The organism is Thiopseudomonas denitrificans (genome assembly GCF_002866065.1).
Classification (GTDB): domain Bacteria; phylum Pseudomonadota; class Gammaproteobacteria; order Pseudomonadales; family Pseudomonadaceae; genus Thiopseudomonas; species Thiopseudomonas denitrificans.
Window position 1 is genome coordinate 574015 of record NZ_LNJZ01000009.1, and the last position, 55352, is coordinate 629366.

59 protein-coding genes and 1 other RNA gene (1 of these 60 running past the window's edge) are annotated in these 55352 nt (G+C 60.6%); 22 read left to right on the plus strand and 38 right to left on the minus strand.

All coding sequences use genetic code 11. The annotated features are described in order from the left end of the window. The 6 genes from hflK to AR306_RS11895 all read right to left on the minus strand — a co-directional run. Window positions 1-950: the 5' portion of an FtsH protease activity modulator HflK gene (gene hflK, locus AR306_RS11870; protein ID WP_101497755.1), read on the minus strand. It extends 205 nt beyond the left edge of the window; the window shows 950 of its 1155 coding nt (coding positions 1-950); its start codon is at window positions 948-950; its stop codon lies off the left edge, out of view. Window positions 951-1050: 100 nt separating this feature from the next. Then, window positions 1051-2358, minus strand: a complete 1308-nt coding sequence (gene hflX, locus AR306_RS11875; RefSeq protein ID WP_101497756.1) for a ribosome rescue GTPase HflX — start codon at window positions 2356-2358, stop codon at window positions 1051-1053. 13 nt (window positions 2359-2371) lie between these two features. Beyond that, entirely contained in the window at window positions 2372-2623 is a 252-nt protein-coding gene (gene hfq / locus AR306_RS11880; RefSeq protein WP_101497757.1) for an RNA chaperone Hfq, read from the minus strand. Window positions 2624-2712: 89 nt separating this feature from the next. After that, entirely contained in the window at window positions 2713-3657 is a 945-nt protein-coding gene (gene miaA, locus AR306_RS11885) for a tRNA (adenosine(37)-N6)-dimethylallyltransferase MiaA (RefSeq protein ID WP_101497758.1), read from the minus strand. Between the two features lie 20 nt (window positions 3658-3677). Further along, on the minus strand, window positions 3678-4250 hold the full coding sequence (locus tag AR306_RS11890; RefSeq protein WP_166627836.1) for a YajG family lipoprotein: 573 nt from the start codon (window positions 4248-4250) through the stop codon (window positions 3678-3680). A 50-nt stretch (window positions 4251-4300) separates the two neighbouring features. Further along, window positions 4301-4780 carry a YajQ family cyclic di-GMP-binding protein gene (locus AR306_RS11895; RefSeq protein ID WP_101497760.1) on the minus strand — a complete coding sequence of 160 codons (480 nt, stop codon included), beginning with the start codon at window positions 4778-4780 and terminating at the stop codon, window positions 4301-4303. 212 nt (window positions 4781-4992) lie between these two features. Here AR306_RS11895 and AR306_RS11900 point away from each other — a divergent pair, with 212 nt between their 5' ends. The 4 genes from AR306_RS11900 to AR306_RS11915 all read left to right on the plus strand — a co-directional run bounded on the left by AR306_RS11900 (window position 4993) and on the right by AR306_RS11915 (window position 8535). Further along, on the plus strand, window positions 4993-5961 hold the full coding sequence (locus AR306_RS11900; protein WP_101497761.1) for a GGDEF domain-containing response regulator: 969 nt from the start codon (window positions 4993-4995) through the stop codon (window positions 5959-5961). Continuing rightward, window positions 5958-6875 (plus strand): 2-dehydropantoate 2-reductase, encoded by a 918-nt coding sequence (locus AR306_RS11905; RefSeq protein ID WP_101497762.1) that lies wholly within the window; start codon window positions 5958-5960, stop codon window positions 6873-6875. Before AR306_RS11900 ends, AR306_RS11905 begins: the two co-directional genes overlap by 4 nt. Before the next feature lie 119 nt (window positions 6876-6994). Beyond that, window positions 6995-7576 (plus strand): cob(I)yrinic acid a,c-diamide adenosyltransferase, encoded by a 582-nt coding sequence (locus AR306_RS11910; protein WP_101498023.1) that lies wholly within the window; start codon window positions 6995-6997, stop codon window positions 7574-7576. Next, window positions 7573-8535: a Nudix family hydrolase gene (locus tag AR306_RS11915; RefSeq protein WP_101497763.1), complete on the plus strand. Its 963-nt coding sequence runs from the start codon at window positions 7573-7575 to the stop codon at window positions 8533-8535. The genes AR306_RS11910 and AR306_RS11915 overlap by 4 nt, the downstream gene beginning before the upstream one ends. A gap of 373 nt (window positions 8536-8908) precedes the next feature. Here AR306_RS11915 and argJ read toward each other — a convergent pair whose 3' ends face one another. Together argJ and secA are read right to left on the minus strand one after the other, a co-directional pair. Next, on the minus strand, window positions 8909-10123 hold the full coding sequence (argJ, locus tag AR306_RS11920; protein WP_101497764.1) for a bifunctional glutamate N-acetyltransferase/amino-acid acetyltransferase ArgJ: 1215 nt from the start codon (window positions 10121-10123) through the stop codon (window positions 8909-8911). A 549-nt stretch (window positions 10124-10672) separates the two neighbouring features. After that, window positions 10673-13423 carry a preprotein translocase subunit SecA gene (gene secA, locus AR306_RS11925; protein ID WP_101497765.1) on the minus strand — a complete coding sequence of 917 codons (2751 nt, stop codon included), beginning with the start codon at window positions 13421-13423 and terminating at the stop codon, window positions 10673-10675. Between the two features lie 179 nt (window positions 13424-13602). Between secA and AR306_RS11930 the strand changes: the two genes are divergently transcribed. After that, window positions 13603-14049, plus strand: a complete 447-nt coding sequence (locus AR306_RS11930; protein WP_101497766.1) for a DUF721 domain-containing protein — start codon at window positions 13603-13605, stop codon at window positions 14047-14049. Window positions 14050-14348: 299 nt separating this feature from the next. On the opposite strand, the gene AR306_RS11935 is transcribed toward AR306_RS11930, so the two are convergent. The 20 genes from AR306_RS11935 to rnpB form a co-directional block, all read right to left on the minus strand. Beyond that, window positions 14349-14906, minus strand: coding sequence for a hypoxanthine-guanine phosphoribosyltransferase (locus tag AR306_RS11935; RefSeq protein WP_101497767.1), 558 nt, complete (start codon window positions 14904-14906; stop codon window positions 14349-14351). Window positions 14907-14973: 67 nt separating this feature from the next. Further along, window positions 14974-16206, minus strand: coding sequence for a uracil-xanthine permease family protein (locus tag AR306_RS11940; protein ID WP_407071219.1), 1233 nt, complete (start codon window positions 16204-16206; stop codon window positions 14974-14976). A gap of 2 nt (window positions 16207-16208) precedes the next feature. Further along, entirely contained in the window at window positions 16209-16847 is a 639-nt protein-coding gene (upp, locus tag AR306_RS11945; protein WP_101497769.1) for a uracil phosphoribosyltransferase, read from the minus strand. Window positions 16848-17083: 236 nt separating this feature from the next. Next, window positions 17084-17995: a UDP-3-O-acyl-N-acetylglucosamine deacetylase gene (lpxC, locus tag AR306_RS11950; protein ID WP_101497770.1), complete on the minus strand. Its 912-nt coding sequence runs from the start codon at window positions 17993-17995 to the stop codon at window positions 17084-17086. A 106-nt stretch (window positions 17996-18101) separates the two neighbouring features. Beyond that, window positions 18102-19298 (minus strand): cell division protein FtsZ, encoded by a 1197-nt coding sequence (ftsZ, locus tag AR306_RS11955; RefSeq protein ID WP_101497771.1) that lies wholly within the window; start codon window positions 19296-19298, stop codon window positions 18102-18104. Between the two features lie 49 nt (window positions 19299-19347). Continuing rightward, window positions 19348-20595 carry a cell division protein FtsA gene (ftsA, locus tag AR306_RS11960; protein WP_101497772.1) on the minus strand — a complete coding sequence of 416 codons (1248 nt, stop codon included), beginning with the start codon at window positions 20593-20595 and terminating at the stop codon, window positions 19348-19350. Window positions 20596-20610: 15 nt separating this feature from the next. After that, on the minus strand, window positions 20611-21456 hold the full coding sequence (locus tag AR306_RS11965; protein WP_166627835.1) for a cell division protein FtsQ/DivIB: 846 nt from the start codon (window positions 21454-21456) through the stop codon (window positions 20611-20613). Between the two features lie 15 nt (window positions 21457-21471). Further along, window positions 21472-22395 (minus strand): D-alanine--D-alanine ligase, encoded by a 924-nt coding sequence (locus AR306_RS11970; RefSeq protein WP_101497774.1) that lies wholly within the window; start codon window positions 22393-22395, stop codon window positions 21472-21474. Beyond that, window positions 22392-23804, minus strand: a complete 1413-nt coding sequence (gene murC / locus AR306_RS11975) for a UDP-N-acetylmuramate--L-alanine ligase (protein ID WP_240622553.1) — start codon at window positions 23802-23804, stop codon at window positions 22392-22394. Before murC ends, AR306_RS11970 begins: the two co-directional genes overlap by 4 nt. 34 nt (window positions 23805-23838) lie before the next feature. Next, window positions 23839-24909, minus strand: a complete 1071-nt coding sequence (gene murG, locus AR306_RS11980; protein WP_101497776.1) for an undecaprenyldiphospho-muramoylpentapeptide beta-N-acetylglucosaminyltransferase — start codon at window positions 24907-24909, stop codon at window positions 23839-23841. Further along, the gene (gene ftsW, locus AR306_RS11985; RefSeq protein ID WP_240622544.1) at window positions 24902-26122 is read right to left on the minus strand and encodes a putative lipid II flippase FtsW; all 1221 of its coding nucleotides are present in this window, start codon (window positions 26120-26122) and stop codon (window positions 24902-24904) included. Before ftsW ends, murG begins: the two co-directional genes overlap by 8 nt. Then, window positions 26119-27441, minus strand: a complete 1323-nt coding sequence (murD, locus tag AR306_RS11990; RefSeq protein ID WP_101497777.1) for a UDP-N-acetylmuramoyl-L-alanine--D-glutamate ligase — start codon at window positions 27439-27441, stop codon at window positions 26119-26121. The genes ftsW and murD overlap by 4 nt, the downstream gene beginning before the upstream one ends. A 6-nt stretch (window positions 27442-27447) precedes the next feature. Then, window positions 27448-28530, minus strand: coding sequence for a phospho-N-acetylmuramoyl-pentapeptide-transferase (mraY, locus tag AR306_RS11995; protein WP_101497778.1), 1083 nt, complete (start codon window positions 28528-28530; stop codon window positions 27448-27450). Beyond that, complete coding sequence (locus tag AR306_RS12000) at window positions 28530-29903, minus strand: UDP-N-acetylmuramoyl-tripeptide--D-alanyl-D-alanine ligase (protein ID WP_101497779.1); 1374 nt, start codon at window positions 29901-29903, stop codon at window positions 28530-28532. Before AR306_RS12000 ends, mraY begins: the two co-directional genes overlap by 1 nt. Next, complete coding sequence (locus AR306_RS12005; RefSeq protein WP_101497780.1) at window positions 29896-31365, minus strand: UDP-N-acetylmuramoyl-L-alanyl-D-glutamate--2,6-diaminopimelate ligase; 1470 nt, start codon at window positions 31363-31365, stop codon at window positions 29896-29898. Before AR306_RS12005 ends, AR306_RS12000 begins: the two co-directional genes overlap by 8 nt. Next, a complete protein-coding gene (locus tag AR306_RS12010) occupies window positions 31365-33032 on the minus strand; it encodes a peptidoglycan D,D-transpeptidase FtsI family protein (protein ID WP_206168014.1) in 1668 nt (555 codons plus the stop codon). The genes AR306_RS12005 and AR306_RS12010 overlap by 1 nt, the downstream gene beginning before the upstream one ends. Before the next feature lie 77 nt (window positions 33033-33109). Next, window positions 33110-33406, minus strand: coding sequence for a cell division protein FtsL (gene ftsL, locus AR306_RS12015; RefSeq protein WP_101497782.1), 297 nt, complete (start codon window positions 33404-33406; stop codon window positions 33110-33112). After that, the gene (gene rsmH, locus AR306_RS12020; protein ID WP_101497783.1) at window positions 33403-34344 is read right to left on the minus strand and encodes a 16S rRNA (cytosine(1402)-N(4))-methyltransferase RsmH; all 942 of its coding nucleotides are present in this window, start codon (window positions 34342-34344) and stop codon (window positions 33403-33405) included. Before rsmH ends, ftsL begins: the two co-directional genes overlap by 4 nt. 2 nt (window positions 34345-34346) lie before the next feature. Further along, window positions 34347-34799 (minus strand): division/cell wall cluster transcriptional repressor MraZ, encoded by a 453-nt coding sequence (gene mraZ, locus AR306_RS12025; protein WP_101497784.1) that lies wholly within the window; start codon window positions 34797-34799, stop codon window positions 34347-34349. Window positions 34800-35081: 282 nt separating this feature from the next. Then, an RNA gene (gene rnpB / locus AR306_RS12030) (RNase P RNA component class A) lies at window positions 35082-35437 on the minus strand. 178 nt (window positions 35438-35615) lie between these two features. Between rnpB and tesB the strand changes: the two genes are divergently transcribed. The 6 genes from tesB (at window position 35616) to AR306_RS12055 (ending at window position 38889) form a co-directional block, all read left to right on the plus strand. After that, complete coding sequence (gene tesB, locus AR306_RS12035; protein WP_166627834.1) at window positions 35616-36488, plus strand: acyl-CoA thioesterase II; 873 nt, start codon at window positions 35616-35618, stop codon at window positions 36486-36488. 4 nt (window positions 36489-36492) lie between these two features. Beyond that, window positions 36493-37119 carry an HAD family hydrolase gene (locus tag AR306_RS12040; RefSeq protein WP_101497786.1) on the plus strand — a complete coding sequence of 209 codons (627 nt, stop codon included), beginning with the start codon at window positions 36493-36495 and terminating at the stop codon, window positions 37117-37119. A 47-nt stretch (window positions 37120-37166) separates the two neighbouring features. Beyond that, on the plus strand, window positions 37167-37526 hold the full coding sequence (locus tag AR306_RS13245) for a hypothetical protein (RefSeq protein ID WP_133539630.1): 360 nt from the start codon (window positions 37167-37169) through the stop codon (window positions 37524-37526). A 39-nt stretch (window positions 37527-37565) separates the two neighbouring features. After that, complete coding sequence (locus AR306_RS12045) at window positions 37566-38045, plus strand: Lrp/AsnC family transcriptional regulator (RefSeq protein ID WP_101497787.1); 480 nt, start codon at window positions 37566-37568, stop codon at window positions 38043-38045. Between the two features lie 157 nt (window positions 38046-38202). Further along, window positions 38203-38403, plus strand: coding sequence for a DUF2788 domain-containing protein (locus AR306_RS12050; protein WP_101497788.1), 201 nt, complete (start codon window positions 38203-38205; stop codon window positions 38401-38403). Between the two features lie 93 nt (window positions 38404-38496). Next, entirely contained in the window at window positions 38497-38889 is a 393-nt protein-coding gene (locus AR306_RS12055) for a globin (protein WP_101497789.1), read from the plus strand. Window positions 38890-39012: 123 nt separating this feature from the next. Here the strand turns inward: AR306_RS12055 and AR306_RS12060 are convergent, their stop codons facing one another. Then, on the minus strand, window positions 39013-39618 hold the full coding sequence (locus AR306_RS12060) for a pseudouridine synthase (protein ID WP_101497790.1): 606 nt from the start codon (window positions 39616-39618) through the stop codon (window positions 39013-39015). Beyond that, window positions 39611-40072: a flavodoxin domain-containing protein gene (locus AR306_RS12065; protein ID WP_101497791.1), complete on the minus strand. Its 462-nt coding sequence runs from the start codon at window positions 40070-40072 to the stop codon at window positions 39611-39613. Before AR306_RS12065 ends, AR306_RS12060 begins: the two co-directional genes overlap by 8 nt. 183 nt (window positions 40073-40255) lie before the next feature. Here AR306_RS12065 and folM point away from each other — a divergent pair, with 183 nt between their 5' ends. The 4 genes from folM to AR306_RS12085 are packed head-to-tail and all read left to right on the plus strand — an operon-like array spanning window position 40256 to window position 42260. Continuing rightward, window positions 40256-40966, plus strand: a complete 711-nt coding sequence (gene folM / locus AR306_RS12070) for a dihydromonapterin reductase (RefSeq protein ID WP_101497792.1) — start codon at window positions 40256-40258, stop codon at window positions 40964-40966. A gap of 14 nt (window positions 40967-40980) precedes the next feature. Then, window positions 40981-41538, plus strand: a complete 558-nt coding sequence (gene folE, locus AR306_RS12075; protein WP_101497793.1) for a GTP cyclohydrolase I FolE — start codon at window positions 40981-40983, stop codon at window positions 41536-41538. Between the two features lies 1 nt (window position 41539). Beyond that, on the plus strand, window positions 41540-41917 hold the full coding sequence (folX, locus tag AR306_RS12080; RefSeq protein ID WP_101497794.1) for a dihydroneopterin triphosphate 2'-epimerase: 378 nt from the start codon (window positions 41540-41542) through the stop codon (window positions 41915-41917). Then, window positions 41910-42260 carry a HopJ type III effector protein gene (locus AR306_RS12085; RefSeq protein ID WP_101497795.1) on the plus strand — a complete coding sequence of 117 codons (351 nt, stop codon included), beginning with the start codon at window positions 41910-41912 and terminating at the stop codon, window positions 42258-42260. Before folX ends, AR306_RS12085 begins: the two co-directional genes overlap by 8 nt. Window positions 42261-42375: 115 nt before the next feature. Here AR306_RS12085 and rsmI read toward each other — a convergent pair whose 3' ends face one another. Further along, window positions 42376-43257 carry a 16S rRNA (cytidine(1402)-2'-O)-methyltransferase gene (gene rsmI, locus AR306_RS12090; protein WP_101497796.1) on the minus strand — a complete coding sequence of 294 codons (882 nt, stop codon included), beginning with the start codon at window positions 43255-43257 and terminating at the stop codon, window positions 42376-42378. 93 nt (window positions 43258-43350) lie between these two features. Between rsmI and AR306_RS12095 the strand changes: the two genes are divergently transcribed. Genes AR306_RS12095 through AR306_RS12110 form a run of 4 tightly spaced genes read left to right on the plus strand, consistent with a single transcriptional unit; the run spans window position 43351 to window position 46652 of the window. Next, on the plus strand, window positions 43351-45153 hold the full coding sequence (locus tag AR306_RS12095) for a penicillin-binding protein activator (RefSeq protein ID WP_101497797.1): 1803 nt from the start codon (window positions 43351-43353) through the stop codon (window positions 45151-45153). Next, window positions 45111-45509, plus strand: coding sequence for a YraN family protein (locus AR306_RS12100; protein ID WP_101497798.1), 399 nt, complete (start codon window positions 45111-45113; stop codon window positions 45507-45509). The genes AR306_RS12095 and AR306_RS12100 overlap by 43 nt, the downstream gene beginning before the upstream one ends. A 31-nt stretch (window positions 45510-45540) precedes the next feature. Further along, window positions 45541-46128, plus strand: a complete 588-nt coding sequence (locus AR306_RS12105; RefSeq protein WP_101497799.1) for a phosphoheptose isomerase — start codon at window positions 45541-45543, stop codon at window positions 46126-46128. Then, complete coding sequence (locus AR306_RS12110; RefSeq protein WP_101497800.1) at window positions 46125-46652, plus strand: BON domain-containing protein; 528 nt, start codon at window positions 46125-46127, stop codon at window positions 46650-46652. Before AR306_RS12105 ends, AR306_RS12110 begins: the two co-directional genes overlap by 4 nt. A gap of 65 nt (window positions 46653-46717) precedes the next feature. Here AR306_RS12110 and AR306_RS12115 read toward each other — a convergent pair whose 3' ends face one another. The 7 genes from AR306_RS12115 to rplM all read right to left on the minus strand — a co-directional run bounded on the left by AR306_RS12115 (window position 46718) and on the right by rplM (window position 51578). Further along, entirely contained in the window at window positions 46718-47119 is a 402-nt protein-coding gene (locus AR306_RS12115) for a ClpXP protease specificity-enhancing factor (RefSeq protein ID WP_101498025.1), read from the minus strand. 15 nt (window positions 47120-47134) lie between these two features. Then, complete coding sequence (locus AR306_RS12120; RefSeq protein WP_101497801.1) at window positions 47135-47755, minus strand: glutathione S-transferase N-terminal domain-containing protein; 621 nt, start codon at window positions 47753-47755, stop codon at window positions 47135-47137. Between the two features lie 150 nt (window positions 47756-47905). Continuing rightward, the gene (locus AR306_RS12125; RefSeq protein ID WP_101497802.1) at window positions 47906-48685 is read right to left on the minus strand and encodes a cytochrome c1; all 780 of its coding nucleotides are present in this window, start codon (window positions 48683-48685) and stop codon (window positions 47906-47908) included. Next, window positions 48685-49896: a cytochrome b gene (locus tag AR306_RS12130; RefSeq protein WP_101497803.1), complete on the minus strand. Its 1212-nt coding sequence runs from the start codon at window positions 49894-49896 to the stop codon at window positions 48685-48687. The genes AR306_RS12125 and AR306_RS12130 overlap by 1 nt, the downstream gene beginning before the upstream one ends. Next, window positions 49896-50489, minus strand: a complete 594-nt coding sequence (petA, locus tag AR306_RS12135) for a ubiquinol-cytochrome c reductase iron-sulfur subunit (protein ID WP_101497804.1) — start codon at window positions 50487-50489, stop codon at window positions 49896-49898. The genes AR306_RS12130 and petA overlap by 1 nt, the downstream gene beginning before the upstream one ends. Window positions 50490-50741: 252 nt before the next feature. After that, window positions 50742-51134, minus strand: coding sequence for a 30S ribosomal protein S9 (rpsI, locus tag AR306_RS12140; protein ID WP_101497805.1), 393 nt, complete (start codon window positions 51132-51134; stop codon window positions 50742-50744). A gap of 15 nt (window positions 51135-51149) precedes the next feature. After that, a complete protein-coding gene (gene rplM / locus AR306_RS12145) occupies window positions 51150-51578 on the minus strand; it encodes a 50S ribosomal protein L13 (RefSeq protein ID WP_101497806.1) in 429 nt (142 codons plus the stop codon). Window positions 51579-51932: 354 nt separating this feature from the next. Here rplM and dauA point away from each other — a divergent pair, with 354 nt between their 5' ends. The 3 genes from dauA (at window position 51933) to AR306_RS12160 (ending at window position 55295) form a co-directional block, all read left to right on the plus strand. Beyond that, window positions 51933-53753 (plus strand): C4-dicarboxylic acid transporter DauA, encoded by a 1821-nt coding sequence (gene dauA / locus AR306_RS12150; RefSeq protein ID WP_101497807.1) that lies wholly within the window; start codon window positions 51933-51935, stop codon window positions 53751-53753. After that, a complete protein-coding gene (locus AR306_RS12155) occupies window positions 53750-54538 on the plus strand; it encodes a bifunctional hydroxymethylpyrimidine kinase/phosphomethylpyrimidine kinase (protein WP_101497808.1) in 789 nt (262 codons plus the stop codon). The genes dauA and AR306_RS12155 overlap by 4 nt, the downstream gene beginning before the upstream one ends. 202 nt (window positions 54539-54740) lie before the next feature. Next, on the plus strand, window positions 54741-55295 hold the full coding sequence (locus tag AR306_RS12160; protein ID WP_101497809.1) for a nitrous oxide reductase accessory protein NosL: 555 nt from the start codon (window positions 54741-54743) through the stop codon (window positions 55293-55295). Window positions 55296-55352: the final 57 nt, after the last annotated feature.

A 55352-nucleotide genomic window follows, 5' to 3' on the forward strand; every position in this document is an offset into this window, starting at 1 on the left:
ATCTCTTCCATGGTTTCCAGGTACAGGCGCTGGCGGGTAACTTCCGGTGCCTTCCGGTATTCGGCAAGCAGCTTGGTAAAGCGCTCGGACTCACCCTCGGCACGGGCTATCACTTCATCACGGTAACCATTGGCCTCTTCCAGAATGCGCTGGGCCAGACCCCGCGCCTCGGGCACCACGCCATTGGCATAGGTTTCCGCATTGTTCTTCTCGCGCTGCTCGTCTTCGCGGGCACGAATCACGTCGTCAAAGGCTTCCTGCACCTCACGTGGTGCCTGGGCGTTCTGCACGTTCACCTGCGTCACGGCAATACCGGTACGATACAGATCAAGGAAGCGCTGCAGGCGTTCATGTACATCGACTGCCAACAGCTCACGACCTTCGGTCAGCACCTGGTCCATCACGGTGGAACCCACCACATGGCGCAACGCACTTTCAGTGGCGTGCTGCAAGCTGATTTCGGGGCCGTCAACGTTAAGGACGAAGTCCTGCAGGTTGCTGATCTTGTACTGAACCGTCAGCGGAACCTCGATGATGTTCTCGTCTTCGGTCAGCATCGGTCCCTGGCGGCTGTAGGCACGCTCACGGGTGACATTGTGCTGAAACTTGCTTTCAATCGGCGGGAAATAGATGTTCAGGCCCGGTCCGACTGTCTGATGGTATTTGCCGAAACGCAAAATGACCGCCTGTTCCTGCTCGTCCACCACATAAATGGCGTTGTACAGCCAGAATGCACCCAGCAGGACCAGCGCCAGCAGCACGACGCCAAAACCGCCACCCTTGCCGGATGGTTTTTTCTTGCCGCCGAAAATCCCGTTGAGATTGTCCTGCAATTTGCGTAGCGCCTCGTCAAGGTCCGGCGGACCTTGACGGCCACCGCCCTTGTTGTTATTGCGGTTGCCCCAGGGATCCTGGTTGTTCGAGTTGCCACCCGGCTCGTTCCAGGCCATAGCGTTCTCCATCAAAATTGGTTTGCAGCCCGCTCAGGAACTGCGCGTAAAGACAGCAAATGGCGCTATTGTAGAGCAGTATGCTGCCAGCGTCATGGGTTCAGTCCGCCTTGTCGGCAAAGCGCTGAACAAATTCATCAAATTCAAGGCCTTCACGGCTCAACAGGCGGTGCAACTCGACCAGCGGCAGACTGACATCCAGCAAGGTGTCACCCTGCCCGTCATGCTCTTCGCCACGCACCGCATCGGCCTCGAACAGCAAGGCACGCAGCCTGGCCATCTGCGGCGGCAGACACAGCCGCGCCTGGAACAGCTCGCGCACCAGGCACTCGCTGACCGCTTCCAGCAAAAGCTCCAGCCCCGCCGCCTGCTGCGCCGAGAGCCACACCCGCACCGGAATGCCTTCCGCGCTGCGCTGAATGTGCGGCTGGACGCTGTCCAGCAAGTCGATCTTGTTGTATACCTCAAGCACCTGGACGTCACCTGCACCGATTTCGGCCAGCACCCTTTGCACCTGCTCAACCTGTTCGTCCCGCTGGTCGGCGGCAGCATCGATGACATGCAGCAGCAGATCGGCACTGGCCGACTCCTCCAGCGTGGCACGGAATGCCTCGACCAGCTTGTGCGGCAGAAAGCGGATGAAACCAACAGTATCGACCAGCGTCACCGGCCCGACGTTATCCAGCTCAAGCCGACGCACGGTCGGGTCAAGCGTGGCAAACAGCTGGTCGGCAGCGTAAACGCCGGCCTCGGTCAGCCGGTTGAACAGAGTGGATTTGCCGGCATTGGTATAGCCAACCAGCGATACCGCAGGGATTTCCGCTCGCCGGCGGCTGCGGCGGGCCAGCTCGCGCTGGTTACGGACCTTTTCCAGCCGCTCGCGTATCTGGCGCATGCGCACCCGCAGCTGGCGACGGTCGCTTTCCAGCTGGGTTTCACCCGGACCTCGCAGGCCGATACCGCCCTGCTGGCGACTCAGGTCGGTGCGGCTGCGTACCAGTCGGGTGCTGATATGCTCCAGCTGGGCCAGTTCAACCTGCAGCTTGCCTTCGTAGGTATATGCCCGCTGGGCAAAGATGTCCAGGATCAGCCCGACCCGGTCCAGTACGCGGCACTCAAGCGCGCGCTCAAGGTTGCGCTCCTGGCTGGGTGTCAGGTTCTGGTTGAAAATCACCAGCTCCAGCGCCTGCTCCCGCACCTGCTGCGCCAGCTCCTCAACCTTGCCGGCACCAATCAGGAAACGTGCTGCGGGCTGGTGACGGCTGACCCTGACCATACCGGCGACATTGGCGCCGGCAGACAGGGCCAGTTCCATGAACTCGGCAGGATCCTCGCGCTCGTCCGGGCGCACACCATCCAGATGAACCAGCAGCGTGCGCTCGGCCGTGTATTCCTGTCCGGAATTCAAGACAGCATCCGCCTTATTCGTCAGCCGGGCCGTCCTGTTCTTCGTCTGGTCCGGGCAGGCGCACCGGGCGACTTGGGACTACAGTGGATACCGCGTGCTTGTACACCATCTGGCTGACAGTGTTTTTCAACAGGATGACAAACTGGTCGAACGATTCAATCTGCCCTTGCAGCTTGATGCCATTGACCAGATAGATGGAGACGGGAATGCGCTCCTTGCGCAGCAGGTTGAGGTAAGGGTCTTGTAAGCTGTGCCCTTTTGACATGGTCGTATACTCCAGTTGGGAAAAAAAGACCGCGCGGGACTGTCATTCCATGCGCAGTGTTGTTGGACATCCACGTATGTGGTATCCGTTTATAGTTTTTTCAAGACATGCGCCAAACGATTTGGTTCAAGGCTATCGATCCACTCCAGGTCCTGCCAGCTGCGCAACCAGGTGAATTGCCGCTTGGCCAGTTGCCGGGTCGCGGCAATGCCCTTGTCACGCATCACCGGGTAGCTGTCCAGCCCCTGCAGATAGTCCCACACCTGCCGGTACCCGACCGAACGCATGGACGGCAGGCCGGCGTGAAGATCGCTGCGCTGCATCAGCTGCTCGACCTCTTCAACAAAACCCTGCTCCAGCATCAGATCGAAGCGCTGTGCTATCCGCTGGTGCAAAAGCGCGCGTGACGCAGGTGCCATGGCGAAAGCATGGACAGTATAGGGCAAATCTGCCCGGCTTGTCCTTTGCTGTTGTTGCCGCAAGCGGTGCTGCGTCATGCTTTCGCCGCTCACCAGCCAGACCTCCAGCGCCCGCAGGATCCTTTGCCGGTCATTGGCGTGGATGCGCAACCCCGATTCCGGGTCCACCCGGCACAACTCGTCATGCAGGCTGCCCAGTCCTTCCGCCTGCTCGCGCTGCTCCAGCTGATGGCGTACCTGCGGGTCGGCAGCCGGCATGTCGGCCAACCCCTCCAGCAGGGCCTTGTAATACAGCATGGTGCCCCCCGCCAGCACCGGCAACTCGCCACGCTCCACCGCGGCTGCCATCAAGCGCAATGCATCGGTGCGAAACTGTGCCGCCGAGTAGCTCTCCAGCGGGTCCAGAATGTCGACCAGGGCATGCGGATAACGCTCGAGAATATCAGGCTCCGGCTTTGCCGTACCTATATCCATGCCCCGGTAGACCAGCGCCGAGTCGACACTGATCAGGCAGCAGGGACGGTGATCGGCGAGCGCCAGCGCCAGATCGGTCTTGCCGGATGCGGTCGGTCCCATCAGGAACACCACATCGGGTCTGGCGGCAGTTCGGGGCATTGATGCCATGCGGACCGTCATCAGCGCGCGAGGAAATCGCTGATGCCCCGGTCTTCGAACACCCGCTGCAGGGCGTCACTCATGACCATGCTGACCAACCGGTCGTTGGCTTTGTCGGTTGGCGGCTTGACGAATTTCTTTTTCAGCTTGGCAGTGTAGCTGCCCTCGTAGTTGCGGCCATCCTTGCGCAACCGGACCAGATAGGTTGCCGTCAGCTGGACATCACTCATCACGGTGCGCCCTTCAGTGACTGCATAGGTCAGGCCGGTCACCTGCAGATCGAAGGTGGCCGGTGCCTGGCCTTGCGGCTGGATATCAAAGCCACGCATGCGCAAACCGGCCTCGACCTCGGCCTGCAGACGGGGCATGAAGGTTCGTCCTTCCACGCTCAGGGCATTGCTGTCACCATACAGGCCGCCACGGCTGCCCAGCACCGGGCTGCTGCGCCCGTCACTGATATGCACGCTGACCCGCTGGCCCGCTGCCACTTTGGCCAGCTGTCCGCTCAGGCGGGGTTCGGGCCGGGCCTGCTGGGGGCTCAGGCCGCAGGCAGCCAGCCCTGATGCCAGGGCCAGGACGGCCAGAAGTTTCATGATCCGGTATTGCATCTGCTGTTCTCCGTTGTCAAGCCAGGCGCTTTCATTCAGTCACGGAAGTTGGTGAACTGGAGCGGCATGCCCAGCGACTCGCCCCGCAACAAGGCCATCACGTCCTGCAAATCATCACGTTTTTTGCCTGTCACCCGCACTTGCTCGCCCTGAATGGATGCCTGCACCTTGAGTTTGCTGTCCTTGATCAGGCTGACGATCTTTTTCGCCAGTTCCTTGTCGATCCCTTCACGCAGGACAAGTTCCTGCTTCATTTCCTTGCCGGATGCATAAGGTTCCTTTTGCTCGATACACTGGATGTCAACCTTGCGCTTGACCATGGCGAGGAGAATGATCTCGATCAGTTGCTGCAGCATGAAATCCGCTTCGGCGGTCAGGTGAATGACCTTGTCCTTCAGCTCCAGACCGGCCTTGCCGCGCAAATCGTAACGGCGCTCCAGCTCCTTGGCCGCATTATCCACGGCATTGGTCATCTCATGCTTGTCCAGCTCTGAAACCACATCAAAAGAAGGCATGCTACTCTCCATCATGCAAACTGTTAAACACGTCAATACACGCACGCAGGCAACTTGCTATCATTCACAGTAAAACCCGGCTTGCCGTGCAATCCGGCCAAGTATAACAAAGTGTATAGACCAGCCACCCTCTCATGACCGGCTATTTGTCTTTGCAAGCACGTTCAGCCCAGTCCGCATGTTTCGGGCTCCAGACTAACACAGGTGTTCCCATGCCCAGCCCCGGCCTCAGTATTCTGGTTGTTGATGACACTAAGTTTTCCAGCGTGATGATTGGCCGGGCACTCAATCAGGTCGGCTATGACGATGTGCGCTATGCCAGCACGGGCAGCGAGGCGCTTGAGCTGCTGCGCCAACGCCCGGCCCAGCTGCTGCTGGCGGACTGGCTGATGCCGGAAATGGACGGCCTGGCCCTGACATCACAAGTCCGCGGGCACGACCAGCAAAGCGGCAATTACACCTATGTCGTGCTCCTGACCGGCCGCGAAGGCAGCTCTGCCCTTGCGCAGGCCTTCGAGCAGGGTGTCGACGATTTCATCAGCAAAAGCGACATGAACGAGCAGTTGATCCCCCGTGTGCGTGCAGCCGAGCGCCTGTATCGCCATTTACAGGCCCTTCAACACAAGAATGCCTCGCTGCTGCAAAACCTGCAGCGGCTGCAAGCCGGCAACACTCATGACCCGCTGACCCGTCTGGGCAACCAGCGCAGCCTGCTGGAAAGGCTAGACAAAAGCCTGAAGCAGCTGGAAGCCCGGGGCGGCGTGCTTGGCCTGCTGTTGTTCAATATCGACAACATGGCAGCGCTGCGTGACAGTCATGGCGTCGAAATACAAAAACAGCTGCTGCGCACCGTCGGCCAACGTCTGGAGCACCTGGTACGCCCGCTGGATCATCTGGCACGTCTGGATGGAAACGAATTTGCCCTGATCACCCTGATGGAGCCTGAACACAACTATAATGCCAGCAGTTACAAACGCCTGCACGACGCCCTCAACCTCAAACCCTGCCGGACCAGCGCCGGCTACTTCCACCTGGAAACAGCCATCAGCATGGTCACACTGGATGCATCAACACTGCCGGTGAGCGGCGAGCACCTGGTGGAGCAGGCTCGTGCCAATCTGGCCGGCGCACGCAGTCGCGGGCGCATTACCCACCTGCATCTGGGGCCGGCCCGTCCATGACCTGGCATGTGCTGGGCGCCGGCAGCCTGGGTTGCTTGTGGGCCTCACGCCTGCAACTGGCCGGACACCAGGTCAGGCTGATTCTGCGCCCGTCACGCCTTGCACAGTTCAGCTCGGCTGGTAGTAACATCCTGTTTACCGATCTGCAGCAGCAACAGCACCGGCTTGCCCTGCATGCTGAAACCGCCTGCGCCGGGCTCCCGATACAACGATTGGTGCTGGCTTGCAAGGCTTACTCGGCAGCCGAAGCCATAACCGGCATTCGCCACCGTCTGCGGCCCGGGAGCCAGATCATCCTGCTACAAAACGGCATCGGCTGCCAGCAACAGGTGCATGAGCTGTTGCCGAACCATCCGGTTCTGGTTGCCAGCACAACCGAAGGCGCCTGGCTCAAGGAAGCCTTTCATTGCATCCATGCCGGACAAGGCCAAACCCTGCTGGGGCGGCTGCGAGGCCAGGAGCCTGTCCCCGCCTGGCTCGGACAGCTGGACCGGTCCGGCATATCCTGCCAGTGGCACCCCCATATCGACAGCGTGTTGTGGCGCAAGCTGGCCATCAACTGCCTGATCAACCCGTCAACCGTGATCCATGGCTGCCGCAATGGTGGCCTCCTGCAACATCTGCCACTGCTCCAGCAGCTGTCGGCCGAGCTGGAGCAACTCCTGCTGGCTGCCGGTCACGCTGACGCGGCCGCCAACCTCTTTTCCGCCGCCCGACACGTGATAACCGGCACCGCCACCAATACCTCTTCCATGCTGCAGGACGTACAGCATGGACGGCGTACGGAAATCAGTTATATCACCGGCTTTGCCCTGCAACAAAGCATCGCCCTGGGCACCCCGCACCAGCAGTTGCTTGCCGTGCACCAGGCGCTGCAAAGCCGCCTTGCGCAGCTCGGCCTGCCGACAGACTGAACACTCCGGCGCATTGCACTGCCAGCCGAAACCACCGACACTGTCGACCGCATACCAACCTGCTCCCGGGAATGCATCACGAATGCACTCCTGCCGGCTTTGAAATCAACGGAGAAATCATGGGACACAGAATCAGCAAGGTATACACCAAAACCGGCGATGACGGCCTCAGTGGTCTGGCTGACGGCTCACGCCTGCCGAAAAGTCATCCGCGCTTCGAGGCGATGGGTGCGCTGGATCTGCTCAACAGCCAGCTGGGGCTGTTGCTGGCACAGCTGCAACAGGAAACAGCCGCTCACCCCGAACTGCAACAGGTGGTTGATGCCCTGGCACCCTGGCAGCATATCCTGTTTGACCTTGGCGGCGAGCTGGCGATGCCGCAGTATCAGGTGGTGCAGCAGGGACACACCGCGCAACTGGAGCAGCAAATCGACCAATGGACCGCCCTGTTGCCACCGTTGAAGGATTTCATCCTGCCCGGCGGCTCGATACTGATCGCCCAGACCCACCTGTGCCGTTGTGAGGCCCGCACCGCCGAGCGGCGCTGCCAGCAACTGCACAAGCTGGAACCCATGCGCGCCGAAGTATTGGCTTTCGTCAACCGCCTGTCCGACCTGTTCTTTGTCGCCGCCCGCATCATTGCGCTGCACCAGGGCTGTGCCGAGGTGCTGTGGCAGGCACAGCCGGCTCCGCAAGCATGAGCGCCCTGCCCAAATCGGTGCATGTTGCGGTTGCCGTGATCACCGCAGCCGACGGCAAAATTCTGCTGACCCGTCGTGCCAGTGACAAACATCAGGGTGGGCTGTGGGAGTTTCCCGGCGGCAAGTGTGAACCCGGCGAGCCGGTGCGCGCTGCATTGGCTCGCGAAATCCGCGAAGAGCTGGATATAGAGATCACCACCGTCGAGCCGCTGATCAGCATCCCTTACCAGTATCCGGACCTGCATGTGCTACTGGAAGTGTTTCGCGTCACTTCGTTCACTGGCAAGCCTCGCGGTGCCGAGGGCCAGCCGATGCAGTGGGTCACGCCCGGGCAGCTGGATGAAATTCCCCTGCCCGCCGCCAACCGCCCCATCGTACGGGCGATACAGTTGCCGCAGCAATATCTGGTCACGCCTGACCTATCCGACAGTCGGCAGCTGTACCAGGGCGTCATGGCCGCCGCGGCAGGGGGTAGCCGGCTGATCCAGCTGCGTACGCCACAGCTGGAGCGCGCTGACTATCTAAAGCTGGCTGACCGCTTATTGGCGGACTTGCCCGATACAGCCATGCTGCTGCTCAAGGGCGAGCTGCCCGACCTGCTGACACGACCACAGGCCGGCTGGCATCTGACCTCTGCACAGCTGCGTGCTTTTGCCGGACAGGAGCGTCCGCTGCCGGCCAACCGCTGGCTGGCTGCTTCCTGTCATGATGCCGAAGAACTTGCGCTGGCCCAAGCGCTGGGCTGCGACTTCGCCACGCTATCGCCCGTGCAACCTACAGCTTCGCACCCTGACGCGCCAGCACTGGGTCTTGAGCTGGCAACCAAACTGACGGCTGCAGCACAGCTGCCGGTGTTCTGGCTGGGCGGCATGCAAGCCAGTGATCTTGAGCATGTGTGTGCCAGTGGCGGGCAAGGCATTGCCGCCATCCGCGGGTTGTGGGAAGCGGAGCTGCTGTAAGCAGCCCGCGCAAAATCCTGCCCTTCGTCTACCCAGATTTGTCTGTGCAGAGCAGCAAATGCAGGTCCGGATTTATCCGCACAACTGGGCGGCGTCGGGGCGCTAAATGTTTGTGCGAATAAATTCGCACCTACAAAGCCTTGCCCGGGCACCGTCCGGCCGCAGGGGTGCCCGAATAACACAAGATTCGTCAGCACCACGCGTCAGCAGTCCGGCAACGCCGGGCCACCCTCCCCAAACGCCCTGGTGTATTGCAGGGCTGGCAAGACCGGAGCGTAGCCTTGTCAACATGGGCGCCAAAGACGACCGTGATGACGCGAGCTACGCGCAGCGTCTTGCCTGCCCTGCCCACACCAATCAGGCAAAAATCCCATCAGGTCCGGTATTCGGCGTTGATGCGCACATACTCATGTGACAGGTCGGTGGTCCAGATGGTCTCGTTGCAGTCGCCACGGCCCAGCTGGATACGGATCAGGATCTCTGCTTGCTGCATGACGGCGGCACCCTGCTCTTCGGTGTAGCTGACAGCACGGCCGCCGTCCCTGACGATGCAGACATCGTTGAGGAATACATTGACCTTTTCCTGCTCCAGCCCGGGCACACCGGCATAGCCAACCGCTGCAACAATGCGGCCCCAGTTTGGATCGGAAGCAAACAGCGCGGTCTTGATCAATGGCGAGTGAGCCACGGCATAGGCGACATCAAGACACTCCTGTACGTTGCCGCCCTGCTCCACCTGCACGGTGACAAACTTGGTCGCGCCCTCGCCATCACGCACAATTGCCTGCGCCAATTGCATGGCGACGGCACAGACCGCCTCTTGCAGTTTCTGGTACAGCCCGCCGGCAGCCTGTTCGATGGCCGGGCCGGTCTGCCCGGTGGCAATCAGCATGAAACTGTCGTTGGTCGAAGTGTCGCCATCAATGGTGATGCGGTTGAACGACAGATCGGCCGCCTGTTTGACCAGCGCCTGCAACACCGGCGCGGCCACTTTGGCATCAGTAGCCACATAACCGAGCATGGTCGCCATATTCGGGCGAATCATGCCCGCCCCCTTGCTGATGCCGGTGACGCTGTAGGTTTCCCCCTCATGCTCGAACTGCAAGCTGGCCCCCTTGGGCAAGGTATCAGTGGTCATGATGCCTTCACCGGCCAGCGCCCAGTTGTCTTCACGCAAGTCAGCAATCGCTGCTGGCAGCGCAGCTGTGATCTTGCCCACCGGCAGCGGCTCGCCAATCACGCCAGTGGAGAACGGCAGCACCTGCTCCAGCGCTACACCCAGGCTATCGGCCACCGCCTGACACACCTGCTGTGCAGCCTCCAGGCCAGGCTGGCCGGTAGCGGCATTGGCATTGCCGGTGTTGGTCACCAGATAGCGCACCGGCTGCCCCAGACGCTGCTTGCACAGCTGCACCGGCGCGGCGCAAAAGGCGTTTTGCGTGAACACGCCAGCCACCGTGCTGCCTTCGGCACAACGCATTAGCACCAGATCGCGACGGCCCGCTTTTTTAACACCCGCGCTGGCAATCCCCAGCGCAAAACCCTTGACCGGATGCATGACGGGCATCGCGCCCAGACCTACTGCCATGATGTGCTCCTGACGGCTATGGAAAAAAGCCTATCATCCGGCATTGGCTGAAAGCAGGCAATAGGCGGAATCTGGCGCAGCGCAAGCGGTTGCAGTACGGCTGGATTCTGCGACTCCGCGCCACTGTGCGCAGAATGACGGGGAGGCAACTTCACACGGCGACTGCAGCCCGGCCCTGCCGGGCTGTCCCATCCCGCAACGGCACGGTGGAGCAGCCGGCAGGGCGGGACCGGAGCAAAGCCAAAGCCACCAAACAGTTCAGATAGTTGTGCGAATAAATTCGCACCTACAGTTCGCAGCCAACTCGGCATCTGACAGGCATTCACAGCGACAGCAGCCCGCAACGGCGCAGTGTATCAGTCGTCGGGGCCAGGCCGGAGCAAAGCCTCAGCACCTGTGACGAAGCTTGCTTCGGCGCGGGTGCGCAGCTTTGCGCAGCGCCTGGCCCCGACGGCCACACCAAGCCCATACAGCAAAATCAAACCCAAAACCAAACCGCAGACAAACAAAAACCGGGACAAGCCCGGTTTTTGTCAGACATTCTCCGCGTCAGGCAATCTTGCCGCAGCAGTGCTTGTACTTGTTGCCCGAACCACAAGGGCAAGGATCATTGCGCCCGACCTTGGTCAGGTTGCGCACCGGCTCGCGACTCGCAGCCCGCCCGGCGTCCTCGCCCTCCGGCTCCTGGCCCGGCTCGCTGTACTCGTCATGCGTGTACTGCATGCGGGCAGCCCGCTCCGCAGCCTGCTGACGCAACCGCGCCGCTTCCTCTTCCGGGTCCTCCTGGCGCACCTGAACATAGGACAGATAGCGGATGGAGTCATGCTTGATGGTGTCGAGCAGGTTGCGGAACAGCTCGAAAGACTCGCGCTTGTACTCCTGCTTCGGGTTTTTCTGCGCATAGCCACGCAGGTGGATACCCTGACGCAGGTGATCCATGGCGGCCAGGTGATCCTTCCACTGTTCATCCAGCACGCGCAGGATGATCTGCTTCTCGAACAGGCGCAGGTTTTCGGCACCCACCAGCGCTTCTTTTTCCTGGTAGATGCTGGTAATGCGCTCGGCAATGCGCTCGCGCAGGCCGTCTTCCAGCAGAGTGTTGTCTTCGTCCAGCCATTGCTGCAGCGGCAGTTCGGCATTGAACTCCTTGGCCAGCTCCTGTTCCAGCCCGGCAATGTCCCACTGTTCCGGCAGGGATTGCTGAGGAACAAAACCGTCGATGGTGCTGTTGATCACGTCATGGCGGTATTCGGCAACGATATCGCCCACTTCGCTGGCGGCCAGCAGATCGTCACGCATGTGGTAGATCACCTTGCGCTGCTCGTTGGCCACGTCGTCGTATTCCAGCAGCTGTTTGCGGATTTCGAAGTTGCGTTCTTCTACCTTGCGCTGCGCTTTTTCGATGGCATTGCTGACCATGCGGTGCTCGATGGCTTCGCCTTCTTTCATGCCCAGCGCCTTCATGAAGTTCTTCACCCGGTCGGAAGCGAAGATGCGCATCAGGTTGTCTTCCAGCGACAGGTAGAAACGGCTGGAGCCAGGGTCACCCTGGCGACCGGCACGGCCACGCAGCTGGTTATCGATCCGGCGGGACTCGTGACGCTCGGTGGCAATCACGTGCAGGCCGCCGGCCTCGATCACCTGCTGGTGACGGGCTTGCCACTCGTCTTTGAGACGCTGGATATCGGCTTCGCTCGGGTTGTCCAGCTTGGCCACTTCGGATTCCCAGTTGCCGCCCAGCACGATGTCGGTACCGCGACCGGCCATGTTGGTGGCCACGGTGACGTGACCGGGGCGACCGGCCTGGGCAATGATTTCGGCCTCGGAGCCGTGATGCTTGGCGTTGAGCACCTTGTGCTGGATGCCGGCTTTCTGCATCAGCTGCGATACATACTCGGAGCTTTCCACCGAGGCGGTACCGACCAACACAGGGCGACCCTGCTGCTGACAATGCTGGATGTCCTCGATGATCGCCTTGAATTTTTCCGGCTGGGTCAGATAGACCAGATCGTTGAAATCCTGGCGGGCCACCGGCCGGGGGGTTGGAATGACCGTTACATCCAGGCCATAAATCTGGCGCAGTTCGAAGGCCTCGGTATCGGCAGTACCGGTCATGCCGGACAGTTTGTTGTACAGGCGGAAGTAGTTCTGGAAGGTGGTGGAAGCCATGGTCTGGCTTTCCGGCTGGATTTCCAGTCCTTCCTTGGCCTCGATGGCCTGGTGCAAGCCTTCGGACAGGCGGCGGCCCGGCATGGTACGGCCAGTATGCTCGTCAACCAGCACCACCTGGCCGTCCTGGATGATGTACTCGACGTTGCGGTGGAACAGCTTGTGCGCGCGCAGGCCGGAATACACGTGGGTCAGCAGGCTCAGATTGGAAGCGGAATACAACGAGTCGTGTTCGCCCAGCAGGCCAAGTCTGACCAGCTGCTCCTCGATATACAGGTGACCGGCCTCGTTGAGCTCGACCTGGCGGGTTTTCTCGTCGAGGGTGTAATGGCCTTCCTCGATGACGATTTTTTCCTCGTTGACGCCCTTGGGCTCCTCCTCGATCTGGCGCTTGAGGGAAGGAATCAGCGCGTTGATGCTCTTGTACAGCTCCGAGCTGTCTTCGGCCTGGCCGGAAATGATCAGCGGCGTGCGCGCCTCGTCGATCAGGATCGAGTCCACCTCGTCGACCACGGCAAAGTTGAGGGCACGCTGGAACTTGTCCTCCAGGCTGAAGGCCATGTTGTCACGCAGGTAGTCGAAACCATACTCGTTGTTGGTACCGTAGGTGATGTCGCTCGCATAAGCCGCGCGCTTGTCTTCGGCGGACTGGAACGGCACCACAATGCCAACGCTCATGCCGAGGAATTCGTATAGCGGACGCATCCAGTTGGCATCACGGCTGGCCAGGTAGTCGTTCACCGTCACCACGTGCACGCCCTTGCCTTCCAGCGCGTTCAGGTACACGGCCAGGGTGGCGACCAGGGTTTTACCCTCACCGGTACGCATCTCGGCAATGCGGCCGGCATGCAGGGTCATGCCGCCGATCAGCTGCACATCGAAGTGGCGCATGCCCATGACCCGCTTGCTCGCCTCGCGCACCACGGCAAAGGCTTCCGGCAGCAGTTTGTCGAGGCTTTCACCAGCAGCCAGACGCTCACGGAACTCGGGGGTTTTCTGTTGCAGCTGCTCGTCTGACAACGCCGCGATCTGCTCCTCGAACGCGTTGATGGTCTTGACCACCTTGTGCATGCGTTTGACTTCACGTTCGTTTTTACTGCCAACAAGTTTTCTAAGAAGTGGAGCAAGCATGGTCGTAGGATTCCAGTCAGTTGAAGGCATGCCGCCTGCAAATCTGACGGTCTATGCGAAAAAAGTAAAAGGAGCATTCTACCCGTATTTATGCGGGATTGCAGCGGACAAAAGGTTATACTGCACACATGGAGTCTGTAACCAGAACTTCAAGACGGATGACAACTTAAGGATGAATCATGAACAAACCGCTCAAGCCGGCTGCGCACGTGTTGCGTGGCAATCCCCTGTTACAACGACTGCTGCGCCAGGCCGAAAACCTCAGCCGGCTGCAAACCCTGGTGCATGGCCAGCTGTCACCGGCAATCCGCGAGCAATTGCGAATGGGCGGCTACGACGACGGTGTTCTCACCCTGATCCTGGCCGATGCGGTCTGGATCACGCGCTTGCGCTACCAACAGGAGCGCCTGGTGCAACAGCTGCGCCAGCATGCCGAATTTTCCGGCCTGCAGCGCATCCGCCTGAAAGTCCGCCCGGCCGGCGATGCCCCGCCCGTCCTGCATGAAGAACGGCGTTACCTCTCCGATACCGCCAGCCAGAACATCCGCCAGGGCGCCGAGGGCATCGAGGACCCGGAACTGCGCGAAGCCCTGCAGCGCCTGGCACAGAATATCCGCTCAAGCTGACTGCCACGCAACCATGGCTACCCTTCCGGTATCTGAAGAACAAATCCTGAAGATTGCACAGAATTTCTAGCGGCAGTGGTGCTCAGGTGCCGCTGGGCCTTAGCCGCCAGGGCAGTTTTTTGCTCCTGCAAAAACTGCATTTCCGCCGTCCATGGCGGTCAGAGCGCGGCTTGGAGCTTACAAGGCAGTTTTTTGTTCCCGACAAAAACTGCATTTCCGCCATCCATGGCGGTCAGATGTACTTACGGCGTGTTTGCGCAACTCATACCCCAGAGATGCAAACACAATAAAACTCCAGCTTACATCCCCTTCACGGCATAGATACCAGCTGCATTACGCCAGTAACCCTTGTAGTCCATGCCATAGCCGAACACATAGCGATCCTCGCATTCAATGCCGACAAAATCGGCCTTGAACGAAGGGTCGGCCTTGCGTTCATGCTGCTTGTCGAGCAGCACTGCGGTATGCACATTGCGTGCACCCGCATGTTTGCAGAAGTCGATGATGGCCATCAGGGTATGCCCCTCATCAAGGATGTCATCCACGATCAGCACATCGCGATCAATGAATGAAACTTCCGGCTTGGCCTTCCAGAACAGATCACCGCCACGGGTTTCATTGCGATAGCGGGTGGCATGCAGGTAGGACTGCTCCAGTGGAAAGTTCAACCGGGTCAACAGCTGGCCAGCAAAAATCAGCCCGCCATTCATCACGCAAAATACCACCGGATTGCAGTCATGCAGTACGGCAGTGATTTCTTCAGCCACCCGCCCGATGCAGGCGTCCACCTCTGCCTGGCTATGCAGGCAGTCCGCCTCGTTCATGACCTGCCTGATGTGATGCAAATTGTCTGACATATCCGGATTCCGACAAGAAAATACGCGCACAATTCTACCATAGGCGTAACCGCCGGGCAGCGCCGGATCAGGGCAGGCTGCGCGGCAACACCAGATTGAGCAACAGGGCCGCCACCGCACATAGCGAGATGCCGGACAGGGCAAAATCACCCACGCCCATGACCATGCCGCCAATGCCGAACACCAGGGTCACCGAGACGATGATCAGGTTACGCGGTTCGGACAGGTCCACCTGATGCCTGATCAGGGTATTCAGGCCGACCACGGCAATCGAGCCGAACAACAGGCAGAGAATGCCGCCCATGACCGGCACAGGAATGCTTTGCAGAGCCACGCCAAACTTGCCGATGAAGGCCAGCACGATGGCAAATACCGCCGCCCAGGTCATGATCAGCGGGTTGTAATTGCGCGTCAGCATCACCGCTCCGGTCACTTCGGCATAGGTGGTATTGGGCGGGCCACCAAACAGGCCGGCCGCCGAAGTGGCCAGCCCGTCCCCCAGCAGGGTGCGCTGCAAACCGGGCTTCTGGACGAAGTTCTTGCCGGTAACACCGCCGATGGCAACGATACCGCCAATGTGTTCGATGGCCGGGGCCAATGCTACCGGCAGCATGTACAGGATGGCTCCCAGATGAAATTCCGGCGCGACAAAGGCCGGCATTGCCAGCCAGGGGGCTGCGGCAATCCGCTGCGTCTCGACCACGCCGAACATCAGCGACAACAGGGTACCGACAATGATGCCGGCCAGAATGGGTACCAGCCGGAACAGTCCGCGTCCCAGCACGGCAACCGCCAGGGTACTGAACAGGGCCGACATCGAGATGATCATGGCGGTGCTGTATTCGATCAGTTGCATCGCGCCGTCACCGGACTTGCCCATGGCCATGTTGACCGCCGTCGGCGACAGGGCCAGGCCGATACACATGATCACCGGCGCGATTACCACCGGTGGCAGCAGACGCTCGATGAAGCCGGCACCACGCAGCTGCACGGCGATGCTCAACAACACATACATGAAGCCGGCGGCAATGATGCCGCCCATCACTGCCGGCATGCCAAAAGTGGTCTTGGCAGCCAGGATCGGGGCAATGAAGGCGAAACTCGATGCCAGGAATACCGGCACCTGCCGTCCGGTCACCAGCTGAAACAACAGGGTGCCGATACCGGCTGTAAACAGGGCCACGTTGGGGTCCATGCCGGTGATCAGCGGCATCAGCACCAGCGCACCAAAGGCGACAAACAGCATCTGTGCACCGGCCAGCGCCTGGCGCGGAACGCTATTGTGCAATTCGTCCTGCATCATCAGTTATCCTTTTGCTTGGTGCCGAAGATGCGATCGCCGGCATCGCCCAGTCCCGGAATGATGTAACCCCTGGCGTTGAGGCCCTGGTCGATCGAAGCAGTATAGATTGTCACGTCGGGATGGCTGTTCCGCACCGCCTCTATCCCCTGGGGAGCGGCCACCAGCACCATTGCGCGGATCTCGCGGCAGCCGGCTTTTTTCAACAGGTCGATGGTAGCCACCATCGAATTGCCGGTGGCCAGCATCGGGTCGATGATCAGCGCCAGCCGCGAGCCCATGTCGGGGGCCAGCTTTTCCAGATAGGTGTGCGCCTGCAGGGTTTCCTCATTGCGCACCACGCCCACCGCGCTGACCTTGGCACCGGGGATCAGGCTGAGCACGCCGTCAAGCATGCCGATGCCGGCCCGCAGGATGGGCACCACGGTGATTTTCTTGCCGGCGATTTTTTCCACTTCGACGCTGCCGTCCCAGCCTTCGATGCTGCAAGTCTCCAGCGGCAGGTCCTTGGTCGCTTCGTAGGTCAACAGGGTGCCGATTTCCTGGGCCAGCTCACGGAAGTTCTTGGTGCTCAGGTCGGCGCGGCGCATCAAACCCAACTTGTGGCGGATCAGTGGGTGGCGGATTTCTTGGACGGGCATAGGGAATACTCCAGTGCAGGCGGTTGGTTTTGTGTGAAGTATAGAGCAAAGGGAGCGCTTGACGCGAAAGTCTGGAGGTGGCGCGCCCGGCCATGATTCTGCGATTTTGCTACGCCCACGCAAAACGACTGCACAGATCATGCAAGTACGGCAACATGCACAAGCATTCCTGCTCATCCGGATAAAAAAAGGCCACCTGCATGCAGGTGGCCAGAAAGGTTGAGAAGGTTTGCTGCTTATTGCGACGCAGCAGGTCGCATGTAGGAAATGGGAGCGGTGGATGCATCCTCGAAGGTGACCACTTCCCAGGCATCCGGCTGGCTCAGCAATTCACGCAACAGCTGGTTGTTCAGGGCATGGCCCGACTTGTAGCCGCGAAACTCGCCGATCAGGCTTTTACCCAGCAGGTAGAGGTCACCGATCGCGTCCAGGATCTTGTGCTTGACGAATTCGTCCTCGTAACGCAGGCCGTCTTCGTTGAGCACTTCGTTTTCGTCCACGACAATGGCGTTGTCCACGCTGCCACCCAGCGCCAGGTTGTGAGCCCGCAGGTATTCGATGTCACGCATGAAACCGAAGGTACGCGCCCGGCTGACTTCCTTGACAAAGGAGGTGCTGGAAAAATCGACACTGGCGGTTTGTGTGCGCCCGGCAACGACCGGGTGGTCGAAGTCGATCTCGAAACTGACCTTGAAGCCGTCAAAAGGCACAAAGGTGGCCTTTTTCCCGCCATCACTGACGCTGACTTCACGCAGGATACGGATGAATTCCTTGGGCGCGTCCTGGTCTTCCAGACCTGCGGACTGCAACAGGAAGACAAAGGGGCCGGCACTGCCATCCATGATCGGTACTTCCGGCGCTGACAGCTCGACATAGGCATTGTCAATGCCCAGTCCCGCCATAGCGGACAACAGGTGTTCGACCGTATCCACCTTGACCTCGCCATTGGCCAGCGTGGTCGACATGGTGGTTTCACCCACGTTGTCGGCCAGGGCACGGATTTCCACCACAGGGTCGAGATCCATGCGCCGGAATACGATCCCCGTATTGACCGGCGCCGGCTTGAGCGTCAGATAAATCTTTTCGCCCGAATGCAAGCCAATTCCCGTGGCCCTGATGGTGTTTTTCAAAGTGCGTTGTCTGATCATGCCAAATTCATCGCTGCCATTAAATATTGCGAATGGTTTTCAATTGGCGGCATCTTAACAGATGCCGCTTCAATAGAGAAACCATCGCTGTCCCATCCCGGCGTGCTCAGTCTGCCTGGCGGCGCAGAAACGCCGGAATATCCAGGTAGTCCAGCTCTTCCTGCTGCTGGGGCGCGACCGCAGCAGCAGCCGCATTGCGACGGAAAGCCGTCGGACGGTCATAGCCGCTGTAATCGCCACTGAAGTTCTCGCCCACCGCCTTGGCGGTTACCACCGCACTGGCGACCGCATCAACGGTACCGCTGACCTTGACGGTATTGTCCACCACCTTGACCGGCTTCTCGACACGGCTGTTCAGACCGGTGACGACCACGGTGACATGCAGCTCATCACGCATGTCCGGATCGATCGCGGTACCCACCTTGACGATCGCTTCTTCGGTGGCGTATTCCTCGATGATTTCACCCACCTCGGAGTATTCACCGATCGACAGGTCCGGGCCGGAGGTGATGTTGACCAGGATGCCACGTGCGCCCTGCAGGTTGACATCATCCAGCAGCGGGTTGCGGATGGCTTCCTCGGTCGCCTCGCGGGCACGGTTCGGGCCGCTGGCACGACCGGTACCCATCATCGCCATGCCCATTTCGCTCATCACGGTGCGCACGTCGGCAAAGTCGACGTTGATCATGCCGGGACGCTTGATGATGTCGGAGATACCGCGCACGGCACCGCTCAGGACATCATCGGCCTTGGCGAAGGCGCTCAACAGGCTGGCATCCTTGCCGAGGATGGTCAGCAGCTTCTCGTTGGGGATGGTGATCAGCGAGTCGCAGTGCTCGGCCAGTTCGCGAATGCCGGCGTCGGCAATCTGCTGGCGACGCTTGCCCTCGAACGGGAACGGACGGGTGACAATGGCCACCGTCAGAATGCCCATCTGCTTGGCCACTTCGGCAATCACCGGGGCCGCACCGGTACCGGTACCGCCACCCATGCCGGTGGCAATGAATACCATGTCGGTGCCGTCCAGCACTTCGGCAATGCGCTCGCGGTCTTCCTCGGCAGCCTTGCGGCCGACTTCGGGGTTGGCTCCGGCGCCCAGCCCTTTGGTAACACTGGTACCCAGTTGCAGCACGGTACGCGAACCGACGCTTTGCAGGGCTTGCGCATCCGTGTTGGCGCAGATGAACTCGACACCCTCAATGTTGTTGTTGATCATGTGGTTGACAGCGTTGCCGCCGCCGCCACCGACACCTACTACCTTGATGACTGCACTTTTGCTGGTCTGGTCTACTAAATCGAACATGATGCTCTCCTCGCCTTCTCAATGTGCCGGTTATTCCGGCTGTTTTTAATTAAAAATTGTTTTGTATCCAGCGGCGGATGCGCTGCATCGCCGATGGCTTGTTGAGGTCTTTGGCCACCTCGCCGTGTTCGGCGGGCGCACCGTCTTTCTGTTTGTTCAGGCCATAAATCAGCAGGCCGACCGCTGTCGAATACACCGGATTGCGCAACAGTTCGGACATGCCCTTGATCCCCTGCGGACCACCAACACGCACCGGCATGTGAAACACTTCCTCGGCCAGCTCGACCGCACCTTCCATCTTCGCCGTTCCACCAGTGAGCACGATGCCGGCAGGAATCATGTCTTCGTAGCCGCTGCTGCGGATCTTGGCGTGAATCAGCTGGAACAGCTCTTCATAGCGTGCCTCGACCACCTCGGCCAGCGCCTGGCGCGACAGGTCGCGCGGCGCGCGATCACCCACGCTGGGCACCTTGATGGTCTCGTCCGGGTGGGTCAGTTTGGCCAGTGCGCAGGCGTAACGGATCTTGATTTCCTCGGCGTACTGGGTCGGAGTGCGCAGCGCCATGGCGATGTCATTGGTGACCTGGTCGCCGGCCACCGGAATCACGGCGGTATAACGGATCGCTCCCTCGGTGAAGATGGCGATGTCGGCCGTGCCGCTGCCGATATCCACCAGACAGACACCCAGTTCCATCTCGTCATCGGTCAGCACGGCGGTAGCCGAAGCCAGCTGCTCGAGAATGGTACCGTCCAGCTCGATACCGCACCGGCTGACGCACTTTTCCACGTTCTGCGCCGCATTGGTGGCACAGGTCACCACGTGTACCCGTGCCTCCAGACGCACCCCGGACATGCCCAGCGGCTGGCGCACACCCTCCTGCTTGTCGATGATGTAGTCCTGCGCCAGCGTGTGCAGGATGCGCTGGTCGGCGGCAATCGGTACGGCCTGGGCCGCATCCAGCACCCGCTCCAGGTCCTTGCGGCTGACCTCGCCATTATGGATGGCAACACTACCGTCGGAGTTCTGGCTGCGGATATGGCTGCCGGCCAGCCCGACATAGGCCGAGTGTACGTGGCATTCGGCCAGTTGCTGGGCCTCGTCTATTGCCTGCTGGATCGACTGCACGGTGGACTCGATGTCCACCACCACGCCTTTCTTCAGGCCCCGGGTCGGGCTGGTTCCCATGCCCACCACGTGCAGCTCGTCACCGGGCAATACCTCGGCGATCAGCGCCACCACCTTGGAGGTGCCGATGTCCAGTCCGACGATCATGTTGTGGCCTGTCTGGTATGTCATGGAAAAATCGTCTCCCTATTGCACAGTAGTTTCATTGTTGTCTTCGTCACGCCAGGCGACTGCCAGCCCGTTGGCATAACGCAGATCCACACGTGCAATCTGTTTCATTTGTTCTTTGAGCTCGCGCTCGTAAATGGTGGTGAAGCGCCGCATCTTTTCCAGTATCTCGTCACGTCCCAGCAGCAGTTCCAGCCCCTCACGGGTATGCACAAACCAGCTGCCACGGGCCCGCAGCTCCAGCCGGGTAATGCTATAGCCCATGGGTCGCAGGATCCGGGTCAGGCTCCAGTACTGCTGCATGACCTGTTCCTCGGTCCCTTCCGGGCCGACCAGCTGGGGCATGGTGTCCCCCGGTGCCCGGGTCACGCCGTGAAACACCTGCCCGCGACTGTTCAGCCACTGCTGCTCGCCCCAGCGTGCGATCGGCTGCTGCTCGACCACCTCGATCTTCAGCTGATCCGGCCAGACCCGGCTGATGCGTGCCTGATCAACCCAGGGCAATTGCTCCAGCGCCTGCTGCATGGCTGCCAGACTGGCTGACAGGAATCTTGCCTCGCCAAAGCGCTCCAGCTCCTGCTGCAACTGTTGCTGGTTCTGTGGTGCCACCTCACCCAGCTTGCTTTCCACCAGCACCTGGCTGATGGGCCGGTCCAGTTGTGGCCAAAGCACCTGCCAGGCCTGCAGCCCGGCTCCCAGGGCCACCACTGCCAGCATGGCGAACAACAGCCGCCCGGCCAGCCGCCAGTTGATCCGCGGCATGCGCCACTGCCGGCGCCGGGCCGGCGGCGGCGCAACACGGCTGGCACCACGAGGAGTGGTTTGCACCCTCATGCCCGCTTTGCCGTTGTTGCCCGTGCGCATGCCCATCGCCTGCTCCTAGAGTGTTGCAGCCAGTAAACGCAGCACCAGCTGCTGAAAATCCATTCCAGCCGCCCGTGCCGCCATCGGCACCAGGCTGTGGTCTGTCATGCCGGGGACCGTATTGACCTCCAGCAGCCAGAAGTTGCCTTCGGCATCCTGCATCACGTCGGCCCGGCCCCAACCGGTGATATCCAGTGCCGCACAGGCAGCCGCCGTCAACTCGCGCAGCTCGCGCTCCTTGTCCGCATCCAGTCCGCAGGGAATCTGGTATCTGGTGTCGTCCGAGTGGTACTTGGCCTCGTAGTCATAGAACACATGGCTGGTGCCAAGACGGATCGGCGGCAAAATTTCGCCATCAAGCATTGCGATGGTGAACTCGGGGCCGGCAATGTATTGTTCGACCAGAACATTGTCATCGTAAATACGGGCGTTTTCCCATGCCTGCACCAGCTCGTCCAGGTCATGCACCTTGGCCATGCCGATGCTGGAACCTTCCTGGCTCGGCTTGACCATCAGCGGAAAGCCCAGTTCCGCGGCCACTCGCGCACAATCGGCGGGGCCGCTCAGGGTTGCATGACGTGGCGTTGGCAGGCCAAGGCTGTGCCAGACCTGTTTGGTGCGCAGCTTGTCCATCGCCAGTGCCGAGGCCAGCACACCGCTACCGGTGTAGGGAATGCCGGCGCATTCCAGCAGGCCCTGAATGGTGCCGTCTTCACCGCCCCGGCCGTGCAGCACGATAAAGGCGCGGTCAAATGACTGCGCGGCCAGCTGTTGCAAAATATCGTTGCCAACATCCAGGCCGTGCGCATCAACGCCAGCCGCCTGCAATGCGGCCAGTACCGCCGCGCCCGAACGAAGAGAAACCTCACGCTCGGCACTGCGTCCGCCATAGAGCACGGCCACCCGGCCAAACTGCTTGATATCGATGGACTGCGTCATACCTGCTCACTCCCTTTCCGAGCCTGAAACAAAGGATGTTTCACCAGCTGTGGCGCAATGCTGCCGATATCACCGGCACCCTGGCACAACAGGATGTCGCCGGCACGCAACAGCGGTTGCACCAATGGCGCCATGTCGGTGCCACGCTCGACATACAGCGGGTCCAGCTTGCCGCGCTGGCGGATGCTGTGACACAGCTGGCGGCTATCGGCACCGGGAATCGGCTCTTCGCCAGCCGGAAACACTTCCAGCAGCATCAGCACATTGGTTTCGCCCAGCACCTGGACGAAGTCCTCATACAGGTCGCGTGTGCGGGTGTAGCGATGCGGCTGGTAAATCGTCACCAGACGCCGCTCCGGCCAGCCGTCCCGGATCGCCTTGATCACGGCTGCCACCTCGCGCGGATGGTGACCGTAGTCATCCACCAGCATCACGCTGCCGCCGTCGACCGGCAGCTCGCCATACACCTGAAAGCGCCGCCCGACACCCTGAAAGCCGGACAGCCCGGCAACAATGGCTGCATCCTCGACGCCTTCATCGGTGGCAATGGCAATCACTGCCAGCGCATTGAGCACGTTATGGCGGCCCGGCATGTTGACGCATACCGGCAGCGCCGGACGATCCTTGCGCAGCACATTGAAGCAGGTACGCATGCCATCCTGGCGCACATCCACGGCACGGACGTCGGCGTCCTCGCTGAAACCGTAGGTGATCATCGGACGCTTCACGCGTGGTGCGATGTCGCGCACCGAAGGATCGTCAATGCACAGGACTGCCAGGCCATAAAACGGCAGGTTGTGCAGGAAGTCGACAAAGGTCTGCTTCAGCTTGTTGAAGTCGCCGCCGTAGGTGCTCATGTGGTCGGCATCGATATTGGTCACTACTGCCACCATGGGCTGCAAGTGCAGGAAGCTGGCGTCACTTTCATCCGCTTCGGCAATCAGATAGCAGCCGCCGCCCAGTTGCGCATTGCTGCCGGCGGCAGTGACCCGCCCGCCAATGACAAAGGTCGGGTCCAGGCCGGCTTGGGCGAACACGCCGGCCAGCAAACTGGTGGTGGTGGTTTTGCCGTGGGTACCGGCCACGGCTATGCCGTGGCGGTAGCGCATCAGCTCGGCCAGCATTTCGGCGCGCGGCACCACCGGAATACGGCGTTCCAGGGCGCGGGCCACTTCCGGGTTTTCCTGGTTGATGGCACTGGACACCACCAGCACATCGGCCTCTTCCACATTGGCCGCCTGGTGGCCCAGCATCACCTGAATGCCCAGCCCCTGCAGGCGCTCGGTAACGGCCGACAATTTGATATCGGAACCGGACACTTCATAGCCCAGGTTGCGAATCACCTCGGCAATGCCGCACATGCCGGTACCACCGATACCGACAAAGTGGATGCGACGAATGCGGCGCATGCGGCGGGTTTCAGCCGCTGTCGTCTGCAGGATCTCAGCCACGGGCCACCTCCAGACAGGCATCCACCACCTGTTGCGCCGCTTGCGGCCGTGCCAGTTTGCGCGCCTGTTGCGCCATCTCGATCAGCCTGTGGCTATTCATGAAAACCTCGGTTAAATGTTGCGCCAGCACTTCCGGGGAGGTGTGCTGCTGCGGCAATACCAGCGCAGCCTGCTGCTGCGCCAAAAATTCTGCATTTTTGCTCTGGTGATCGTCGATCGCATGAGGCAGCGGAACCAGAAAGGCTGCCCGCCCCATAACGGCCAGCTCGCTGACGGTCAGGGCACCGGCACGGCAAATCACCAGGTCGGCCCAGGCATAGGCCTCGGCCATGTCGTCAATAAAGGGCTGTACCCGGGCTGCAACAGCAGCCTCGGCATACCGCTGCCGGGTCACCTCCGCATGCTGCTCGCCACACTGGTGGCGCACCTCTGGCCGCAACCGGGGCTCCAGCAGTGCCAGCGCCGCCGGCAACAGCCGGTTCAACGGTTCGGCACCAAGGCTGCCGCCCACCACCAGCAAGCGCACCGGGCTCGACACCTGCTGTTTGTCCAGAGCACGGATGACAAGTTCAGCCCGCACCGGATTTCCCGTGGTCAACAGCTTGTCGCTGTCGGCAAAGGCCCCGGGGAAGGCTTGGCAAATACGGGCCGCAAAACGGGCCAGGCTGCGATTGGCGGTGCCGGCCACTGCGTTCTGCTCGTGAATCACCAGTGGCACACCACACAGACGGGCCGCCAGCCCGCCCGGACCGGTAACATAACCGCCCATGCCCAGCACACAGACCGGGCGGATGCGGCGCAGCAAACGCCAGGACTGCCACAGCGCTCCGAGCAGCTGCAACGGGGCCAGAACCAGTTGCAACACGCCTTTGCCACGCAGGCCGGTGGCCGAAATATTGTGCAATTCGATACCCGCAGCCGGTACCACACGGCACTCGATGCCACGACCGGCACCCAGCCAGTGCACCCGGTAACCACGGTTGCGCAGTTCCTCGGCACAGGCCAGCGCCGGAAATACATGTCCGCCGGTGCCGGCCGCCATGATCAGGATTGTCTCAGGCATGGCTCACCTCCACGGTTACAGGCTGTGATGGCGTACTGGCGGCCCGGGCCGACGATTGGCGCAACTCCCACTCGATCCGGATCAGCACCGCCAGCGAAACGCAGCAGATCACCAGCGAGCTGCCGCCGTAGCTGATGAACGGCAGGGTCAGCCCCTTGGTCGGCAGCAGGCCGGCATTCACGCCGATGTTGATGAATGCCTGTCCGGTCCACATCATGGCAATGCCATAGGCGCAATAAGCGGCAAAGGCATGCCCCGCCAGCTGGGCCCGGCGACCAAGGCGCAGCGCACGCACGCAGACAAAGGTGAGCATGGCCACGGTCAGTAGCGCACCAACCATGCCAAGCTCCTCAGCCAGTACGGCAAACACGAAGTCGGTATGGGCTTCCGGCAGGTAAAACTGTTTTTGCACGCTGTTGCCCAGCCCCGCGCCGAAAATGTCACCCCGGCCAAAGGCGATCAGCGCTTGCGACAGCTGGTAACCACTGCCGAACTGGTCACGAAACGGATCGGTGAAGCTGGTGATGCGTTCCAGCCGGTAGCTTTCCGCTGTGACGAAGAACCAGCCCAGCGCTCCGAGAATGATCAACAGCGGGGCCGCCACTTTCATACTGGTTCCGGCCAGGAAAATCATCACCACAACGCTACCGACCATAACCGTGGTGGCACCGAAATCGGGCTCCAGGTAAATCAGGGCGGCAAATACCAGCAGCACCAGCAGCGGTTTGACAAAGCCGAACAGCTTCTTTTCCAGCTCGGCCTGATGGCGCACCAGATAGCCGGCAATGAAGAACACCATGAACAGCTTGGCCGGCTCGGACGACTGCAGGTTGAAGACCCGCAGGTTCAGCCAGCGCTTGGAACCATTCACCTCATGGCCAATGCCGGGAACATAGACCAGAACCAGCAGGACAAAGGCGACACCCAGCAACGGACCGCTCCACTTCTGCCAGTGCTGCACCGGAATCAGCAGACAGGCGGCACCGGCACACAGGCCGGCCGCCACATACAGGGAGTGGCGAATGAAATAGTAATAATGGTTGCCGTTGTTGTGGGCGGCAGAAACGGCTGACGAGGCGGATGCGTTCATCACCAGGCCCAGACCGAGCAGGCACAGACAGGCGCCCAGCAACCAGTAATCCAGATCGACTTTCTGGTGGCGGCCGCCCAGTGGAGAATTCTGCATCCAGGCAAAGAATCGTTGCATGATCATGCCAGGCCCTCCACCGCACGGACAAACAGCTCGCCGCGCTCCTCGAAGTTCCTGAACATGTCCAGGCTGGCACAGGCCGGGGCCAGCAATACACTGTCTCCCGGCACACCTGCCTCAGCCGCTTTGGCCACCGCCTCGCCCAATGTGGCCGCCATCACCGCAGGCACACCGGTATCGGCCAGCGCCACACGGATCAGCTCCGCATCACGTCCAAGCAATACCAGTGCGCGACAGTGCCGGCGTACCGCTGCAGACAGTTCGGTAAAATCCGCGCCCTTGCCGTCGCCACCGGCAATCAGCACCAGCTTGTGTGTGTCATCGGCCAGCCCCTCGATGGCAGCCAGGGTGGCCCCGATATTGGTCGCCTTGGAGTCGTTGTACCAGTGCAGGCCATGTTTGTCAGCGATCCACTGGCAGCGGTGCGGCAGGCCGGCAAACTCTCGCAGGGCGTCCAGCATGGCTGCCATGGGCAGACCCGCGGCAGTACCCAGCGCCAGTGCCGCCAGTGCATTGGCCTGGTTGTGCAAGCCGGGGATTTTCAGTTGCGCCACAGGCAGCAGATTCTCGCTGCCACGCGCCAGCCAGCCATCACGCAGGCCAAACTCGTTGTCACTGTGCGGCACGGACAGGCCAAAGCCCAGTTGCTTGCCGGCCACAGTCTGCGGCTGCGCCGCCACATCATCACGGTTGATGATTGCCCACTCGGCTTCCTGATACACCTGCAGTTTCACATCGGTGTAATGCTGCAAGTCACGGTAACGGTCCAGGTGGTCGGCACTGATGTTCAGGCAGGTGGCCGCTTTGGCCTGCAGATGGCTGATGGTTTCCAGCTGGAAACTGGACAGTTCAAGCACATAGAGTTCAGCGGGCCGCTCCAGCAATGCCAGTGCCGGCATGCCGATATTGCCGCCCACACCCACCGTCAGGCCGGCCTTTTCCGCCATCAGGCCAACCAGCGTGGTCACAGTGCTCTTGGCATTGGAGCCGGTAATTGCGACCACCGGTGCCCGGGCATGCTGCAGAAACAGGTCAACATCGCCGCTGATATGCACGCCCCGTTCGATTTCACGCCGGATCTGCGGCGTGGCCAGCGCCAGCCCGGGGCTGACATACAGGGTCTGCGCCTGTTGCAGCAGGGGCGTATCCAGCGAGCCGCAATGCAGCTCGACCTGTGGAAACTCGGCACGGATCTGCGTCAGCTCCGGTGGCTGCTCGCGGGTATCCACAGCAGCCACGGGCACGCCCTGGCGCGCCAGATGGCGTACCAGTGACAGTCCCGTTTTACCCAGGCCGACCACGACCTGCAGCTGCTGTGTCATTTGTTGTTACCTCAATTTCAGTGTGGACAGACCGACCAGCACCAGTACCACGGTGATGATCCAGAAGCGCACGATCACCCGTGGTTCCGGCCAGCCCTTGAGCTCGAAATGGTGATGAATCGGTGCCATGCGGAACACCCGCTTGCCACGCAGCTTGAACGAAGCCACCTGGATCACCACCGACAGGGTTTCCACCACAAACACGCCGCCCATGATGAACAGCACGATTTCCTGGCGTACTGCCACAGCCACCAGACCCAGCGCCGCCCCCAGTGCCAACGCGCCAACATCACCCATGAATACCTGTGCCGGATAGGTGTTGAACCACAGAAAGCCCAGGCCGGCTCCGACCAGCGCACCGCAGAAAATGATCAGCTCGCCAACTCCCGGGATATAGGGAATGAACAGGTACTGGGCAAAGGTTGCGTGACCGGACAGGTAGGCAAAGATGCCCAGCGCACCACCCACCAGCACTGTTGGCAGGATCGCCAGGCCATCAAGGCCATCCGTCAGGTTGACCGCGTTGCTGGAGCCGACAATCACGAAGTAGGTCAGCACCACAAAGCCCAGCCCCAGTTGCAGGCTGACATCTTTCAAAAACGGGAAGATCAGTGCGGTTTCCGCGGGGCCTTGCGCGGTGGCATACAGGGCAATGGCCGCACCCAGGCCAAATACCGACTGCCAGAAGTATTTCCAGCGTCCGGGCAGGCCACGCGAATTCTTCTCGATCACCTTGCGGTAGTCATCAACCCAGCCGATGGCACCAAACAGCAAGGTGGTGACCAGCACGATCCAGACATAGCGGTTGCCCAGATCACCCCACAACAGGGTGCTGATGGCAATGCTGGCCAGAATCAGGGCGCCACCCATGGTCGGCGTGCCGGATTTGGACAAATGACTCTGCGGGCCGTCGGTACGTACCGACTGGCCAATCTGCAGGCCACGCAGGGTACGGATCATCCAGGGCCCCAGCCACAGCGACATCACCAGGGCGGTCAGGATGCCCAGAATGCCGCGCAGGGTCAGATACTGGAAGACCGCAAAGCCCTTGTAGTATTGCTGCAGGTATTCAGCAATCAGTAACAACATCAGTCTGTTTCCTTGTCCGCTTGTAAAATGGCAGCAACGGCCTGCTCCATGGCGGCACTGCGTGAGCCCTTGACCAGATAGCTGGTGGGCAGGGTAATGCGACTGGCCAGCGTGGCCAGCAGTTCTTCCCGGCTGGCAAAATGCTGCGCCATGCCATTGAAGGTACTGACCGCATGCTGCATGTGCGGCCCGACGGCAAACAGCACGTCGGCCTTGCCATTGGCGTATTCGCCCAGGGCGCCATGCTCCGCTTCGGCCCACTCGCCCAGCTCGCCCATGTCACCCAACACCAGGATGCGCTGACCTGGCATGGACTCCAGCAGATCCATGCCGGCGCGCATGGATGCCGGGTTAGCGTTATAACTGTCATCAATCAGCACTCCGCCATGGCTCAGTGCATGCCGCAGACAGCGTCCGGCGACCGGTTGTGCCTGCTGCAAACCCTGCACAATAGCCTCCAGCGCGATACCGGCCGCATGCGCGGTGGCCGCAGCCGCCAGCGCGTTGGCCAGGTTGTGCGCACCTGCCAGCTGCAGCTGCACCCGCGCACTGCCGGCCGGCGTGCACAGCGTGAAGCGGGCACAGCCACCCTCAAAGCTTGCGTCCCGGGCATACACATCCGCCTGCTCGTTGCTGACGGCAAAGCTCAGTACCCGGCTGGCACTGCTGCGCTCGCGCCACTGGGCAAAGGCCGCATCATCAAGGTTCAGCACCGCCACGCCCTGGCCGTGCATGTCATCCAGGATCTCGCCCTTGGCGCGGACAATGTGTTCCGGCCCGCCAAATTCGCCAGCATGAGCCATGCCGGCGTTGTTGATCAGTACCACCTGCGGCTGCGCCAGCGAGCGGGTCCAGGCAATTTCGCCGGGCAGGGATGCGCCCAGCTCGATCACCGCCAGCTGGTGTCGCGCCTCCAGCTCAAGCAGAGTCAGCGGCACACCGATTTCGTTGTTCAGGTTGCCCTTGGTGGCCAATACCGCCCCGGCGCCAACGGCAGCTCCGCCAATGCTGGCCAGCAGCTCCTTCACTGTGGTCTTGCCGCTGGAACCAGTCAGGGCAATCAGGGTGCCCTTGAACTGCGCACGGTTGTGCCGTCCCAGCAAGCCCAGTGCAACCCGGGTATCACCCACCGCCAGCTGTGGCAGTTCGCTGCTGTCCTGCCAGGCATCAACCAGCGCCGCAGCGGCACCGGCGGCTTCTGCCTGCGGCAGGTAGTCGTGACCGTCGAAAGTATCGCCGGTCAGGGCAACAAACAGGTCGCCATCACGCAGGCTGCGCGTATCCGTGTGGACACGTCGTACCTGGACATCGGCGCCCAGTAGCTGACCATCCAGCAGGGGTATCAGTTCGGCAAGATGCCATGCCCTAAACATGTGTTTTCTCCCATCCGGCCAACGCCAGTCGAGCCTGCTCCAGATCCGAAAATGGCTGGCGCTGCCCATTGATTTCCTGATAGTCCTCGTGCCCCTTGCCCGCGATGACCACAACATCACCCGGCTGTGCCTGGCCGATCGCTGTGGCAATGGCAAGGGCACGGTCATCAAACTCCTGCACATTGGCTACCGGGCTCAGTCCGGCCAGAATGTCGGCCCGGATTTGCGCGGGGTCCTCGTGGCGCGGGTTGTCATCCGTCACCAGCAAAGAGTCCGCACTGGCTTCGGCTACCACCGCCATCAGTTCGCGCTTGCCACGATCCCGCTCGCCGCCGCAGCCGAACACGCAGTGCAGCCGCCCATTGGCAGCCACATGGGAACGCATGGCAATCAGCACCTGCTGCAGTGCATCCGGCGTGTGTGCGTAGTCGATCACCACCAGCGGTTTGCCCGGCTCGGCCACAGCCTGCATGCGGCCGGCCGGCGGTGCCAGCCGGGGCATCACCGCCAGGATGTCCTGCAGGGCATAGCCCATGCCGGACAACGTGGCTACCACCGCCAGCAAGTTGCTCAGGTTGAAGCGGCCCAGCAACGGGCTGCGCAGCAGCGCTTCGCCCTGGGTGGTGGCAACAGTGGCCAGAATGCCCTGGTTGCTGTATTCGACCTGGCGACAGTGAATGTGCGCCCCGGTCTTGCTGATGCTGTAGGTTTTCAGGCTGCTTCCCGCATGCGTCTGTGCCAGCCGTACGCCCAGCTCGTCATCCAGGTTGAGCACCCGCACTTTCAGGCCGGGCCAGTCGAACAGGGCGGCCTTGGCTTCGGCATAGGCGTCCATGCTGCCGTGGTAATCCAGGTGGTCACGGGTCAGGTTGGTCAGCACCGCCACATCGACATCCACAGCCGCCAGACGCTTTTGCTCCAGCCCGTGGGACGACACTTCCATCGCCACATGGGTGGCACCGTCCTGTTTCAGGTCCGCTAGGACGGACTGCAGGGTAATCGGATCGGGCGTGGTATGGATGCCGCCCTGCAAGCTGCCAAGAAAGCCGTTCCCCAGGGTACCGATAACCGCGCACTTTTCTCCGAGGTGCTCCAGCGCCTGCGCCAGCAGATGCGACACAGTGGTCTTGCCATTGGTACCGGTCACGCCCAGCATGGTCAGCGCCCGGCTCGGCTCGCCATAAAAACGCCCGGCAATCGCCGACAGCTGGGCCTGCAGGCCCTTCACCGGCAGCAGCAGCGCTGCACTATCCTGGATGTCAGGCGCATTTTCAGCCTCATAGGCAACGGCAGCAGCGCCCCGGGCAATGGCATCGGCAATATGTTGACGGCCATCGGACTGGCTGCCCGGCACGGCCAGGAACAGGTCGCCCGGCCTGACCTTGCGGCTGTCCAGCGTCAGTTCCCGGATCAGGGTGTTGCTATGCGCCTGTGGCAGCAACTGGTTCAATGGCATTGGCACTAGCTGCGCCCCCTCTGCTGAATACTGTGTTGTGCCATGGTTTCGGGCAGGTTGTCCGGCCGCACGTTGAGCAAACGCAACGACCCGGCCATGATCCGGCTAAAAGCCGGCGCTGCCACCAGCCCGCCGAAATAGCCGCCCCGGGTGGGCTCGTCGATCACGATCGCCATGGCAATACGGGGCTCGCTGACCGGACCTACACCGGCAAACAGCGAGCGATAACTGTCTTCTGTATAACCGCCGCTGCGCGACTTCTTGGCGGTGCCGCTCTTGCCGGCAACGTGATAGCCCGGCACCCGGGCACGCTGGCCGCCACCGCCCTCCTCCTCAACTACCGAGCGCAGCATTTCCAGCACAACCTGGCTGGTCGCCGGATTCAGTACCTGGGAAGAAGCGGCTTCCCGGTCCTTGCGCAGCAAGGACAGCGGAATGCTGACGCCATTGTTGCCCAGGGTGGCATAGGCATGCGCCAGCTGGGCAACCGTCACGGAAAAGCCATAACCATAGGCCATGGTCGCGGTTTCAGCCGCGCCCCAGCGTGTATGCAGCGGAAAACGCCCGGAACTCTCGCCGGGAAAGCCCAGCCCGGTGTCTGCGCCGAAGCCCACTTGCTGCATCAGTCCGGCAACCGGCTCATGACCGATATCCAGCGCAATCTTGGTGATGCCGACGTTGCTTGATTTTTTCAGCACATTGGTCAGATCCAGCACGCCGCCTCGGGACACATCCCGGATGGTGTACTTGCCGATCTGCATCTGGCCGTTGCCCACGTCAACGGTCGAGCCCGGCTTCCAGCGGCCGGTATCCAGGGCGGCGGCAATGGTGAAGGGCTTAACCGTGGAACCCGGCTCGAACACGTCGACCAGCGCACGGTTGCGGCTGCCATTGGCGCTGTATGAAGCCCTGTTATTAGGGTTGTAGGTGGGGTAATTGACCAGAGCCAGGATTTCACCGGTCTTCACGTCCACCATGACCAGCGAGCCGGCCTTGGCCTTGAACTCCTGGATGGTGCGCTGCAGTTCGCGATGCGCCAGGTACTGCAGACGCAAGTCGATCGACAACGCGATGGACTGGCCGGCCTTGGCGTTTTGCACAACCTGTACATCGGCAATGATCTGGCCCTTGCGGTTCTGCACCACGCGGCGCTTGCCAGGCACTCCGGCCAGCCAGTCGTTGTAGGCCAGCTCGACACCTTCTCGTCCGTTTTCATCAATGTCGGTCAGCCCGACCAGGTGCGCGGTGACTTCACCTGCCGGATAGAAGCGGCGGAACTCCTCGCGCTGGTAGATCCCTGCGATGCCCAGTGCCATGACCTGCCCGCCCTGCTCCGGCGTTACGCCACGCTCAAGGTACATGAAGCTGCGTCCGGCGTTGTCTTCAATGCGTTTGGCCAGCACATCCAGCCTGACACCCAATGCGGCGGCCAGCTCGTGCCAGCGCTCCCGGGCCGGTTCCAGCTCCAGCGGGTTGGCCCACAGGGTGATCATCGGGGTGCTCACGGCCAGCGGTTCACCATTGCGGTCGGTGATGGTGCCACGGTGCGCACTGATCGGCACATGGCGCAGGCTGCGCTTGTCACCCTGTTCGGCGAGAAAATCATGACGAACCACATGCAGCCAGACAATTCGCCCGGATACGGTCAGTGCCAGCCCGAACAGCGCCAGCATGGTCAGGCCAAAACGCCAGCGCGCACCCAGCCAAGCCGGAAAGCGGCGGCAGGCAGCCAGTACCCCACGTACCCGGCTCATGGTGTCACCACCCGTACGCTGCCGGGCTCGGGCACCTGCATGCCGAGCTGCTCGACAGCCAGCTTCTCGATGCGGTTGTGTGCGGTCCAGGTGCTGTGCTCAAGCACCAGCCGGCCCCACTCCGCCTGCAGCTTGTCACGCTGTTTCATCTCGACAAACAGGGTGTTGAGCAGCTGCCGGCTGCCATGCGAGGAATAGGCCACCCATACCGAGCTGACCAGCGTTGCGGCAAACAGCAGGCCGATGGGCCGGCTCAGGGGAGGCAGATGACGGAGCTGACGGGAATCGTTCATCGCAACTTCTCCGCCACACGCATCACCGCACTACGGGCACGCGGATTGGCCTGCAGTTCCTGCTCACCCGCATACTGCGGCTTGCCCAGCAACTTGAGTACCGGCACGAAGGGCTCCGGCCTGATCGGCAAATGACGCGGCAGGGCATCAGCCTCGCCACGCGCCTGCCGGCGCATGAACTGTTTGACGATCCGGTCTTCAAGAGAATGGAAGCTGATGACAACCAGCCGTCCGCCCACAGCCAGGCTGTCCAGCGCCGCCTGCAGGCCCAGTTCGAGGTCACCCAGTTCGTTGTTGACATGGATGCGCAAACCCTGAAAAGCCCGGGTCGCCGGATGCTTGCCCTTTTCCCAGGCCGGGTTGGCTGCACTGATCACTTCCGCAAGGTCTGCGGTGCGGACAAAGGGTTTGTCTTCGCGTCGCTTGACAATGGCCTGCGCCATGCGCCGGGCAAAACGTTCCTCGCCGTATTCCTTGAACACACGGGTAATATCTTCTGCCGTTGCCTGGTGCAGCCAGTCAGCCGCGCTGACTCCGGCATCCGGATTCATGCGCATGTCCAGCGGCCCGTCCTGGGTAAAACTGAAGCCCCGCCCCGCATCATCCAGCTGTGGCGAGGACACCCCAAGATCAAGCAAAACGCCATCAATCTTGCCGGCCAGATCACGCCCGGCCAGCTCGTCATGCATGTCGGCAAAGCTGCGCTGCACGATATCAAAACGTTCATCAGCAAGGGCCAGCGCCCTGCCTGCGGCAATGGCCTGGGGGTCCTTGTCAAAACCGAGCAACCGTCCCTGTGGGCCCAGTTGCTGCAAAATCAGGCGGCTGTGCCCGCCGCGACCGAAGGTTCCGTCCACATAACAGCCAGCGGCATGCACTTGCAGGGCACGCACGGCTTCGTCCAGCAGGACGCTTATGTGCTTGTGTTCGGCGTTCATGATCAAAGCACCAGACTACGGAGTTCTTCGGGAATGTCGTTGTGCTGCACAAAGCTGATGTCCTGCTCGAACTGGGCCTGCCATTTGCTTTCGTCCCAGATCTGGAACTTGTGCAGCATGCCGACCAGCGCAACGTGCTTGTCCAGCCCGACCCGGCTGCGCAGCTGTGGCGGCACCAAAAAACGGCCACTGCCATCCAGCTCGACATCAATCGCGTTACCCACCAGCAAGCGTTGCAGGCTGCGGGCTTCCGGCACCATGGTGGACATGCGGCCAATCTGGGTTTCGACGCGCTCCCACTCGTGCAAAGGGTAAAGACACAGGCACGGCTCATGCAGGTCGATGGTGATCACCATCTGACCGGCACAACGCTCATCAAGCTCCTGGCGATAGCGACTCGGCATCGCCAGACGCCCTTTGGCGTCCAGATTGATAGAACTGGATCCGCGAAACATGTGTGTGCTTTCCAACCGTGGGAAGCGCATTCAAGCAGAAAAACCCACTTTCTTCCACTTTGCGCCACTTTGGCACACTATAAAAACCACCCTGCACAGCGTCAAGCACAAACAGGGGGAAAACCCCTTATATGTCGGACACTTAGCATTTTTGTGTCCAGCTCCTCATTAGCTTGCCAACAACGACAAAAACCGCACCATGCAGCTCAATTGCATAGCGTTTGAAGTTAAAGTGTTTTGTGAAGAGTGCTTGCCCTGATCAGGCCAAGCTTGAAGAAGAAGGGCAAGAGCCAGCCTGTAAGCCGGGTTCTGTCGTGGACAGTCATTCATCTGGGATCGCCATCACTGACGACCTCAAGCAACCTACCCGAATCCAGCGCGGGCCACGCCAACGGATTCCTATTTGGTCTTGCTCCCGACGGGGTTTGCCTGGCCACGGACTGTTACCAGCCGCGCGGTGCGCTCTTACCGCACCTTTTCACCCTTACCGGCGCTTGCGCGCTTAGGCGGTTATTTTCTGTGGCACTTTCCGTAGGCTTGCGCCTCCCAGGTGTTACCTGGCGTCTTGCCCTGCGGAGCCCGGACTTTCCTCCCCTTTCCGGCCGTAGCCAGAAAGCAGCGACTGTCCGGCCGGCTCTTGCCCGCAAAGGGTACGGCTCACGGGCCAAACATGCAACCCATATTGCATCCCCGGCCCTCCGGTGTCTGCGCCACCGGAAAAACCCGCCAGTCACGCCCCGCGCGCTTGCGCATGCCGGGACAAGCGGCCAGACTATGGCCCGTCATCCTAGCCAGCCAAGTCTTCCCATGAATCCAATGCTTGATACCCTGGTTTCCCTGCTCGACATGGAAACCCTGGAAACCCACCTGTTTCGCGGAGCCAGCCAGGATCTGGGCTTTCGCCAGCTGTTTGGCGGCCAGGTGCTGGGCCAGGCACTGTCTGCCGCCAGCAAAACCGTTGACGGCAATCGCCAGGCCAATTCCCTGCACGGCTACTTCCTGCGGCCCGGTGACGCCGGCAAACCGGTAATCTACCAGGTCGAGCCGGTACGCGATGGCGCGACCTTCTGCACCCGCCGGGTCATGGCCATCCAGAATGGCCGACCGATTTTCACCTGCAGCGCCTCTTTTCATATCCGGGAGGAAGGTTTTAGCCACCAGATGCAGATGCCGGCGGTACCCATGCCGGAAGAACTGGTCCCCGACAACGAGCTGACCGAAGAGCTGTCACGCGCACTCAATGACGAAAAACGCGTCAAGATGCTGCGCAACAAGCCGATCGAAACCCGGGCTGTCCAGGTACTGGATCCGCTCAACCCGGAAAAGATCGCGCCGGTAAAACAGGTCTGGTTCAAGGCCGATGGCCGTCTGCCGGACTGCCCCGCACTGCACCGCTACTTGCTGGCTTACACCTCGGACTTCAGCTTGCTCACCACTTCGCTGCTGCCGCACGGCGCTTCAATCTGGCAACCACAAATGCAGGTAGCAAGCCTGGATCATGCCATCTGGTTCCATGACGAGGTGCGCATGGACGAGTGGCTGCTGTACAGCATGGACAGCCCATGGGCTGGCGGTGCACGCGGCTTTGCCCGTGGCAGCATCTTTACCCGTGACGGCCGACTGGTCGCTTCGGTGGCCCAGGAAGGCCTGACCCGGGTGCGCACCGACTGGCTCAAACCTGGCAACTAAAGCCATGCCCGCTTTCCTGCAAGACTGCCGGCACTGGGTGTTTGACATGGACGGCACCCTGACCCGCGCCGTACATGACTTCCAGTTCATCCGCCAGCAACTGGAAATACCCCCCGAAGCAGATATTCTCGGCTACCTGGACAGCCTGCCGGCCGACCAGGCCTGCGCTGCCCATGCCTGGCTGATGGAGCACGAGCGTGCCCTTGCCGAACGCTCGATCGCCGCACCGGGAGCGGTCGAGCTGGTGCAGCACCTGCATCAGCGTGGTGACCGCCTGGCCATACTGACCCGCAATGCACAGGAGCTGGCGCGGGTCACCCTCCAGGCCATCGGTCTGGACCACTGTTTCAGTCATGCCGACATTCTCGGGCGCGAACAGGCCGCCCCCAAGCCCGCACCCGACGGCATGCTCCGAATCGCACGCAACTGGCAGGTCGACAGCAGCAGCCTGTGCATGATCGGTGATTTTCATTTTGACCTGAGCAGTGCCCGCCGGGCGGGTGCCAGAGCAGTGCTGGTCAATCTGCCAAGCAACCCCTGGCCGGACCTGTCCGACTATCACGCACAGAACTGTAGTGAACTACTGGCGCTGCTCAAAAGAAGCCGCTCCAACATCACAAAACGCCCATAAAGCCGGCAGCATGCAACAACACTTTTGCATGCAGCGTGGCAGTACCCATGCTGATACCGCTTGCTTCCGCCCAGGTGGAAGCTCGTCTTGCTCCAGATGTTTCTCCACCACAAACAAAAAAGCCGCTGCTGTTCCGATCAGGAACCGACAGCGGCTTTTTTGCGGAATTACCCCGAACCCCCTCCAGCCGTGGTACGACCGTGGTCAATCAGTTGCCGATAAGCATCTGCAATGAGGGCTTGCGGCCGGTAAGCCTGCGTACCCGGATCCTGCGCAAAGCCTGCCGGCACTCTCGTGCCCGGCTGCGCTTTGACTTGGTAACCATTATAGGGAAATCAGGCAGCATGAAATTGCTAAAACCAGCGATTCTCTCAACTTATAAGCACAAATATCCAAAAAAAGCATAAAATGCACAATAACTATAAACAGCAACAGAGAAATATGGCATGAACAAACTCGACCGCTTTGATATCCGCATTCTCGACGCCCTGCAAAAGGACGGTCGCATCTCCAATCAGGACCTGGCCGAACAGATCGGCCTGTCGCCCTCGCCCTGCTCCCGGCGCGTACGCCAGCTGGAAGACAGCGGCTATATCCTGCGTCACGTCGCCCTGCTTGAGCCAAAAAAACTCGGCCTGACCCTGACCGCCTACGTGCTGATCGGCATGGACCGGCATACCCCCGAGCGTTTTGCCAACTTCCAGCAACACATCACCCGCTGGGACGAAGTGCTTGAGTGCAGCCTGATTACCGGCATGGATGCGGACTATCAGCTCAAGGTCGTGGTGCCGGACATGGATCACTATCAGAAATTCCTGCTGGAGAAACTGACCCGTATCGAAGGCGTCACCAGTGTACGCTCCAGCTTCGTCCTCAATCAGGTGCAACTTTCCACGGCCCTGCCCCTGGACCATTTGCGGGCCTGAAGCGGTGCTGTCAGCGCCCCCGCAACAGGCGAAAGCGTGAACGAGATCTCATTATTCGGCAAGCCTGATGTATACTGGCCCTGTTCCGCCGGCAACCCCCCACCCGATTCAGACAGCCGGGGCGCTAGCCTGATCATGCAACATTCTGGAATTCAACATGGAAACCGAAGTTTTTGAAGAGCTGATGACCACAATCCTCGTGGCCGGCCTGATTCTGTTCATGGCCTTCATCGTCTGGGATCTGGCAAAGAAGTCCAAGGCGGGGCGCTACGGCACCGCAGTCCTGTTCTTCGCCCTGGGTCTGGGTGTTCTAGGGTTTATTGCCAAAACGATCATCATTGCCGTCAAGGGACTCTAAGCCGGAAGCACATCCACTCCGGATACCGCCGGCTTTTCCAACTGGTCATATAACGGCCATTCTCCAGCAAACCACAACCAATAGTCATAACACATGAAACCTGCCGACCTTGTCATGCAAAGCTATGGACGCTGCTGTCGCTCCACCGGCTTTTTCGATACCTTTTACCGTATTTTCCTTGCCAGCTCACCCGACGTTCGCGCAAAGTTCGCCAATACAAATATGCAGGCACAGCAGCTGCTGTTGCGCCAGGGCATCATGAACGTCGTCCTTTACGCTCGCGGCATGCCCGATACCAAGCTGCGCGCGCTGGGCTGCTCCCATTCACGCAAAGCCATGGACATCAGGCCCGAGCTGTATACGCTCTGGACCGATTCACTGCTGAAAACCATTCACGAGCACGATGCCGAGGCTGACACGAACACGCTCAATGCCTGGCTTACCGTGATCAATCAGGGAATCTCGGTCATTCTCGAAGAATACTGAGGGTGGTTCCCGGCCCGGCACACCTGTAACCGCTCAACCACAAAGCATGAAGGAGGCAGGACCGTATCGGGCAAAGCGAAACTCCGCCGCTGAATCAGCCTGAGAGTTGCAGCCTGCAGGCGATTACTGCAATTGTCGCCACTGCCCGGGCTGCAAATCTCCCAGTTCCCAGTCCCCGATGCGCATGCGCACCAGCCGCAAGGTCGGCAAACCGACCGCCGCCGTCATGCGCCGGACCTGCCGGTTCCGGCCCTCGCAGATGCGGATCTCCAGCCAGCTGGTGGGCACCGTCTTGCGAAAGCGCACCGGCACTGGCCGTTCCCACAACTCCGGCTCGCTGATCACGCGCACCTGTGCCGGCAGGGTCACCCCGTCCTTCAACTGTACGCCCGCTTCCAGCAGGCGGACATGTTCCGCAGCGGCTTCACCTTCCACCTGCGCCCAGTAGGTTTTCCACATCCGGTGACGAGGGTCACTGATGCGCGCCTGCAGACGCCCATCGTTGGTCAGCAACAACAGTCCCTCGCTGTCACGATCAAGCCGGCCGGCCGGATAGACGCCGGGAAAATCCACCCAGTCCTTCAGGGTCGCCCGCCCCTGGTCATCACTGAACTGGGTGAGCACGTCATACGGCTTGTTCAGGGCTATCAGAACCGGTGGCCGGGACGGCTTTTTCGGTGTGCCTCCCTGCTGCCGGCGCACCGCCGGGCGCTGTCGTCTTTCAGTCATTCCAGGCCTTGAGCAAACCGGCAAACTCTTGCAGCCAGGGAACCGCATCCTGTTCCGGGGTAACGGTTTCGCTGGCATCCAGCCGCAGGGTATCCTGCAATCGGACCAGCCCGAGCAGATCAGCCAGATCCTCCAGCTCATCCGCCGCCAGACAGAAGTTGTCACCATAGCCGGCATCGCCCAGCCCGATAATTCCGACCGGCCGGCCGACCCAGTCGGGCTGACGCTCCTGCAGTGTATCGACCAGCGGCTGCATTTTTTCCGGCAGCTCGCCCATGCCCGTAGTCGAGGCAATGAACAGCAACCCGCCCGGATCATGCTCCAGCAGGTCAGTCACGTCCCAGTGCTGCCGATAGGCCGTATCCAGCCCGGCTGCGGTCAGCAGCTCGCCGGCCCGCCAGGCGACTTCCTCCGCAGCACCAAAAACGGTTCCCGAAACAATTGCAATGCGCATGACCACTCCACACAATAGCCTGCACCGGTGCGCCTCACCCTTTCAGGCTACAGTCGGCAGCCGGTACGGCTGGCTTCTCGATTTTTCAACAAACGGCAAGAATAATGTTAACCTGCCTCAATTCAGCCGGCAGACTAACAAGCCCGACGCAGTGTCGGCAAGCCATGGAGCCCGAGTAAGTCCTTGTCCGTCAATTTTCCCGTTCTCATTACCGGTGCAGCCCAGCGCATCGGCCTGCATTGCGCCCGCCGCCTGCGGCAATCAGGTTATCCGGTCATGATCAGCTACCGCCAGCGCCATCCCGGCGTAGATGAGCTGGAAGCAGCCGGTATCACCTGCCTGCCCGCCGACTTTGGCAGCGAAGCGGGGATCCTCGCATTCATTGAGCAGGTACAACAGCATGCCGATGGCCTGCGCGCCATCATCCACAACGCCTCGGCCTGGCAGGCCGATCCGGTACCGGCCAATGGCAGTGCTTTTAATACACTGTTTCACGTACACATGCTGGCGCCCTATCTGATCAACCTGGCCTGCGAACCTCTGCTGCGCCAGAGCCCGATCGCCGACATCATCCACATCAGCGATGATGTCACCCGCCGCGGCAGCAGCCATCGTGTCGCCTACAGCGCCAGCAAGGCGGCGCTGGACAACATGACCCTGTCCTTTGCCAGCCAGTTCGCCCCGCATATCAAGGTCAACGGCATCAGCCCGGCGCTGATCATGCTGCACCCGGATGATGGCGTCGAGTACGCACGGCAGGCCATGGACAAATCCGTATTAAAAACCGTTCCCGGCCCCGAAGTGGTGATGCAGGCGGTAGAATACCTGTTGAACAATCCCTACGTGACCGGAACCACCCTCTGCCTGAATGGCGGTAGGCATCTGAAGAATTGAAAGGAACCATCGAAATGTGTGAAGAACTGGCCAAGCACTATCACGCCATCCTTGAAGGACTGGGCGAGGACCCGCAGCGCGAAGGGCTGCTCGATACCCCGATGCGTGCCGCCAAGGCCATGCAGTACCTGTGCAACGGCTACGAAAAGAACCTTGACGAAGTGGTCAACAACGCGCTGTTCGAGTCCAGCAGCGAAGAGATGGTGATCGTGCGCGACATCGAGCTGTACTCGCTGTGCGAGCACCACCTGCTGCCCTTCATCGGCAAGGCCCACGTCGCCTACATTCCCACCGGCAAGGTGATCGGCCTGTCAAAGGTGGCACGCATCGTCGACATGTATGCCCGCCGCCTGCAAATCCAGGAAAACCTGACCCGCCAGATTGCCGATGCGGTGATGAGCGTGACCCAGGCATCCGGCGTCGGCGTGGTGATCGAGGCCAAGCACATGTGCATGATGATGCGCGGTGTGGAAAAGCAGAACTCGGTGATGACCTCCTCGGCCATGCTGGGCAGTTTCCGCAGTTCGGTGAATACCCGCCAGGAGTTCCTGCAACTGATCCGGGGTCACTGACATGCAGATGCTCGAGCCCGGACAAGCCCGCATCCGCATCAAGGATTTGCGCCTGCGCACCTATATCGGCATCAATGATGACGAGATCCGCAACAAGCAGGACATCCTGATCAATGTGCTGATCCTCTATCCGGCCTGCCGGGCGGTGGACAGCAACCTGATCGACGATGCCCTGAACTATCGCAGCATCACCAAGGCCGTGATCGAGCTGGTGGAGAGCAACCGCTTCGCCCTGCTCGAACGCCTGACCCAGGACGTGCTGGATTGCGTCATGGGTTTTGCCCAGGTCAGCTACGCCGAAGTCGAAGTCGACAAGCCACATGCCCTGCGCTTCTCCGAGTCCGTCTCGATCACCCTGGCCGGACAGCGTGATGCCTGAGACACTGGACACCCTGATCAGCCAGCTGTCGGCAGACAACCTGATGTTCGCCGACGTCCTGGCCTTTATCGAACGGCACTATCATTACCAGCCACAGCCGTTCGATAACGGCCCGCTGCACAATGTCGCCGGAGAGAACCAGGGCTCCTGCAAGATCCTCGGCCTGGCCCTGCTGGAGGGCTTGAGCACAGAACAGGCTTTGCTATGCTTTGGCGAGCACTACCGTCATGTGCTGGTCACCCCCGATGGCAACGATCACGCCAACATCCGCCAGCTGATGCAAAACGGTCTGGAACCAGTCAGCTTCAGCACGCTGCCACTCACCCGGAAAGCGGCTTTGTAGGTGCGAATTCATTCGCACATTGGCGCCCAGCTTTCTTAATGCGACCGCAGAATCAGCGCCGTGTTCGAATAAATTCGAACCTACACGTCCGCTGGTTAGCAGCAGTGCAAAAAACTCACCGCCCCTGCTCCAGCCCCCACTGGTACAGCAGGTTCTTGCGTGCTCCGGTAATCTGCGCCGTCAGTGCCGCCGCCTTTTTCAATGGCAACTCCGCAGCCAGCAGCATCAATACCCGCTGTGACTCGGCATCCACCACATCCTTGCCGGCTTTATCATCCAGTCCTTCCACCAGCAGCACACACTCGCCGCGCTGCTGGTTGCTGTCGGCGGCGATCCAGGCGGCCAGCTCGCCCAGCGACGCGTCCTTGATGGTTTCGAAAGTCTTGGTCAGCTCCCGTGCCAGCACCGCCTGGCGCTGCGCCCCAAAGGCTTCAGCCATGGCCATGACCGACTCCAGCACCCGGTGCGGGGCTTCGTAAAAGATCAGCGTGCGGGTTTCCCCGGCCAGCGCTTGCAAGCGGGCAGCGCGGGCACCACTGCGTGCTGGCAAGAAACCCTCAAAAGCAAAGCGGTCCGACGGCAGGCCGGCCGCCGACAATGCGGCAATCGCGGCACAGGCACCCGGTACCGGCACCACCCGAACTCCTGCCGCGCGCGCCTGTCTCACCAGATGGAACCCGGGGTCCGACACCAGCGGCGTGCCGGCATCACTGATCAGTGCCAGGTCGGCACCGTCGAGCAAACGTTGCACCAAGCCGTCACTGCCCGAGCGCTCGTTGTGATCATGGCACGCGACCATCGGTGTACGCAGTGCAAAGTGCTCCAACAAGCGCGCCGAGTGACGGGTATCCTCCGCCGCAATCAAATCGGCCTGCTCCAGCACCTGCAGCGCCCGGGCACTGATGTCCTGCAGGTTGCCAATCGGAGTGGCCACTACGTACAGGGTTCCGGCAACAGTTTTGCTCACGGCAGACTCCACTTCAGACAAAACGTGCATTGTAACGCAAAGCTGTAGCCTGACGTCGCACCCAAAGCCCAGCTTGGGTACAATAGCTCCTCACCACTAACATTGATCAGGAACAGACCGTCCATGTTGCAACACCTGCGTTTACCACTGGCCCTTGGCCTGCTTCTGGGACTGGCCGCCTGTGCCAGCACATCCGGCGATTCCATTGGTTCGCTACCCGACACTCGCAACGCGGACCTGGATAAAACCCTGACAGCAGCCGGCAAGAAAAAAGGCGATGAAGCCACCAGCCTCTATCTCGCCGCTGCCGATCTGGCATGGCAACAGGGCGACAGTCTCAAGGCGCGCTCGCTGCTGGAATCCCTGAATCTGGACCATGCCCTGCCCGCCCGGAAAATCTTCGCCAACACCCTGTCAGCCGAACTGGCACTGGCCCGCAAACAGCCCGAAATGGCCCTGCAGCTTTTGCAGGATCCGGCTTTCGACCGTCTTGCCGAACTGCCCGTCGCCCAGCAGGTGCGCAGCCAGGAAGCTCGCGCCCGCGCCCTGGAAGAGAGCGGACAGCTGCTACCTGCAGTCCGTGAGCGCATCTACATGGCCGGCCTGCTCGACCAGCAGGCGGCCGGCAACAACCTGGAAAGCACCTGGAGCCTGGTCAGTCGCCTGCAGATGCCGGTCGATAGCCGCGCCAACGAAACCGAACTGCGCGGCTGGCTGGCCCTGTCGCGCATGGTCCGCGGCAACGGCTCGCTGGTCGAAAAACAACTCAAACTGCGCGAGTGGATCGCCGCCAACAGCCTACATCCAGCTGCCCGGCAACTGCCCGCTGAACTGGACAAGTTGCTCGCCCTGCAACCACAACCATTGCAACGTGTCGCCCTGCTGCTACCAAGCCATGACCGCAACCAGAAAGTGGTCAACGCCCTGCGCAACGGCTTCCTCGCCCGTTACTACGAAGCCAGGGAATCCGGCCAGACAGTCCCCGAACTGCTCTTTTATGACAGCAACCAGACAGGCAGCCCAGAGGAGCTGTATCGCCAGTTGCAACAGGATCAGGTCGACCTGCTGATCGGCCCATGGGAAAAAGAACTGGTCACACGGCTTGCCGAACAGGCATCCCTGCCCGTTGCCACTCTGGCCCTGAACTATGCTGACAACCATACCTCACAGGCCACCAGCAACCTCTACCAGTTTGGCCTGTCGGCTGAGGATGAAGCCCGCATGGCTGCCGAACGGGCCTGGGCTGACGGCATGCGCAACGCCGTTGTGCTCGTCCAGGCCGGCGACTGGGGTCGCCGCGTACAGGCAGCCTTTGCCGGTCACTGGCAACAGCTGGGCGGCACGCTTGTGGATAGCGTCTACCTGGGCCAGCCGGTTGAGCTGGCCCAGCAACTGGGCAGCCTGTTGCGCTTGCGCGACAGCGAAGAGCGCAGCAAGAAACTGGCCGACACCCTGCAAACCCGCATCCATAGTCAACCCGGCCGCCGCCGTGACGTCGATTTCGTCTTCCTCGCCGCACCATCCCAACTGGCCCGGCAGGTGCGCCCGACGCTGATTTTCCAGTACGCCGGCGACCTTCCCGTCTATGCCACTTCCGCGATCAACCCCGGCAGCCAGGATTCCGCCCTGCTGCACGACCTTGACGGCATCACCTTCACCGAAGTGCCCTGGCTGCTGAATACCAGTGATCCGCTAAAAGACGGCATCATCAATCGCTGGCCCGAAGCTGCCAGCCTGATGGGGCGTTTTTACGCAATGGGAGCTGACACCTACCAGCTTGCGGTCCAGCTGCAGCTGTTGCAAGCCCTGCCCAACACCAGCACCGAAGGTTTGACCGGCCAGATGCAACTTGGCAAGCAGAACAGGGTCGAACGACACACGGGCTGGGCACAGTTTGTCGACGGCAAGCTGGAGCCGCTACCCTGACACGCCAGCAGGGCAGGCTTGCCGAACAGCAAGCCCTTGACCATCTTTTCCAGCATGGCCTGCAGCTGGTTGAGCGCAACTGGCACTGCCGTTATGGCGAACTGGACCTGATCATGCTTGACCGGGCCACACTGGTTTTTGTCGAGGTACGCTACCGCAGTTCGATGCATTATGGCGGAGCACTGGAAAGCATTACCCCGGCCAAACAGGAAAAAATCATGCTGGCGGCACAAAGCTTCCTGCATCAGCATCCACAGTGGCAAAATAACGCCTGCCGCTTTGACGTGGTTGCCTTACATGGCAATTGCCCCAATACCCGGGGTTTCCAGTGGCTCAGGCATGCATTCATGCTCTGAGCGCGGACCCCGACACAGTTAAAGGTACATCATGCAAAACAGAATTCAGCACATGTTTCAGGCCAGCATCGATACCAAACAGCAAGCCCTGCAGGTTCTGCCGGCCGCGATCGAGCAAGCCAGCCTCCTGATGGTCAACGCCCTGCTCAACGACGGCAAGATCCTCAGCTGCGGCAACGGCGGTTCGGCCGGCGATGCTCAGCACTTTTCTTCAGAAATGCTCAACCGCTTCGAGCGTGAGCGTCCCAGTTTGCCAGCCCTGGCGCTGACCACCGACAGCTCGACCATCACCTCCATCGCCAACGACTACAGCTACGAGGAAGTGTTTGCCAAACAGATCCGTGCCCTCGGACAGCAAGGCGACATCCTGCTGGCGATCTCCACCAGCGGCAACTCGGCCAACGTGGTGCAGGCAATTCACGCCGCCCACGACCGCAACATGAAGATTGTCGCCCTGACCGGCCGCGATGGTGGTGCGATGGCCCCCCTGCTGCAGCCGGATGACATCGAAATCCGGGTGCCCTCCAGCGTCACGGCCCGCATCCAGGAAGTACACTTGCTAGCCATCCATTGCCTGTGCGACCTGATTGACCGCCAACTATTCGGGAGTGAGGAATGATGCGCAATATTCTGCTACTGGTACTGACATCCCTGATGCTGACCGCCTGTGGCGCTCGCAGCCCGGGCAACAAGGTGGACGACCAGGTGATCCACCCCAATGTGAACAGGGCGATCAAGGAGGCCCACCCCGACCTCGGCAGCCCGACCTCCCACACTGTGGTCACCAGTTATAACGGAGTGATCCTGATTGCCGGTGAAACACCCCGTGAAGACCTCAAGCAAATGGCCACTCGCGCCGCACAAGGGGTCGATGGCGTCAAGGTGGTGCATAACGAGCTAAGGGTAGCCTACCCCACTCCGGTCAACATCCGCGCCAACGATACCCTCCTGACCACCAAGGTCAAAACCCGCCTGGTAGCGGAAACCGACGTCCCGTCAACCAAGGTCAAGGTGGTCACCGTCAACGGTGTGGTTTATCTGCTGGGTATCGTCAGCCGTACCGAAGCCGACAACATCACCTATGCGGTGCGTCAGGTTGGCGGCGTGCAGAAAATCGTGCGCTTGTTCGAATACATCAACTGATCCCGCCCTGATACAAAAAAGCCTCTTGCAGATGTATGCAAGAGGCTTTTTTATTGTCTGAAAGATCATTTCACGACGCGCAGACTCGGCCGTCCGCCCGGCTTTGGCGGAGGTGGCTGTTCATCCGTTTCTTCTTGCACCTCAACACCTTCCTCGGGCAGCTCGATTTCAAAAGACATGCCCTGCCCGTTTTCCTGGGCATAGATGGCCAGCACGGCATAGACAGGTATCACCAGCTGGTGCGGCACACCGGAAAACCGCGCCTCGAAGCTGACCACCTGGTTGTTCATCACGAAGTGCCGGACAGCCGAAGGCGACAGGTTCAGGATCAGCTGGCCGTGCTCGGCAAACCCTTCAGGGGCAATCACGCCCGGTGCCTCCGCGGCAACCAGCAGGTAAGGTGTGCACTCGTTATCGACAATCCACTCATAAAGAGCACGGATCAGATAAGGCTTGCTCGGGGTCATCAGGTAGTCCGCCAATCAGGTACGCATCAACCGCTCCGCCTCGCTCAGGCTGGCCTGAAATGCCGGGCGGACAAAGTTGCGGCTCATATAGTCAAGCAGGGGCTGCGCGGCCCGTGGCAAGTCAATACCCAGTTCGGGCAGGCGCCACAGCAACGGCAACAGGCAGCAGTCAACCAGGGTCAACTCCTCGCTCATGAAGTAGGGCATGCTGGCAAAAACGGGGGCTACACCAATCAGGCTCTCGCGCAACTCCTTGCGAGCCTTGGTACGGGCTGCCTCCTTGGCCTTCTTGTCCAGAATCAGGTCGGCTAGGCTGCACCAGTCTTTCTGTACACGATAGGCAAGCATGCGGGTGTTGGCTCGCGCCACCGGATAGGCCGGCAGCAAGGGCGGATGCGGATAACGCTCATCCAGATACTCCAGAATGATCATGGAGTCGTAAAGGGACAGGTCGCGGTCAACCAGGGTTGGCACCGTCCCGTAAGGATTCACTTCGGCGAGGTATTCAGGATATTCCCCTTCGGCGACGTCAATCAGGTCGGCTACAACATCCTTTTCAGCCAGCACAAGACGTACACGGTGGGAATATTGACATAGGGGATCGGAATAGCAACCCAGTCTGTTGGGTACAGCCATGGCTTACCTCCTGTAAGTTGAAGCACTCCTGCATGCAACCCGATCAGGTTGTACAGCTCCGGCTCATTGCCAAATCTGCTGCGGCATAGAGTGCAGAAAACGCACGCGCCCCGGGGCGCGTGCGTTGCTTGGCAGAATCAGGCGGCAATCTTACTTGACGTCTTTCCAGTACTCGCGCTTGAGCAGGTAGGCAAAGACGAAGAACACCACCAGGAACAGCAGTACATAGGTACCGATGCGCTGGCTCTTGAGCTTGACCGGGTTGGCCGAGTACTCAAGGAAGGTCACCAGATTCTTGATTGTTTCATCGAACTCCTGCTCGCTCATGCTGCCGGTACCTTTTTGTACCACCAGCTGGTCACAGGATTCCTCGGTGATCGGTGCACCGGTCAGCGGGTCGAAAACCTTTTTGCCGTTCTCAACCATGGGGACCTGCTTGCAGTCGATCACCTGGTTGCCCTGCAGGGCAACCAGCACGTTGGGCATGCCGACGTTGTCGAACACCTTGTTGTTGGCACCCAACGGACGCGAAGGGTCAGCATAGAAGGTGCGCAGATAGGTGTACAGCCAGTCGGCACCACGAACGCGGGCCACCAGGGTCAGGTCGGGCGGAACCACACCAAACCACTTTTTGGCCTGCTCGTCGGTCATCGGCGTACGCATGTGGTCACCAATCTTGGCGTCGGTGAACACGATGTTGGCCATCATGGCCTCTTCGCTGATGCCCAGGTCGGTGGCCACCCGCTCGTAACGCTGAAACTTCATGCCATGACAGCCGAGGCAGTAGTTGGCGAAGGTTTTCAGTCCATCCTGCATGGCGGCCTTGTCAGTCAGGTCGATGTTGACCTTGTCCAGCGGGTAGCTCCCGCCGGCTGCAAAACCGAACACCGGCAGTGCAGACACCAGTAATGTAGCAATAATCTTTTTCATTAGCCTGTCACCCTTTCTGGAACCGGTTTGGTTTTCTCCATTCTGGTGTAGAAAGGCATCAGAATGAAGTACGCGAAGTAGAGAACCGTACATACGCGTGACAACAGAGTGAACTCGGGAGTAGGTGGCAGCACACCCATCACGCCCAGGATGACGAACGAGATGCAGAAGATCCACAGCCACAGTTTGCTCAGCCAGCCCTTGTAGCGCATGGAGCGTACCGGGCTGCGGTCAAGCCATGGCAGGACGAACAGCAGGGCAATGGATGCACCCATCGCGATCACGCCCATCAGCTTGTCCGGAACGGCACGCAGGATGGCGTAGAACGGGGTGAAGTACCAAACAGGGGCGATATGCTCCGGAGTCTTCAGGCCGTTGGCCTGCTCGAAGTTGGGCTTCTCGAGGAAGTAGCCGCCAAACTCGGGCATGAAGAACACCACGAAACAGAACACGAACAGGAACACCACCACGCCGACAATGTCCTTGACGGTGTAGTACGGGTGGAAGGGAATGCCGTCCAGAGGTACGCCGTTCTCGTCCTTCAGCTTCTTGATGTCGACGCCGTCAGGGTTGTTGGAACCCACTTCGTGCAGGGCCAGGATGTGCAGCACAACCAGCGCCAGCAGAACGATCGGCACGGCAATCACGTGCAGGGCGAAGAAGCGGTTCAGGGTAATGCCGGAAATCAGGTAGTCACCACGGATCCACTCGGTCAGGTCGGCACCGATCACCGGGATGGCACCAAACAGGGAGATGATCACCTGGGCACCCCAGTAGGACATCTGGCCCCATGGCAGCAGGTAGCCCATGAAGGCTTCGGCCATCAGCGCCAGGTAGATCAGCATGCCGAAGATCCACACCAGCTCGCGTGGCTTCTGGTACGAACCGTACAGCAGGCCGCGGAACATGTGCAGATAGACCACGACAAAGAACGCGGACGCGCCGGTGGAGTGCAGATAGCGCAGGATCCAGCCGTATTCCACATCACGCATGATGTATTCAACGGAGGCGAACGCGCCTTCGGCGGAAGGCTCATAGCTCATGGTCAGCCAGATGCCGGTCAGGATCTGGTTGACCAGAACCAGCAGGGCCAGGGAGCCGAAGAAATAGTAGAAGTTGAAATTCTTTGGTGCGTAGTACTTGGACAGATGGTCTTCCCACATCTTGGTGGCAGGAAAGCGGGCATCTACCCATTCCATGAACTTGCTCATCAGGCAGTCTCCTCATCCACACCGATAATGACCACATCGTCCGTCTCGTAGGAGTGCGGAGGAATCGGCAGGTTCAAGGGTGCTGGCTGCGCCTTGTAGACGCGACCGGCCAGATCGTAACGGGAGCCATGACAGGCACAGAAATAGCCACCCAGCCAGTCCGGCCCCAGGTCGGCAGGTGCCACTTCCGGACGGAAGGTCGGCGCACAACCCAGGTGGGTGCAAATGCCCAGTACAATCAGCAGCTCGGAGCGGATCGCCCGATTTTTCGGGTCGACATATTCGGGTTGCTCGGATTCTTTCGACTCCGGGTCCGCCAGCGCCGGCTCAAGCTTTTCCAGCCCGGCCATGATTTCTGCTGTGCGACGAACCACAAATACCGGCTGCCCCCGCCACTCAGCGACAATTTGCTGACCAGCCTCAACCTTGGCGATGTTGATTCGCACCGGTGCACCCGCCGCTTTCGCCCTGGCGCTGGGCTGCCATGATCCCAGAAACGGGATGGCTGCCCCGACGGTTCCTGCTGCGCCCACTACAGAAGTAGCAGCAACAAGGAAGCGACGTCGGCCCGCATTCACGCCGTCATTGCTCATTAAGTTGTCTCCCATCAGCTTATCTGGCTTGTTATCAAGCCTATAGTCAGAAAAAACCGAATGTCTTTTCAATCCAGCGAATACTAAAGAAAAGCCATGCAATTGACAAGATTATACACCTCGCCAAGCTCCGGTTTCGCCTTTAATGTCGTCATCGCTTAAGCCAGATCAAATCTTCCGGCACGCAGGCTTGACAACAAAAAACGCCCGTCCAGATGCGGAGCGGGCGTTCTTGTACTGCAGAAAAGCGGCTTAACGCTTGGAGAACTGTGGACGTTTGCGCGCCTTGCGCAGACCCACTTTCTTGCGTTCCACTTCACGCGCATCACGGGTTACAAAACCGGCTTTGCGCAGTTCGCCACGCAGGGTTTCATCATACTCGATCAGCGCACGGGTGATACCGTGACGAATTGCCCCGGCCTGGCCAGTCATACCACCACCGGCGACGGTAACAAAGACGTCGAACTTTTCCAGGCTATCGGTCAGCTCAAGCGGCTGACGAACCATCATGCGTGCGGTTTCGCGACCGAAGAAGTCTTCAAGGCTGCGGCTGTTAATGGAAATGCTGCCAGTGCCCGGACGCAGGAATACGCGAGCGGTTGCAGTCTTGCGACGGCCTGTGCCGTAGTTTTGATTTGCGGACATGATCTGATATTCCCGTTAAATCTTCAGTTCTTGAGGCTGCTGGGCAGCATGCGGATGCGCGGTACCGGCATAGACTTTCAGCTTGCGGTACATGTCGCGACCCAGCGGACCCTTGGGCAGCATGCCCTTTACGGCACCTTCGATCACACGCTCAGGGGCGCGGGCGATCAGCTTCTCGAAGCTGATTTCCTTGATGCCACCCGGAAAGCCGGTGTGAGAATAGTAGATCTTGTCGCTGGTCTTCTTGCCGGTAACGTGCACCTTCTCGGCATTGATGATGACGATGTAATCGCCGGTATCAACGTGCGGGGTGTACTCGGGCTTGTGCTTGCCGCGCAGGCGACGTGCCACTTCAGTTGCCAAACGACCCAAGGTCTGGCCTTCTGCGTCGATCACGTACCAGTCGCGCTTGACTGTTTCTGGTTTTGCACTAAAAGTTTTCATTTGTTATGGCCTCGGGACCGCCTTTTTGTTGAGCGGTAACTCCTGATGAATAATCTGATTCTTGGCTTACAGAAATCTTGGCGCACTACTTTCGTGGGGGCTCGGGTCTCGCGCAACCTCGACTCTGTGCGGCGGACTTGGCATCTCTCCGCCTGTCCTTCCCTCCGGCAGGCTAACCGGAAAAAAGAGTCGGACAATTATGCCCACCTGTAAAAAAATTGCAACCTTGAATCACTGGCACTCCTTACAGGCTTTGCCATGGCAGCTTGCCGGCGGTTAATATGTGCGACTGCAGGCCAGAGTCATCCAGGTTTCTGTCCAGCTGTGGCCTGCGTGTCCACCCTGGAGCATGACATGTACTTTCCACCCCTGTTTTCGGCGCTCCGGCAAAGTTTTGCCGCCGGCTACAATATGTCCGCATTGCGTGGCGACATCAGTGCCGGCATCACCATCGGCATCATTGCCATCCCTTTGGCCATGGCCCTGGCCATCGCGGTTGGTGCAGCACCGCAGCATGGCCTGTACACCACCCTGGTAGCAGGCTCGCTGATTGCCCTGACCGGCGGCTCCCGCTTCAACGTGTCCGGCCCGACGGCAGCTTTTGTGGTCATCCTGCTGCCCATTACGCAGAATTTTGGTCTGGGCGGGCTTCTATTATGTACCCTGATGGCCGGAGTCATTCTGATTGCCATGGGTATTTTGCGTGCCGGCGCACTGTTGCAGTACATTCCCTATCCGGTTGTTCTGGGCTTTACCGCCGGTATCGGCGTGGTGATTGCCACCCTGCAGATCCCTGATGTGCTGGGACTGGGCGAGTTGGCCACTGCCAACAACTACGTCGAACGCATCCAGGGCATTGTCGCCGGCCTGCCCGGCATTCGTCCGGGCGACACTCTGGTCGGAGCCCTGACCCTGGGCACCCTGATCATCTGGCCGCGGTTTTTCCCAAAAATCCCCGGCCACCTAGTCGCGCTGATCCTGGGCTCCCTGGCCGGCTTTGTGCTGCTTCGTACCGGGGTCGATGTCGCCGTGCTTGGAGACCGTTTCAGCTATCAGGTGGATGGAGTCAGCCATCCCGGCATCCCGCCCTTTCTGCCGGACTTTGTCCTGCCCTGGAACCTGCCCGGCCCCGACGGCCAGCCGCTGGTGCTGAGCTTTGAGCTGTTTCGCCAGCTGCTGGCGCCGGCTTTCGCCATTGCCATGCTTGGTGCCATCGAGTCACTGCTGTGCGCGGTGATTGCCGACGGCATGGCCGGCACGCGCCACGACCCCAATGGCGAGCTGCTGGGCCAGGGCCTGGGCAATCTGGTCGCCCCCCTGTTTGGCGGCATCACCGCCACGGCTGCGATTGCCCGTAGTGCCGCAAACGTGCGTGCCGGTGCATTTTCCCCCATTGCCGCGATCATCCATGCCGGCGTAGTGCTGCTGGCCATTCTGGTGCTGGCCCCGATCTTCAGTCACCTGCCGATGGCCGCGCTGGCTGCCATGCTGCTAGTTGTCGCCTGGAACATGAGCGAGCCCAAGCATGTCTGGCACACTCTGCGCATCGCACCGCGCAACGATGTGCTGGTACTGCTGACCTGCCTGATCCTTACCGTGCTGTTCGACATGGTGCTGGCCGTGGGCGTCGGCCTGCTGCTCGCCGCCGGCCTGTTCATCAAGAGCATGAGCGACTGGACCGATACCGCCAGCATCGACCGCAAGCAGTTCAGCGAATTGCAGGACCTGCCGGACTCGGTCGCCCTGTACGCGATCAGCGGCCCGTTGTTCTTTGCCGCCGCCGAAAAGGCCCTGAGCACCCTGCGTCGCTTCACGCCCGGCCTGCAACTGGTCATCATCGACATGCGGGCTGTTCCGATGCTTGACATGACCGCACTGGCTGCACTGGTCAGCGTTGTCGGGGATTACCACAAACAGGGTATCGGCATCATCTTCATGGGTGCGTCCCCCAGGGTGCGACGCAAAATGCGCCGCGTCGGAATACACGTGGAAAAAAACATGCTGGCCAACGTACAAAGCCCGGGCCAGGCCCGCGAGCGCGCACTGGGCTGGCTCCGCGCCAGAGGCGTGTTCCCCGTAACAGAACAGGGGGAGCAGCTGCCACCCGGCGAAACCGGGGCTACGGAACACACCCCACCCCAATCACAGGACGAACAGGAATCGCAGCAGCAATGAACCGTCACAACTCACGCCCCATCGTCATGTGCCTGTCCGGCCACGACCCCATCGGTGGTGCCGGCCTGCAGGCCGACATCGAGGCCATTGCCGCACAGCAATGCCACGCGGCTCCTGCCATCACCGCGCTGACCATTCAGGACACGGTCAATGTCAGCGACTTTCGCGTGCTCGATCATGACTGGATCGTGGCCCAGGCCCGTACCATTCTTAACGACGTCCCGGTAGCCGCGATCAAGCTCGGCATGCTGGGCTCCAGCGCCATGGTACGCACCGCCTGCGAAGTCATTCACATGACGCCCGACACCCCGGTAGTCTGCGACCCGGTGCTGCGCGCCGAGGGCGGCGGCTCGCTGGGCGAAGATGATGTCGGCTATGTCTTACGTGAAGAACTGTTGCCACTGGCATTTGTCGTCACCCCGAACCTGCCGGAAGCGCGCATCATGGCCGAGCTGCCCGAGGGTACCGCCGATGAGTGCGCCGACGTATTGCTCAAGCATTGCAGGAATCTGCTGATCACCGGTGGGCACGGCCCGGAGAACGAGCTGCACAATCGTCTGTACCTGGCCGATGGCAGTCGCCATACCATCATCCAGCAACGTCTGCCAGGCAAGTATCACGGTTCCGGCTGCACCCTGGCCAGCGCCCTGGCCGGACGCCTGGCTCTGGGCGAAGAGTTGGGCAGCGCAGTACGCAGCGCCCTGGATTACACCTGGCGCACGCTACGTGACGCAGAAACACCCGGCCGTGGCCAGTACATTCCGCGCCGTTTTCCGATACGCTGAGCACTCGCTCAGCTGTGAAGGTTTCTGCGATCTTGCCGCGGAAACCTTTCCTCGCCCAACCAGTTGCCGGCACTGTTTCTCTCCTTGTTCCCCCACACTTTGCTGTCGCAAACCGTTCCGGCTGCGACAATCCGCCCCGTTACCGAAACCCGCTACCGGTCTAGCATGCAGCTATACCCATATCTTTAGCGAGGCACACAGCATGCAACGTAGAACTTTGCTCAAGACCGCCGGCTTGGCAATCGGCAGCGCGGCCACCCTGGGCATCTCCGGCAACCTTCTGGCCAGCCAGCAAACCACCGGCACTGCAGACCCTACACCACTGGAAAACGAGCTGGAAAAATACCCGCGCTGCGTCATCTGTAACATGGACCGGCGCAAGTTCCATCACTCGCGCCACCTCCTGCATTACGCCGACCAGCATGCCCAGGGCACCTGCTCGATCAACTGCGCCAGCGAGGCCATGCTGCGTGAGCGCAAACGCGGTTTCAGCACCATCTATGCCGCCGACCACGGCAGCAGCAGCGACCCCAAGCCGCTGGTTGAAGCATCCAGCGCCACCTACCTGATCGGCTCCTCCCTGAAAGGCGTGATGACGCAAGTCAGCAAGCATTCCTTCGCCAGCCGCAGCGACGCCGAGGCCGAAATGGCCCGCTCCGGCGGTCAGCTGGCCTCCTTCGAACAGGCGGTCAGTTCGTCACTGGAAGACTACAGCCGCATGCTCGGCCAGCAGTACGCTCGCGACCGCCAAAGCTGACCGCCAAGCGTCCAGCCTTTGCCGCAAGCGGCACAGCCTGTAGCATGTCCTGCTTAA

Excerpts from the sequence above, each read along its gene's own strand:
- hfq (WP_101497757.1), bottom strand. The coding sequence starts at position 2,623 with ATGTCAAAAGGGCACAGCTTACAAGACCCTTACCTCAACCTGCTGCGC.
- miaA (WP_101497758.1), bottom strand. The coding sequence starts at position 3,657 with ATGCCCCGAACTGCCGCCAGACCCGATGTGGTGTTCCTGATGGGACCG.
- AR306_RS11890 (WP_166627836.1), bottom strand. The coding sequence starts at position 4,250 with ATGAAACTTCTGGCCGTCCTGGCCCTGGCATCAGGGCTGGCTGCCTGC.
- AR306_RS11895 (WP_101497760.1), bottom strand. The coding sequence starts at position 4,780 with ATGCCTTCTTTTGATGTGGTTTCAGAGCTGGACAAGCATGAGATGACC.
- AR306_RS11900 (WP_101497761.1), top strand. The coding sequence starts at position 4,993 with ATGCCCAGCCCCGGCCTCAGTATTCTGGTTGTTGATGACACTAAGTTT.
- AR306_RS11905 (WP_101497762.1), top strand. The coding sequence starts at position 5,958 with ATGACCTGGCATGTGCTGGGCGCCGGCAGCCTGGGTTGCTTGTGGGCC.
- AR306_RS11910 (WP_101498023.1), top strand. The coding sequence starts at position 6,995 with ATGGGACACAGAATCAGCAAGGTATACACCAAAACCGGCGATGACGGC.
- AR306_RS11915 (WP_101497763.1), top strand. The coding sequence starts at position 7,573 with ATGAGCGCCCTGCCCAAATCGGTGCATGTTGCGGTTGCCGTGATCACC.
- argJ (WP_101497764.1), bottom strand. The coding sequence starts at position 10,123 with ATGGCAGTAGGTCTGGGCGCGATGCCCGTCATGCATCCGGTCAAGGGT.
- secA (WP_101497765.1), bottom strand. The coding sequence starts at position 13,423 with ATGCTTGCTCCACTTCTTAGAAAACTTGTTGGCAGTAAAAACGAACGT.
- AR306_RS11930 (WP_101497766.1), top strand. The coding sequence starts at position 13,603 with ATGAACAAACCGCTCAAGCCGGCTGCGCACGTGTTGCGTGGCAATCCC.
- AR306_RS11935 (WP_101497767.1), bottom strand. The coding sequence starts at position 14,906 with ATGTCAGACAATTTGCATCACATCAGGCAGGTCATGAACGAGGCGGAC.
- AR306_RS11940 (WP_407071219.1), bottom strand. The coding sequence starts at position 16,206 with ATGCAGGACGAATTGCACAATAGCGTTCCGCGCCAGGCGCTGGCCGGT.
- upp (WP_101497769.1), bottom strand. The coding sequence starts at position 16,847 with ATGCCCGTCCAAGAAATCCGCCACCCACTGATCCGCCACAAGTTGGGT.
- lpxC (WP_101497770.1), bottom strand. The coding sequence starts at position 17,995 with ATGATCAGACAACGCACTTTGAAAAACACCATCAGGGCCACGGGAATT.
- ftsZ (WP_101497771.1), bottom strand. The coding sequence starts at position 19,298 with ATGTTCGATTTAGTAGACCAGACCAGCAAAAGTGCAGTCATCAAGGTA.
- ftsA (WP_101497772.1), bottom strand. The coding sequence starts at position 20,595 with ATGACATACCAGACAGGCCACAACATGATCGTCGGACTGGACATCGGC.
- AR306_RS11965 (WP_166627835.1), bottom strand. The coding sequence starts at position 21,456 with ATGCGCACGGGCAACAACGGCAAAGCGGGCATGAGGGTGCAAACCACT.
- AR306_RS11970 (WP_101497774.1), bottom strand. The coding sequence starts at position 22,395 with ATGACGCAGTCCATCGATATCAAGCAGTTTGGCCGGGTGGCCGTGCTC.
- murC (WP_240622553.1), bottom strand. The coding sequence starts at position 23,804 with ATGCGCCGCATTCGTCGCATCCACTTTGTCGGTATCGGTGGTACCGGC.
- murG (WP_101497776.1), bottom strand. The coding sequence starts at position 24,909 with ATGCCTGAGACAATCCTGATCATGGCGGCCGGCACCGGCGGACATGTA.
- ftsW (WP_240622544.1), bottom strand. The coding sequence starts at position 26,122 with ATGATCATGCAACGATTCTTTGCCTGGATGCAGAATTCTCCACTGGGC.
- murD (WP_101497777.1), bottom strand. The coding sequence starts at position 27,441 with ATGACACAGCAGCTGCAGGTCGTGGTCGGCCTGGGTAAAACGGGACTG.
- mraY (WP_101497778.1), bottom strand. The coding sequence starts at position 28,530 with ATGTTGTTACTGATTGCTGAATACCTGCAGCAATACTACAAGGGCTTT.
- AR306_RS12000 (WP_101497779.1), bottom strand. The coding sequence starts at position 29,903 with ATGTTTAGGGCATGGCATCTTGCCGAACTGATACCCCTGCTGGATGGT.
- AR306_RS12010 (WP_206168014.1), bottom strand. The coding sequence starts at position 33,032 with ATGCTGGCGCTGTTCGGGCTGGCACTGACCGTATCCGGGCGAATTGTC.
- ftsL (WP_101497782.1), bottom strand. The coding sequence starts at position 33,406 with ATGAACGATTCCCGTCAGCTCCGTCATCTGCCTCCCCTGAGCCGGCCC.
- rsmH (WP_101497783.1), bottom strand. The coding sequence starts at position 34,344 with ATGAACGCCGAACACAAGCACATAAGCGTCCTGCTGGACGAAGCCGTG.
- mraZ (WP_101497784.1), bottom strand. The coding sequence starts at position 34,799 with ATGTTTCGCGGATCCAGTTCTATCAATCTGGACGCCAAAGGGCGTCTG.
- tesB (WP_166627834.1), top strand. The coding sequence starts at position 35,616 with ATGCTTGATACCCTGGTTTCCCTGCTCGACATGGAAACCCTGGAAACC.
- AR306_RS12040 (WP_101497786.1), top strand. The coding sequence starts at position 36,493 with ATGCCCGCTTTCCTGCAAGACTGCCGGCACTGGGTGTTTGACATGGAC.
- AR306_RS13245 (WP_133539630.1), top strand. The coding sequence starts at position 37,167 with ATGCTGATACCGCTTGCTTCCGCCCAGGTGGAAGCTCGTCTTGCTCCA.
- AR306_RS12045 (WP_101497787.1), top strand. The coding sequence starts at position 37,566 with ATGAACAAACTCGACCGCTTTGATATCCGCATTCTCGACGCCCTGCAA.
- AR306_RS12050 (WP_101497788.1), top strand. The coding sequence starts at position 38,203 with ATGGAAACCGAAGTTTTTGAAGAGCTGATGACCACAATCCTCGTGGCC.
- AR306_RS12055 (WP_101497789.1), top strand. The coding sequence starts at position 38,497 with ATGAAACCTGCCGACCTTGTCATGCAAAGCTATGGACGCTGCTGTCGC.
- AR306_RS12060 (WP_101497790.1), bottom strand. The coding sequence starts at position 39,618 with ATGACTGAAAGACGACAGCGCCCGGCGGTGCGCCGGCAGCAGGGAGGC.
- AR306_RS12065 (WP_101497791.1), bottom strand. The coding sequence starts at position 40,072 with ATGCGCATTGCAATTGTTTCGGGAACCGTTTTTGGTGCTGCGGAGGAA.
- folE (WP_101497793.1), top strand. The coding sequence starts at position 40,981 with ATGTGTGAAGAACTGGCCAAGCACTATCACGCCATCCTTGAAGGACTG.
- folX (WP_101497794.1), top strand. The coding sequence starts at position 41,540 with ATGCAGATGCTCGAGCCCGGACAAGCCCGCATCCGCATCAAGGATTTG.
- AR306_RS12085 (WP_101497795.1), top strand. The coding sequence starts at position 41,910 with ATGCCTGAGACACTGGACACCCTGATCAGCCAGCTGTCGGCAGACAAC.
- rsmI (WP_101497796.1), bottom strand. The coding sequence starts at position 43,257 with ATGCACGTTTTGTCTGAAGTGGAGTCTGCCGTGAGCAAAACTGTTGCC.
- AR306_RS12095 (WP_101497797.1), top strand. The coding sequence starts at position 43,351 with ATGTTGCAACACCTGCGTTTACCACTGGCCCTTGGCCTGCTTCTGGGA.
- AR306_RS12105 (WP_101497799.1), top strand. The coding sequence starts at position 45,541 with ATGCAAAACAGAATTCAGCACATGTTTCAGGCCAGCATCGATACCAAA.
- AR306_RS12110 (WP_101497800.1), top strand. The coding sequence starts at position 46,125 with ATGATGCGCAATATTCTGCTACTGGTACTGACATCCCTGATGCTGACC.
- AR306_RS12115 (WP_101498025.1), bottom strand. The coding sequence starts at position 47,119 with ATGACCCCGAGCAAGCCTTATCTGATCCGTGCTCTTTATGAGTGGATT.
- AR306_RS12120 (WP_101497801.1), bottom strand. The coding sequence starts at position 47,755 with ATGGCTGTACCCAACAGACTGGGTTGCTATTCCGATCCCCTATGTCAA.
- AR306_RS12125 (WP_101497802.1), bottom strand. The coding sequence starts at position 48,685 with ATGAAAAAGATTATTGCTACATTACTGGTGTCTGCACTGCCGGTGTTC.
- AR306_RS12130 (WP_101497803.1), bottom strand. The coding sequence starts at position 49,896 with ATGAGCAAGTTCATGGAATGGGTAGATGCCCGCTTTCCTGCCACCAAG.
- petA (WP_101497804.1), bottom strand. The coding sequence starts at position 50,489 with ATGAGCAATGACGGCGTGAATGCGGGCCGACGTCGCTTCCTTGTTGCT.
- rpsI (WP_101497805.1), bottom strand. The coding sequence starts at position 51,134 with ATGTCCGCAAATCAAAACTACGGCACAGGCCGTCGCAAGACTGCAACC.
- rplM (WP_101497806.1), bottom strand. The coding sequence starts at position 51,578 with ATGAAAACTTTTAGTGCAAAACCAGAAACAGTCAAGCGCGACTGGTAC.
- dauA (WP_101497807.1), top strand. The coding sequence starts at position 51,933 with ATGTACTTTCCACCCCTGTTTTCGGCGCTCCGGCAAAGTTTTGCCGCC.
- AR306_RS12155 (WP_101497808.1), top strand. The coding sequence starts at position 53,750 with ATGAACCGTCACAACTCACGCCCCATCGTCATGTGCCTGTCCGGCCAC.
- AR306_RS12160 (WP_101497809.1), top strand. The coding sequence starts at position 54,741 with ATGCAACGTAGAACTTTGCTCAAGACCGCCGGCTTGGCAATCGGCAGC.